Genomic DNA, 45,760 nt, shown 5'->3' with positions numbered 1-45,760 from the left:
ACCCGCTGCCCCAGCGGCTCCGCAGGCACTGCCCGCCCGGCAGGCACCTTCCGCCTCCGCTGCTTCGCAGGCCCCGCAGGCACCTTCCGCCCCAGTGGCCCCGCCGGCCCCGCAGGCACCTTCGGCCTCGGCGTCCCCTCAGGCCCCTTCAGCTCGGGTGTCCCCGCAGGCCCGGCGGGCACCTTCCGCCTCCGTCGCACCGCAGGCCCGGCAGGCACCTGCTGCCCCAGTGACTTCGCAGGCCTGGCAGGCACCCGCTGCCCCAGCGGCTCCGCAGGCACTGCCCGCCCGGCAGGCACCTTCCGCCTCCGCTGCTTCGCAGGCCCCGCAGGCACCTTCCGCCCCAGTGTCCCCGCAGGCCCGGCAGGCAACCTCCGCCTCCATCGCACCGCAGGCCCCGCACACACCTGCCACCCCGTTGTCCCCGAGTGCCCGGCAAGCGCCTCCCTCCCCACCCGTACCGGGCACGGTGGACACGGCGGCCAAGCCCGCGGCCCCGCCGTCGTCCGCAGTCCCCGGGGCCGTGGTCCCGCGCGCCGGGGCCACCGACCGGGCGCGCCCCGGCGCGGTCGGTCCTCATGCCACCGGTCCCGCCCCCCGCCCCGCCGACCCGTACCCCTCGCACCCCGGTCCGCCCCCCGCCTTCACCACCCGGCGCAGGGCCGTGGGGGCCGTGGATCTGGGCCCCGTGCCGGGGGCCGTCCCGGTGCCTCCGGGCGCGTACCGGGTGCCGGACCGTTACGGCTACCCCGAGACGCCCGTGGAGACCACCACCCGGCTGCGGCCGGTGCCGCCCCGGCAGCGGTGGCGGGCACCCGTGGCCGCCGCCTGTGTCGTGCTCGGGCTCGGGCTGATCGGCGGCGCGGCCACCGGGGCCTGGCTGACCGGTGACTCCTCCGCCGAGCCCGCCCGGACCCCGTACACCACCGCCCGTACCGTCTGGCACAGCGTCCCCGTGGACTCGCTCTTCCCGCGCACCCTCAAGGGCACCGGAGCCGGTCCCGGCGGTACGAACCGGACCTGGACCCGGCTGGCCGTCGACGCCGACAGCGACTGCTCCACGGGGCTCGACCCGCTGCTGCGCACCACCCTCCGGTCCGTCGGCTGCGAGCGGATGGTGCGCGCCACCTACACGGACTCGACCCGCTCCGCCGTCACCACCGTCGGCATGGTCGTCACCGAGGCCGACGCCGTGGGGATGCAGGCCCTGAGCACCCGGTTCGCCGAACAGCGGCTCGCCGCGCGCAAGGACCTGATGCCGCGTACGTACGCCCCCGAGGGCACCCTCGCCGCCGGGTTCGGCGACCGGCAGCGGGCCAGCTGGACCGTCCGCCCGCTCACCGAGATCCCGGTCGTCGTCTTCGCCGTCTCCGGCTTCGCCGACGCGCGCAGGGTCGCCGAGCCGCAGCCCGCCGAAACGGCGATGGAGGCGGGTGCCACCACGGACGTCGCCCAGGCCGGGCTCGGCCACGAGGCGCAGGGCATCGCGGACCGGGTCGAGCGCGGGGTGCGCAGGACCGTCACCGATCTCACGGAGCCGCCGGAATGACCCGACGACGACCCCACCGCGCCCTCGCCGCGGTCTGCGCCGCCGCCGTCCTCGCGCTCACCCCCGCCGCCCCCGCCCACGCGGACGCCATCCGCGACCAGCAGTGGGCCCTGGCGGCGATGCACACCGACCGGGCCTGGCAGACCACGAAGGGCGCGGGCATCACCGTCGCCGTCCTGGACACCGGGGTCGACGGCTCCCACCCCGACCTGGCGGGCCAGGTCCTCCCCGGCAAGGACCTCATCGGCTTCGGCGCCTCGCGCGGCGACTCCTCCTGGGCCCTCCACGGCACCGCGATGGCCGGGATCATCGCCGGACACGGCAACGGCCCGGGCCGCACCGAGGGCATCCTCGGGATCGCGCCCGAGGTCAAGATCCTCCCCGTCCGGGTGATCCTGGAGTCCAAGGACCCGGCCCGCGCCAAGGCCCGCAAGACCCGGGGCAACGCGCTGGCCCAGGGCATCCGCTGGGCCGCCGACAACGGCGCCGACGTCATCAACCTCTCGCTGGGCGACGACAGCGAGTCCGCCCACCCGGACCCGGGCGAGGACTCAGCCATCCAGTACGCCCTGTCCAAGGGCGTCTCCGTCGTCGCGTCGGCGGGCAACGGCGGCGAGAAGGGGGACCGGATCTCCTACCCCGCCGCCTACCCCGGGGTGATCGCCGTCGCCGCCGTCGACGAGTACGGCACGCACGCCTCCTTCTCCACCCGCCGCTGGTACGCCACCGTCAGCGCCCCCGGCGTCGACATCGTGGTCGCCAACCCGGACGGCCACTACTACATCGAGTGGGGCACCTCGGCCGCCGCCGCCTTCGTCTCCGGCGCCGTCGCCCTGGTCCGCGCGGCCCACCCCGGCCTCCACCCCGCCCAGATCAAGAAGCTCCTCGCCGACACCGCCCGCGACGCCCCCGCCGAGGGCCGCGACGACGCCCGCGGCTACGGCATCGTCGACCCGGCGGAGGCCATCGAGGCGGGCTCCCGGCTGCGCCCCGGCGACCTGAGCGCCCAGGCCGCCGCGGCGGGCCACCGCACGAAGTACTTCGGCCCGGGCCCCACCCCGCCGCCCGCCGAGGACGACCCGGTCAACTGGGCCGCCCCGCTCGCGGGCGGCCTCGGCGCGGCCCTGCTGGCAGCGGCCGTCGTCCTGTGGCGCGGCCGGAACGCCCCCGGCCACCGCTGACCGGACCGCGCGGCCGCCCGAGCCCGCCACCGGACGACCGGTCACCCCCGCCGGACAACCGGTCACCGCGCCGCACGATGACGACGGCGGCCAGGCCCAGGGCCAGCCCGAGCGCGGTCCGGGGGCCGAACGGTTCACCGAACATCAGCGCTCCCCACACGGCCGTGACCGGGGCCATGAGGAACATGAGCGTATTGACCGCGGTGACTCCCGAGCGCCTGAGGATCAGCCAGTACAGCCCGTATCCGCCGAAGGTGGAGAGCACCACCAGCCAGCCGATCGCGACCCAGAACGACGCCTCGGCGGGCGGCCGCGCGGTTCCCGTACCCACGGCGAGCGCCGTGAAGACGACGGTGCTGGTGGCACAGTGCACGGTCAGCGACACCGAGGGCGCGACCCGCGTACGGGAGCGGCCTTCGAGGAACGTGGCCGCCACCAGCGACAGCATCCCGACGAACGGCACCGCGTAGGCCCACCGGGCGACTCCCGGTCCGGCCGAGGCGTCGGCGAGCGTCACGACGGCGACACCGGCCGCCCCCAGAGCCAGCCCCAGCCACTGCCCGCGCGAGACGAACTGATGGAGCAGGGGCCCGGCGAGCGCCCCGGCCACCAGGGGCTGGACCCCGTCGATCAGGGCCGTGGTGCCGGTGGAGACACCGAGCTGGATCGCGTAGTAGACCGTGAGGAGATAGCCGCTCTGCGACAGTGCGCCGATCACGGCCTGCCGCCCCACGTCCCGCACCGTGAGGCCCCGCCACGACGCCCGCGCGAGGGTCACCGCGACGGCGATCAGGACCACGGTCAGCGGGAGGAACCGCCACATCAGGATCGTGACGGCCGACGCACTGCCCGCACCGAGCTTGGCCCCGATGAACCCGGAGCTCCAGCACAGCACGAAGGCGGCCGAGAGAAGGACGTTCACGCCGCACCTCCGGTAAACAGATCGGTATACCCACTCCTTGACTATACAGATCGGTATACTCGGCTTCATGGACGGTACGGAGAAGCCGCGGCGGATCACGATGACGCCCGCCGCGCGACGCGCTCTGGTGGCGGCCGAGAGGCTGTTCTACGAACGGGGCATCCACGCGGTCGGGGTGGACCTGATCGCCGCCGAGGCCGGGGTGACCAAGAAGACGCTCTACGACCGGTTCGGCTCCAAGGAGCAGATCGTCGTGGAGTACCTCGCGCACCGCGACGAGCGCTGGCGGGCCTTCCTCGCCGAGCGCCTCGACGCCGCGCCGCCGGAGCCGGTGGCGCGCGTCCTGGCCGTCTTCGGCGCCTCGCGCGCGTGGTCGTCGGAGAACAGCCCCAAGGGGTGCAGCATGGTCAACGCCCACGCCGAGATCAGCGACCCCGCCCACCCGGCCCACGCGATCATCACCGGGCAGAAGAGGTGGATGCTCGGCCTGTTCACCCGGCTTGCCGGAGGTGTCGCGCCCGAGGGCGCCGAGCGCCTGGCCCGGTCGCTCATGCTGCTCCACGAGGGCGCTCTGGTCGCGCACGGCCTGAATGTCTTCCCCGACCCCTTCACGCACGCCCGCGAAGAGGCGCACGCCCTTCTGACGGCGGGCCGAGGGGGCCGCGCCTGAGGCCCCGGCGTCCAGGCACTACGCTCGTCCCGTGGCGCTCAAGAACATCCCAGACTCCGGTTTCTCCGACGACGACGGCTCGGCCTCTCCCGCCCTGACCAGTGCGCTCGACGCCTGGTCGCGGGACCGGAGCGCCGTCGGCCCGGTCCTCGCGGCGCTCCGCGGGGCCCGGCTCCTGGTCCCCGTCGTCGCTGTTCTCGGTGAGGTGGAGGAGGACGAGAAGGGGCTGCGGCGCGAGAAGACCAGTGACATGGCCGTGCCCACGCTTCAGGCGGGCGACCGGCGTGCCCTGCCCGCCTTCACCTCGACCGACTCGCTGGCCCGCTGGGACCCCGAGGCCCGCCCCGTCGCCGTACCGCTGCACCAGGCCCTCCAGGCCGCCGCGCACGAGAAGGCCGACACCCTGGTGCTGGACCTCGCCGGGCCCGTCGCGTTCGAGCTGAGCGGTCAGGCGCTGCTGGCCCTCGCCGAGAACCGCACCAGCACCGACCCGCTCCAGGACCCCGCGGTGATCGACGCCGTACGGGAAGTGGTGGCCGCCGAACCCGCCGTGCTCCGCGCCCACCTCGGCCCGGGCCGGGCGGACGGCACCCTCGCCCTGGTCCTCGCCCCGGACGCGGTCCCCGCCGAGGCGGCCCGCCGGGTCGCCGAGGCGCTCTCCGGCAGCGAGGCGCTCCGGGCCCGGCTGGTCGGCGGACTGGACCTGGCCCTGCTGCCGGCGGGCGCCACCGCGCCGGGTGAGCCGCTGTTCAGCCGCTGAGCCCGTACACGCGAGAGCCCGCCGCCCCGACGAGGGGGCGGCGGGCTCACGTACGTACGGACAAACCAAGAACCTAGCCGTAGACCGGGCCCGTGTACTTCTCGCCGGGGCCCTGGCCCGGCTCGTCCGGCACCAGCGAGGCCTCGCGGAAGGCGAGCTGGAGCGACTTCAGGCCGTCGCGCAGCGGGGAGGCGTGGAAGGTGCTGATCTCCGTGGTGGAGGCGTCCAGCAGTCCGGCCAGGGCGTGGACCAGCTTGCGGGCCTCGTCCAGGTCCTTGTGGTCCTCGCCCTCCTCGGTGAGGCCGAGCTTCACCGCCGCCGCGCTCATCAGGTTGACGGCGACCGTCACGATCACCTCGACGGCGGGGACCTCCGCGATGTCACGGGCCATGTCGTCGAAGCCGGGGTTGTCACTGCTGGTGGGGGTCGCGTCGCTCATGCCCACACGATAAGGCCAGGCCGGGGCGGCTCCGTCGCCGGGAGCCGGTCGGGAGTCGGTCGGGGGCCGGGTCACGCGCAATTAGCGTGCCCACCACCCGGCTGTTAACATAGGACCACGACCGGCCGGACACCTATGTGCCCGGCCCACAAGTGGAGGCTCCGTTCTCCCACCTGACTGTCCTCGCGGACGGCGGGTCACCGGTCAGGCGGTCCCCATCGTTCCGTACGGACGATGGAGCCGCTCGATGCGCCCCGCGGTTGACCGCGGCGGTGCTCCGGTAGTTCATGGAGCCCCGCCTGTGTCCCGTCCGGGGCTTTTTCTCGTTCCGGCGCGGTTGGTCGACGCTACACACGTAACGCGGCTGTCCGCCAGGCGGTCGCGTGGTGCTACCGAGGAGGATCCATCAGCGCCGAGCCCCGCATCAACGACCGGATTCGCGTTCCCGAGGTCCGACTTGTCGGTCCCAGTGGCGAGCAGGTCGGGATTGTTCCGCTTGCCAAGGCCCTGGAACTCGCACAGGAGTATGACCTCGACCTGGTCGAGGTGGCGGCGACAGCCCGTCCGCCCGTGTGCAAGCTCATGGACTACGGGAAGTTCAAGTACGAGTCGGCCATGAAGGCCCGTGAGGCGCGCAAGAACCAGGCGCACACGGTCATCAAGGAGATGAAGCTCCGGCCGAAGATCGACCCGCACGACTATGACACCAAGAAGGGTCACGTCGTCCGGTTCCTCAAGCAGGGCGACAAGGTCAAGATCACGATCATGTTCCGTGGTCGTGAGCAGTCCCGCCCGGAGCTGGGCTTCCGACTGCTCCAGCGTCTGGCTTCGGACGTGGAGGACCTGGGCTTCATCGAGTCCAACCCGAAGCAGGACGGCCGGAACATGATCATGGTTCTGGGCCCGCACAAGAAGAAGACCGAAGCCATGGCCGAGGCCCGTGAGGCCCAGGCCGCCCGCAAGGCGGGGCGTCAGGGCACGACCGACGCCGCACCTCAGGGCGACACCGCCGAGGCTCCGGCCGCAGCGGCCGAGGCTCCGGCCGACACACCTTCCGAGGCGTGACCTTCGGGGGCTGCCATCCAGGCGCCCCCGGGTCCCCCCGGAATCCCATAGAGATCTGACGCCCCTGCAGTCCGGTGCCCCGCACCGTGAGGGGCGCCACTGACGAGGAGAGAACGGCGCGATGCCGAAGAACAAGACGCACAGCGGTGCCAGCAAGCGCTTCAAGATCACCGGCTCCGGCAAGGTGCTCCGCGAGAGGGCCGGCAAGCGCCACCTGCTCGAGCACAAGTCGTCCAAGAAGACCCGCTCGCTGACCGGCACGGTCGTCGTGGCTCCGGCCGACGCCAAGAAGATCAAGAAGCTTCTCGGCAAGTGAGGTCCGGCCCCCGGACCTTCTCCGGGGGCACGACCTCGATCACACCGGGACCAATTCGTTTCCGGGCCGTGTGAAGACACCCACGGCCCCGCTACAAGGAGTTAACAAGTGGCACGCGTCAAGCGGGCAGTCAACGCCCACAAGAAGCGCCGGGCAATCCTCGAGGCGGCCAAGGGCTACCGCGGGCAGCGCTCGCGCCTGTACCGCAAGGCCAAGGAGCAGGTCACCCACTCCCTGGTCTACAACTACAACGACCGCAAGAAGCGCAAGGGCGACTTCCGTCAGCTGTGGATCCAGCGCATCAACGCCGCTGCCCGTCAGAACGGCATGACGTACAACCGCCTCATCCAGGGTCTGAAGGCCGCCAACATCGAGGTGGACCGCAAGATCCTGGCCGAGCTCGCGGTCAACGACGCCAACGCGTTCGCCGCTCTCGTCGAGGTCGCTCAGAAGGCCCTCCCGAGCGACGTCAACGCCCCGAAGGCCGCCTGATCCAGGCCCCACCTTCCAGGTACGTGAACCGGACCCGCAGGCGCACGCCGTCTGCGGGTCCGGTGCGTTGCCGCTGACCCCCACCGCCGTACGTCCCTTTACCGCGCAGATCCCCACCGCCGTACGCCGCCGTACGCGGACCCCACCGCCGTACGCAGAGCAGAGAGGCCCGCCGCCGACCATGGGCACCCCCGAACTGATCTCCCCGCGCTCCCCGCGCGTCGCCGCCGCCCGCCGGCTGGCCCGCCGCAACTTCCGCGGCAAGGAGCGCAGGTTCATCGCCGAGGGGCCCCAGGCCGTACGCGAGGCCGCCGCCCACCGGGGCGGGGACGGCGAGCCGACCCTCATCGAGCTGTTCGCCACCCCCGAGGCCGCCGACCGGTACGCCGACATCATCGACGCCGCCCACACGGCGGGGGCCCGGGTGCACCTGGCCGGTGACGAGGTCCTGGCCGATGTCTCGCAGACCGTCACCCCGCAGGGCCTGATCGGTGTCTGCCGCTTCCTGGACTCCCCGTTCGCGGAGATCCTGGCCGCCAAGCCCACGCTGGTGGCCGTTCTGGCCAACGTCCGCGATCCCGGGAACGCCGGTACGGTACTGCGCTGCGCGGACGCCGCCGGGGCCGACGCGGTGGTGCTGACCGATGCCTCGGTGGACCTGTACAACCCCAAGTCCGTACGGGCGTCGGTCGGTTCGCTCTTCCATCTGCCCGTGGCCGTCGGCGTTCCCGTCGAGCAGGCCGTGCAGGGGCTCCGGGACGCGGGGGTGCGCATCCTCGCCGCCGACGGGGCCGGGGCCGACGACCTGGACGACGAGCTGGACGCGGGCACCATGGGCGGCCCCACCGCTTGGGTCTTCGGCAACGAGGCCTGGGGGCTGCCCGAGGAGACCCGTGCGCTCGCCGACGCCGTGGTCCGGGTCCCCATCCACGGCAAGGCGGAGAGCCTGAACCTGGCCACCGCCGCCGCCGTCTGCCTCTATGCCTCCGCCCGCGCACAACGCCCGCGCCGCACCCCCGACGCGTAACGGAACGTCTCTCCGACGGCCCGTCACCGATCGGTCCCGGCCATTCCGCTTATCCGCCCACCGGCGCACTCCTGGCGCGCGCCCCCACAGGGTGTCGCCGGTTCGCCACCGACTAGTAGGGTGACGAACTCGGGGGCCCACTGCACCGGTTCGAGAGGTGGGGATACGGGATAATGGCTGTCGGCATGAGCTCGCCGCGACCGGCGCACACCGCCGCCGCGCGCGACGGGGGCGGGGACCCGGGCGTAATTTCGGCCGCCCCGGACACCCCCGGCACCGAAGCCGTTCCGGATCCCGCGGGCCCCGAAGCCGCCCCGGACACCATCGGCACCGCCCATGCGGGTGCCCTCTCCATCGGCATCGATCCCGACGACCTCCCCGACGGGCTCGTCGTCGCCGACGAGAGCGGCCGGGTCATCTGCTTCAACGCCGCCGCCACCCGTATCACCGCCACCCCCGGCGCCGAGGCGATCGGCCGCCCCCTGGAGGCGGCTCTGCCCCTGGAGGACCTCAAGGGCAAGCGCTGGTGGGCGCTGACCGACCCGTACGGCGGGCTCGCCACCCGGGGCGGCCAGCCCGAGCGGAACCTGCTGCTGCCCGGCGGCCGTGAGGTGCTGGTCTCCGCCCGTTACGTACGGGAGCGGCCGACCGGGCCGGTGCGCCGGGTCGTCGTCTCGCTGCGCGGCACCGAGGCCCGCCGGCGTACCGAACGCAGCCACGCCGAGCTGATCGCCACCGTCGCCCACGAGCTGCGCTCCCCGCTGACCTCCGTCAAAGGGTTCACCGCCACCCTGCTCGCCAAGTGGGAGCGGTTCACCGACGACCAGAAGCGGCTGATGCTGGAGACCGTCGACGCGGACGCGGGCCGGGTGACCCGGCTCATCGCCGAGCTGCTCGACATCTCCCGGATCGACTCCGGCCGACTGGAGCTGCGCCGTCAGCCCGTCGACGTCTCCGCCGCCGTGGCCCGGCACATCCAGGCGCTCATCACGGGCGGCCAGGCCCCCGAGCGCTTCCTCGTCCGCACCCGGGGACCGCTGCCCGACCTGTGGGCCGACCCCGACAAGGTCGACCAGGTCCTCGGGAACCTCCTGGAAAACGCGGTGCGCCACGGCGAGGGAACCGTCACCATTGAGATCGCCCCCGCACCCGCGCCGGGTGCGTGCGACGAGATGGGAACGGCTGTCACCGTGAGCGACGAAGGCCCCGGCATCCCCGAGGAGTCGATGGGCCGTGTCTTCACCCGCTTCTGGCGGGGGAGCAAGCGCGGCGGCACGGGCCTGGGCCTCTACATCGTCAAGGGCATCGTCGAGGCCCACGGCGGCACGATCACCGTCGACCGGGGGCCCGGCGGCGGGGCCGAGTTCCGATTTATTCTGCCTGTGAGCATGCCCGCCTACCTGGTGTGAGCAGCCCACGGGCTCCCCGACCGTCCTGCGGCCTTTAGACTCGACCTTTGGCACCTTTGCGTCCTCCAGTCGTCGAGCGGGGTCGCGCCACCAGCCAATCGGAAGCACGGGAAGAGATGTCGGCACCGAACAAGTCGTACGACCCAGTCGAGGTCGAGGCACTGAAACCGGAAGAGATCGAGCGCATGCGGGACGAGGCGTTCGCCGCCTTCGCCGCCGCCGGTGACCTCGACGCGCTCGCCCAGGCGAAGACCGCGCACACCGGAGGTACCTCGCCCCTGTCGCTCGCCAACCGCGAGATCGGCGCCCTGCCCCCGCAGGCCAAGGCCGAGGCGGGCAAGCGCGTGGGCCAGGCCCGCGGCGCCGTCTCCAAGGCGCTGGCCGCCCGCCAGGCCGAGCTGGAGGCCGAGCGCGACGCCCGGGTGCTCGTCGAGGAGGCCGTGGACGTCACACTGCCCTACGACCGCACCCCGCCCGGCGCCCGCCACCCGCTGACGACCATCATGGAGCGCGTTGCGGACGTCTTCGTGGCCATGGGCTACGAGATCGCCGAGGGCCCCGAGGTCGAGGCGGAGTGGTTCAACTTCGACGCCCTGAACTTCGTACCCGACCACCCGGCCCGCCAGATGCAGGACACCTTCTTCGTCCAGGGCACCACGCCCGACGGCAAGGCGACCGAGGGCGACGAGTCCGGGGTCGTGCTGCGTACGCACACCTCGCCCGTCCAGGCCCGCTCGCTCCTGGAGCGCAAGCCGCCCGTCTACGTGGTCTGTCCCGGCCGGGTCTACCGCACCGACGAGCTGGACGCCACGCACACCCCGGTCTTCCACCAGATCGAGCTGCTCGCCGTCGACGAGGGCCTCACCATGGCCGACCTCAAGGGCACCCTGGACCACATGGTCCAGGCGCTCTTCGGGCCGGACATGAAGACCCGGCTGCGGCCGAACTTCTTCCCGTTCACCGAGCCGTCCGCCGAGATGGACATGGTCTGCTACGTCTGCCGCGGCGAGTCCGTCGGCAACCCGGACCGCCCCTGCCGCACCTGCGGCAGCGAGGGCTGGATCGAGCTCGGCGGCTGCGGCATGGTCAACCCCAAGGTGCTCACCGCCTGCGGTGTGGACCCCAAGAAGTACAGCGGATTCGCCTTCGGGTTCGGCATCGAACGGATGCTGATGTTCCGCCACAACGTCGAAGACATGCGAGACATGGTCGAGGGTGACGTCCGGTTCACCCGGCCGTTCGGGATGGAGATCTGATGCGCGTCCCGCTTTCCTGGCTGCGGGAGTACGTCGACCTGCCGGAGACGGAGACCGGCCGTGACGTACAGGCCAAGCTCGTCTCCGTCGGGCTCGAGGTTGAGACCGTCGAGCAGATCGGTGCGGGCCTCAAGGGCCCCCTGGTCGTCGGACAGGTCCTGACCATCGAGGAGCTGGAGGGGTTCAAGAAGCCCATCCGCTTCTGCACGGTCGACGTCGGCTCGGCCAACGGCACCGGCGAGCCGCAGGAGATCGTCTGCGGCGCCCGTAACTTCTCGGTCGGCGACAAGGTCGTCGTGGTCCTCCCGGGCGCGGTCCTGCCCGGCGACTTCGCGATCGCCGCCCGCAAGACGTACGGCAAGACCTCGCACGGCATGATCTGCTCCACCGACGAGCTCGGCATGGGCGACGACGGCACGCACGGCATCATCGTGCTGCCGCCGGAGCACGAGGTCGGAACCGACGCGATCGAGCTGCTCCAGCTCGTCGACGAGGTCCTCGACATCGCCGTCACCCCGGACCGGGGTTACTGCCTGTCGATGCGCGGGGTCGCCCGTGAGACCGCCATCGCGTACGGGCTGCCGCTGCGCGACCCGGCGCTGCTGGACGTGCCCGCGCCGAACGCGTACGGCTACCCGGTCCAGATCTCCGACCCGATCGGCTGCGACCGCTTCACCGCCCGCACCGTCACCGGTCTCCAGCCCGAGGCCCGCTCCCCGATCTGGATGCAGCGCCGCCTCCAGAAGGCCGGGATGCGGCCCATCTCGCTCGCCGTCGACATCACCAACTACGTGATGCTGGAGCTCGGCCAGCCGCTGCACGCCTACGACCGCACCCGGGTCGAGGGCCCCATCGGTGTGCGCCGCGCCACCCAGGGTGAGAAGCTCACCACGCTGGACGGCACCGTCCGCGTGCTGGACGCCGAGGACCTGGTCATCACCGACAACCGCGGGCCGATCGGCCTCGCGGGCGTCATGGGCGGCGCCAACACCGAGATCGCCGACGCGGACGGCGAGAACGCGCTCACCACCGAGGTCGTCATCGAGGCCGCGCACTTCGACGCGATCTCCATCGCCCGCACCGCGCGCCGCCACAAGCTGTCCTCCGAGGCGTCCAAGCGCTTCGAGCGCGGCGTGGACCCGCAGGCCGCCGCCGCTGCCGCGCAGCGCACGGTGGACCTGCTGGTCCTCCTCGCGGGCGGCACCGCCGAGGCCGGGGTCACCGAGATCACCTCGCCCCACGCCCCGCGCACCATCGCCATGCCCGCCGACCACCCCGACCGGGTGGCCGGTGTGGCGTACGGGCGCGAGACCGTCGTCCGCCGCCTCCAGGAGGTCGGCTGCGACGTCTACGGGCAGGACGAGCTGATCGTCACCGTCCCGTCCTGGCGGCCCGACCTCAACGAGCCGAACGACCTGGCCGAAGAGGTCATCCGCCTTGAGGGCTACGAGAACCTGCCCTCCACCCTGCCGACGCCCCCCTCCGGCCGGGGTCTCACCGACCGGCAGCGGCTGCACCGCCGTATCGGCCGGGTGCTGGCCGGAGCCGGGTACGTCGAGGCGCTGAGCTACCCGTTCATCGGTGACGCCGCCCTGGACCAGCTCGGCCTGGACGAGGACGATGAGCGCCGCCGTACGGTCAAGCTCGTCAACCCGCTCTCCGACGAGGAGCCGGCGCTGCGCACCACGCTGCTGCCGGGCCTCCTCGGCGCACTGCGGCGCAACGACGGCCGGGGCAGCCACGACCTGGCCCTCTTCGAGACCGGCCTGGTCTTCCGGCCCACGGGACAGGAGACGGCGGCCGTCCGGCTGCCCGTCGACCGCCGTCCCACCGACGAGGAGATCGCCGGTCTCGACGCTGCCCTCCCGCGTCAGCCGCGCCGCGCCGCCGTCGTCCTCGCGGGCGCCCGCGAGCAGTCCGGCTGGTGGGGCAAGGGCACCCCGGCGACCTGGGCGGACGCCGTCGAGGCGGCCCGCTCGATCGCCGCGGAGGCCGGTGTCGAGGTCATCGTCCGCGCCGACCAGCACGCCCCCTGGCACCCGGGCCGCTGCGCCGCGCTGTACGTCACCGTGAACGGCGAGGAGACCCTCTTCGGACATGCGGGCGAACTCCACCCGCGCGTCATCAAGGCGCTCCACCTGCCCGAGCGGACCTGCGCCGCCGAGGTCGAGCTCGACGTCCTGGAACAGGCCGTCGACGGAGCGCTCCAGGCGCCCAGGATCTCCACCTTCCCGGTGGCGACCCAGGACGTCGCCCTCGTCGTCGCCGGGGACGTCCCGGCCGCCGACGTGGAGCGGGCGCTGCGCGAGGGCGCGGGTGAACTCCTCGAATCGCTGCGGCTGTTCGACGTCTTCACCGGCGAGCAGATCGGCGGGGGCAACAAGTCCCTGGCGTACGCGCTGCGCTTCCGCGCCGCCGACCGCACGCTGACCGTGGACGAGGCCTCGGCCGCCCGCGACAGCGCGGTGGCCCTGGCCGCCGAGCGCACGGGCGCGGTGCTGCGCGGGGCATAGCACGCAGGCGCGACAGCGTCGAGAAGGGGCGTATCCGGCCACCGGACACGCCCCTTCTTCTGTCTCGCCGGGCGGCTGCGGGGACCGCACGCGGACCGGGACACGGAACCGGGAGGAAGCGCGGTTCCGGCCCCCGACCCGCAGCCACCCTCCTTCACCGTTGGGCAGTGGGTCGTGCGATCCGGCGCCGTCCGCACGGCCACGGAGTGTCGGGCAGGCCGGCGGTGCGGACGGCGCGGGTGCGGGTCGTCAACCGTTACGAGGGGGAGCCGACGACCCGGCCGCCTCTTGCGAGGAGCCCATTCAACCGAGCCCCGCCCCGGCTCGGCAGAGTGCACAGCAGGAGGGTTCGGGCATTCCGTTCACACCCCGTGTGAATCGTGCTCCACTAGGCTCATTGCGACACGCACTGGGGGGACGATGGAGCCTAATGTCCTGCTCGAATCCCTGATCGACGAGGCCGGGATGTCCCGGGCGGGGCTCGCCGGTCACGTCAACCGGGCGGGCCGGGCCAGAGGCCTGAGCCTGCGGTACGAACATACGGCGGTCTCCCGCTGGCTCAAGGGCCAGCGCCCGCGCGGCCAGGTGCCGGACCTGATCTGCGAGGTGCTGGGCGGACGGCTGGGACGCCCGGTCGCCCTCGACGACATCGGCATGGGCATCTCCGGCGGTCACGGCACCGGGACGGCACCCCACAGCGGCTCCCTCTCCGGCTTCGTCGACCGGGCCACCGCACTGTGGCGCTCGGACGAACAGCAGCGCCCCGACCTGGCCGCCGTTCCCGCCGTCACCGGGACCACGGCCGTGATGCCGGTCTGGGAGTGGGAGAACCCGCCCGAGGACACCGATGTCTCCCGCCCCGGCCCCGGCCGGGTCAGCGCGGCCGACATAGAGACGCTCCGGGCCGCGCGCGACCACTACGAGCAGATGTACCGCAAGGCGGGCGGCATCGCGACCAGACCCCGGATCGTCCGCTTCCTCAACGCCGAGGCCGCGCCCCTGCTGCGCGGCGGCCACAGCGACGCGCTCGGCCGCCGGCTCCACCGGGCGACGGCCGCCCTGGTGGCGGTGGCCGGTATCTGCGCGTACGACTCCGACGCCCACGGCCTGGCCCAGCGCTACTTCCACCAGGCGCTGCGGCTTGCCAAGTCCAGCGGTGACCGGGCGCTCGGCGGCTATGTGATCGCCCTGCTGACCACCCAGTCCCTCTTCCTCGGCGACCACCGCCGCTCCATCGCCTTCGCCGAGGCCGCGCTGCGGGCCGCCGGGGACCACATCACCCCGGCGCTCGCCGCCGATCTGCACGCCATGCAGGCCAAGGCGTACGCCCACCTCGGCGACGCGGCGGGCGCCCGCGCCTGCATCGGACGGGCCGAGGCCCAGGCGGGCCGCATCCGCACCGGGCGGGAGCCGGACGAGACCGGGTACGTCCAGCCGGGGCTGGTCGACGTCCAGGTGGCGGAGGCGCTGCTCAGCCTCGGGGATCTGCCCGCAGCACGGGAGCACGCGGCCTCCGCGGTGCGCGCCCCGGCGCACGACCGGGGGCGCGTGCACCGCCTGGCGATGCTCAGCCATATCGAGCTGCTCCAGGGCGAGCCGGACCGGGCGGCCGGTACGGCGGCCGAAATGGCCGAGCGGGCCCGGGGCATGGAGTCCCAGCGGCTGCGCGACCGGCTGCGTCAGGTGCGCAAGGAGCTGGCGGCGAGCGGCTGCGCCGACGCCGTACAGACGGCCGATGTGATCGGTGGGGCGCTCCGCGTGCCTCTGTGAGCTCCGCCGCGCACCCGCCGTTCGTTCCCCCGCACGACCGACCCTGCTGACATGTTGCCCCCAACATGTCGAAAGGCGGCAGAACTGTGCAGTGGACGAACTTAAGCGAACAGAATGTGTATCAGAACCGTTGGTTCCGGGTGAACCTGGCGGATGTGGAGCTGCCCGACGGCAGCCGTCTCGACCACTACGTCATCCGGCTGCGGCCGGTCGCGGCGGCCACCGTCGTCAACGCGGCGGACGAGGTGCTGCTGCTCTGGCGCCACCGGTTCATCACCGACAGCTGGGGGTGGGAGCTGGCCGCGGGCGTCGTCGAGGACGGCGAGGACATCGCGGCGGCGGCGGCCCGCGAGATGGAGGAGGAGACCGGCTGGCGCCCCGGCCCGCTGCGCCCGCTGCTCACCGTGGAGCCCGCCAACGGCCTCACCGACGCCCGCCACCACCTCTACTGGGCAGAAGAGGCGCGGTACACGGGCCCTCCGCAGGACGCCTTCGAGTCCTCGCGCCGTGAGTGGATACCGCTGAAGCTGATCCCGGACATGATCGCCCGGGGCGAGGTGCCCGCGGCCAACATGGCGGCGGCGCTGCTGATGCTGCACCACCTGCGGCTCTGAACGGTTCCGTACGCACGAGGAGCCGGCCCCCGGGGTCTTCCGGGGGCCGGCTCCTCAAGGGGAACAGTCAGGCGTACGGGTAGAAGCCCGAGCCCGTCTTGCGGCCGAGGCGGCCCGCGTCGACCATGCGCTGGAGCAGCGGGGGAGCGGCGTACAGCGGTTCCTTGTACTCCGCGTACATCGAGTCCGCGACCGAGGCCACGGTGTCCAGGCCGATCAGGTCCGCGAGCTTCAGCGGGCCCATCGGGTGGGCGCAGCCCATCTCCATGCCGTTGTCGATGTCCTCGCGGCTCGCGATGCCCGATTCGAACATCCGGATCGCGGAGAGCAGGTACGGGATCAGCAGCGCGTTCACGACGAAGCCGGACCGGTCCTGGGCACGGATCGGGTGCTTGCCGAGCACGTCCTGCACGACGGCCTCGGCCCGCTTGATCGTCTCGTCCGACGTGGTCAGCGCCGGGATCAGCTCGACCAGCTTCTGGACGGGCGCCGGGTTGAAGAAGTGGATGCCGATGACCCGGTCCGGGCGCGAGGTCGCCACGGCCAGCTTCACCAGCGGGATGGAGGAGGTGTTGGAGGCCAGGATCGCGTCCTGCCGGACCACGACCTGGTCCAGGACCTGGAAGATCTCCGTCTTGACCTGCTCGTTCTCCACGACGGCCTCGATGACGAGATCGCGGTCGGCGAACTCCCCGAGGTCGGTGGTGAAGCTCAGGCGGCCGAGGGTCTCGTCCCGCTCCCGCTCGGTGATCTTGCCGCGTTCGGCGGCCTTCGAGAGGGAGTTGTGCAGCCGGGTGCGGCCGATCTCCAGCGCCTCGCCGGTGGTCTCGGCGACTTTCACTTCGAGGCCGCTGCGCGCGCACACCTCCGCGATACCTGCGCCCATCTGGCCACAGCCCACCACCCCGACGCGTGCAATGTCGGCCATAGAGTCCGTCACCTCGTGCCTTTCGCTGTTCTCCGTATCGCAGGGTCCCGTGTGATTCCGGTGCCCGCCTCGACCCCACGACGTTACTCCGCGATCCCACCCCGGTGACCTGCGGGTCATCCGGCTACGGAAGGGCATGATCCTGTTACGTACAGCGATGGGGGTTGTGGTCGACGTGAAGGGACGGGTGTGGCGGATGCGACGCAGAGGGATGACCCGGAGATCGCTCGTGGCGAGCGCGGCCGGGCTGGTGGCGGCGATGGGGACGGGCGGTGACGCGGCGGCCGCGCGGACGGCCCGGTCCGTACGGGGAGGGGCGGGCGGTGAGTCCGTACGAAACGGTGGCGACGAGTCGGTACGGGGAGGGGGCGGCGGCGAGGACCGTTTCGCGCGGGGCGAGATGCGCGGTGTGTGGGTCGCCTCGGTGGCCAACCTGGACTGGCCCTCCCGGCCCGGTCTGACGGCGGCCGCCCAGCGGGCCGAGCTGATCGCCCACCTGGACCGGGCCGTCGGACTGCGGCTCAACGCGGTGGTGCTCCAGGTCCGGCCGACGGCGGACGCCCTGTGGCCCTCCCCGTACGAACCGTGGGCCGACTGCCTGACCGGGGTCCAGGGCAAGGACCCGGGCTGGGACCCGCTCGCCACCGCCGTCCGCGAGGCGCACGACCGGGGGCTCGAACTGCACGCCTGGTTCAACCCGTACCGGGTGGCGAACCACACGGACCCCGCCCGCCTCGCCGCCTCCCACCCGGCCCGGCTGCACCCGGAGTGGGTCCTGCCGTACGGCGGGAAGCTCTATTACAACCCGGGGCTGCCGGAGGTCCGCCGCTTCGTCCAGGACGCGATGCTGGACGCCGTGCGCCGCTACGCGATCGACGCGGTGCACTGGGACGACTACTTCTACCCGTATCCGGTGGCGGGCCAGGTGTTCGAGGACGACGCGGCCTACGCCCGGTACGGCTCCGGCTTCCCGGACCGGGCCGCCTGGCGCCGGGACAACGTGGACCGGCTGGTGCGCGAGATGGGCGAGCGGATCCGGGAGACCCGGCAGGGCGTCCGCTTCGGGATCAGCCCCTTCGCCGTCTGGCGGAACGCGGCGACCGACCCGCTGGGCTCCGACACCCGGGCGGGCGTCGAGACCTACGACGACCTGCACGCCGACACCCGTAAATGGGTCAAGGAGGGGTGGATCGACTACATCTGCCCGCAGATCTACTGGCACATCGGCCAGTCGGCCGCCGACTACGCCAAGGTCCTCGCCTGGTGGAACGCGACCGTACGGGGCACGGGCGTGTGCCTGTACGTGGGGGAGGCGCTGTACAAGGCGGGTGACCCGGCCCAGCCCGCCGCCTGGCAGGACCCGGCGGAGCTCTCCCGCCACCTCACCCTCGCCCGGGACCACGAGGAGGCGGCCGGACACGTCTTCTTCTCCGCCAAGCACGTGGCGGCCGACCGGATCGGCGCGATGGCCCGGGTGGTCGCCGACCACTACCAGGACCGGGCCCGCGCGCCGCGCTGAGAGGGCGGGAGCAGCCACCACCGGGGCCGGGGCCGCTCGGACCCCGGCCCCGGTGGTGGTGGCTGCTCTTGCTACTGCGGTGGCCGGTCCCTGGGCGCCTCGATGTGCTGGACGACGCTGTCGGGGCCGGGGGACATCAGATGTTCGTGGCCGTCGGGGAAGCGGAGCCGGTACGGAGGGGCGCCCCCGTCCCCGAGTACTTCGATGATCTCGGCGACCCGGTCGTGCTGTCCCACGGTCCTGCCGTGCATCAGCAGCCGGTCGCCCGCGTGTGCCTCCATGGGGGTGACCTCCTCACGGGGTGGGCGGTCCGCGTGTCCGCGTGTCCGTACAGCCAAGTCTATGACCGTACGGGCCCGGTTTCCCCTGCTGGACGCCGGGCCGCCCGCCCCCGCCGCCCCGTCCGCTGGGTGGCGGCGATACAGACCAGCACCGCGACCGCCGCGAGCGGAGCCGCCGCCGACACCTCCTCGCCGAGCAGCAGGAAGGACCAGGCCAGCGTGAGGAGCGGCTGCGCGAGCTGGAGCTGACTGGCCCGGGGGACACCGATCCCGGCCATGCCCCGGTACCAGACGTACAGCCCGAAGAAGGTCGACCCGGCGGCCACCCAGACCAGGCCGAGGACACCGTGCGCGGTGAGGTGGACCGGCTCCAGCGGCAGGGCCACCGCGCTGCCCGCCACCGCGAACGGCAGGCAGAGGATCAGCGCCCAGCCGATCACCTGCCACCCCGGCATCACCCGGGCCAGCCTGCCGCCCTCGGTGTACCCGGCCGCGCACACCAGCAGCGCGCCGAACAGATAGAGATCGCCCGAGGTCAGGACCCCGCCGCTCTGCCGCACGGTGAAGCCGATGACGACGGCCGCCCCGGCGAGGGCCGCGATCCAGAACGTACGGGAAGGGCGCTCCCCGGTACGCAGCGACCCCAGCACGGCGGTCGTCAGCGGCAGCAGCCCCACGACCACGGCGGCGTGCGAGGTGGTGGAGGTCTGCAGGGCCAGCGTCGTGAGCAGCGGGAACCCCACCACCACCCCGCCCGCCACCACCGCGAGCCCGCCCCAGTGGCGGCGGTCGGGCACCGGGGCCCGGACGGCCAGCAGGAAGCAGCCCGCGATCAGGGCGGCGAGCGTGGACCGCAGGGCGACGAGGGACCAGGGGCCGAAGCTCTCCAGGCCCCAGGCGGTGGAGGGGAAGGTCAGCGAGAACGCCACGACGCCGAGCGCGGCGAGGAGCGTGCCACGGCGGGCGGGGGCCTTCGCGGGGTGCTGCGGCGCGCCCGGGGCCGAGGCGGGGGCCGGGTCCGGGGCCATGACCTGGGTCGGCGCCGAGGCTGCGGCCGGCGGCGGGGAGGTCTCCGTACCGATGGTGACCGCTATCGTCCCCGATGCGGTAGCGCTATCCTGTGCTCTCATGCAAGAGCGTAGCAGTGTGGCAGAGCTGGTCACTTCCCTCCGTTCCGAGCTCAACCGCTACTCACCCGGTGGAAAGCTGCCGTCCAGCCGGGCGCTCGTCGAACGGTTCCGGGTCAGCCCGGTCACCGTCTCCCGGGCCATCGCGCAGCTCGCCGCCGAAGGGCTCGTCACCACCCGCCCTGGCTCCGGCGCCTTCCGGGCCGAGCCGCGTGCCGAGCTGCCCGCCCCCGGCGACACGTCCTGGCAGGAGGTGTCCCTCAGCGGGGACGGCGGACCCGAGGCCGTGCCCCGTACGGTCGACGCCTCCGGGGTCCTGGCCACTCTCGCCGCACCCCCGCCCGGCACCATCGAGTTCAACGGCGGCTACCTCCACGCCGACCTCCAGCCCGAGCGGGCCCTGGCCGCCGCACTGGCCCGGGCGGGCCGCCGCCCGGGCGCCTGGGGCCGCCCGCCCACGGACGGGCTGCCCGAACTGCGGTCCTGGTTCGCCCGCGAGATCGGCCCCGCCGTCTCCGGCACCGACGTCCTGATCACCGCGGGCGGCCAGAGCGCCCTGGCCACCGCCCTGCGCGCCCTCGCCCCGCCCGGCGCCCCGGTCCTCGTGGAGTCGCCCACCTACCCAGGCATGCTCGCGGTCGCCCGCGCCACGGGGCTGCGCCCGGTCCCGGTCCCGATGGATGGCGACGGCGTACGCCCGGACCTGCTCGCCGACGCCTTCCGTGCCACCGGGGCCCGGGTCTTCGTCACCCAGCCGCTCTTCCAGAACCCCACCGGAGCCACCCTCGCCCCCGCCCGCCGCCCCGAGGTGCTGGCGATCGCGCGGGCGGCCGGGGCGTTCGTCATCGAGGACGACTTCGCCCGGCGGCTCGCCCATGAGGACGCCGGACCGCTCCCGCCGCCGCTGGCCGCCGAGGACCCGGACGGGGTGGTCGTCCACGTCTGCTCCCTCACCAAGATCACCTCACCCAGCCTCCGGGTCGGTGCGCTGGCCGCCCGGGGCCCGGTCCTCGAACGGCTGCGGGCCATCCAGGTCGTGGACAGCTTCTTCGTACCGAGGCCGCTCCAGGAGGCCGCGCTCGAACTCGTCGGCTCCCCGTCGTGGGGCCGCCACCTGTCCGCGGTCGCGGTGGAGCTGCGGAGCCGCCGTACGGTGATGGCCGCCGCCCTCCGCTGCGAACTGCCCGCCCTCGCGCTGCCCCACGTCCCGGCGGGCGGCGGCAGCCTCTGGGTGCGGATCCCCGCGACCGGCGCGGGCACGGGCCCCGACGAATCCGCCCTCGCCTCCGCCGCCCTGCGCGCCTCGGTCGCCATCGCCCCGGGAAGCCCGTACTTCTGCGCCGAACCCCCGGCCGGCCACGTACGGCTGAGCTTCGCGGCGGTCTCCGGGGCGGCCGAGATCGCGGAGGGGGTACGTCGGCTCCGTACGGCGTATGACGGGCTCAGCGCCCTGTAGGTACCGGCCGACGGACCGCGGCCCCCTTGACCGGACACGCGTTCGGCACCACGATCCGGCCATGACGCATCGGGTCACCCTGGTCGCGGCGGCGCGCACCTCGCCCCGTCTGGCCGAGCGCTTCGACGACGACCGGCCGCTCGACCACGCTGGCTGGCACGAGGTGCAGCTCGTCGCCCACACGCTGATCCCGCTCGGGGCGGCCGAGCTGCGGTACTGCTCGCCGACCCCGCGCAGCCGCGCCACCGCCGACGCGCTCGGCTATGCCCCGATGGCCCAGCCCGCCCTGCGCGACTGCGACATGGGCCGGTGGCGCGGGATGACCCTGGCCGAGGTCGCCGCCCGGGAGCCGGCCGCCGTCGACGCCTGGCTCGCCGACCCGGGCAGCACCCCGCACGGCGGGGAGTCCCTGCTCGGCTTCATCGGGCGGATCGGGGGCTGGCTGGACACCCGGCCGGCCTGTGACGGCTTCATCGTCGCGGTCGCCGAGCCCGCGGTGATCCGCGCCGCCCTCGTCTACGCGCTGAACGCGCCGCCGTCGGCGTACTGGAACATCGACGTCCGCCCGCTCTCCACGATCACGCTCGCCGGTGCGCCCGGCCGCTGGAGCCTGAGCCTGGAGTCGGGCGTCCGCTGACATGCGGCTCCGGCCGAGGACGCTCCCGCTCCCTATTCTCGTCATTCTCTTCCCTTCCTCCCTTCCTCCCTTCCTCCCTTCCTCCCTTCCTCCCTTCCTCCCCTCCTCCCTTCCCTCCTGTCCGACCGGTCGGTACGTTGCAGGGGCATCGATCCCGTCCGCACCCGAGGAGGCCATGTGCCGCAGATCCACGGCCACTGTGACGACCGGTTCGCCGGGGTCCGGGCCGCCTTCGCGGAGAACTTCACGGACCGCGGCGAACTGGGCGCGGCGCTCACCGTCCTCGTCGACGGCGTACCGGTGGTGGACCTCTGGGGCGGCTGGGCCGACGAGGCCCGCACCCGCCCCTGGGAGCGGGACACCCTGGTCAACGTCTGGTCCACGGGCAAGGGCCCGACCGCGCTCTGCGCCCACATCCTGGCCGACCGGGGCCTCCTCGACCTGGACGCCCCCGTGGCCACGTACTGGCCGGAGTTCGCGGCGAACGGCAAGGGATCCGTTCTCGTGCGCCACCTCCTCTCGCACCGCTCCGGGGTCGCCGGGGTGGGCGCGCCGCACACGCTCGACGAGCTGTACGACTGGGAGCTGACCTGCGCCCGGCTCGCTGCCACCGTGCCCATGTGGGAGCCGGGGACGCGGTCCGGCTACCACGCGATCTCGTACGGGTTCCTCGTCGGCGAGGTGGTCCGCCGGGTCGGCGGGGCGCTGCCGGGAGAGTTCCTGCGGCAGGAGATCACCGGCCCGCTGGGCATCGACTTCACCTTCGGCCTCCCGGAAAAGGAGACCCACCGGCTCGCCGAACTCGTCCAGGAACGCGCCGACCGCGCCGCCCAGGCCGCGCTGCTCGCCCGGATGGAACCGGTGGCCGTCGCCTCCCTGCTCAACCCGCCCACCGGCCGGGCCGCCGCCAACACGCCCGGGTGGCGCGCCGCCGAGATCCCCGCCGCCAACGGCCACGGCACCGCCCGCGCGGTCGCCGCGCTCTACGGGATCCTCGCCGGGCGCGGCACCGTCGACGGCCACCGCGTCCTCTCCGAGCAGGCCGCCGAACGCGTCCGCGAGAGCCAGGGCGCCTGCCGCGACCTCGTCCTCGGGGACGCCTTCGCCCACGAGACGGAGATCGCCCTCGGCCTCTGGCTGAGCGGCCGCAACCGTTCCTACGGGCCCAATCCCCGGGCGATGGGCCACGACGGCGCGGGCGGCTCCTGCGGACTGGCCGACCCGGAATCGGGCATCGCCCTCGGGTACGTCATGAACCGGATGGGCTCCGGTGTCGCCGACGACCCACGGAAGAGGGCGCTGGTCGACGCGGTCTACGCGGCCCACGGGGGCGCCGCGCGGGGGTGAGCGGAACGCAGCATTCCATCACCCCGACCCAACCCCGGGTTTCGCCTGCGGTTGCCAGGAATGTGAGGATGTCACCATGACAACCAAGGTCTACTTCGACATCACCATCGACGACGCGCCCGCAGGGCGGATCACGTTCAACCTGTTCGACGACGTCGTCCCCAAGACGACGGAGAACTTCCGCGCGCTCGCCACCGGCGAGAAGGGCTTCGGCTACGCCGGTTCGTCCTTCCACCGCGTCATCACCGACTTCATGCTCCAGGGCGGTGACTTCACCCGCGGTGACGGCACCGGCGGCAAGAGCATCTACGGCGAGAAGTTCGCCGACGAGAACTTCAAGCTCAAGCACGACCGCGTGGGCCTGCTCTCGATGGCCAACGCCGGCCCGAACACCAACGGCTCGCAGTTCTTCATCACCACGGTGCTCACCCCGTGGCTGGACGGCAAGCACGTGGTCTTCGGCGAGGTCGCCGACGAGGACGGCCTGGCCCTGGTCCGCAAGATCGAGGCCCTCGGCTCCTCCAGCGGCCGCACCCGCGCCAAGGTCACCATCGCCGAGTCCGGCGTTCTCTGACCGAGGCGGGGCCCGCGGGTCCGGTAGACAGGAAGCCCGGCCGACGCATCGCGTCGGCCGGGCTTCCCGCTTTTCCGTCTGCTGCCGTCAGTCAGTCAGTCAGTCAGCCAGTCCGGGCGGCGCGCTCCGCGTTGCGCTCCTTGATCCGGGCGGCCTCCTTGCGGACCTCCGCCTGGGTGGCCCGCTCCTTCTGGAGCCACTCGGGCATCTCGTCCTTCAGGGCGTCGATCTGCTCGGTGGTGAGGGCGTCGGTGACCCCGCCGCGGGCGAGCCCCGCGATGGAGATGCCGAGCTTCGCGGCGACCACCGGACGGGGGTGCGGTCCGGTGCGGCGCAGCTCGACGAGCCAGGCGGGCGGGTCGGTCTGGAGGGCGTTGAGCTCGGTGCGCGAGACGGCACCCTCCTGGAACTCGGCGGGGGTGGCCTGGAGGTACACACCCAGCTTCTTCGCCGCGGTGGCGGGCTTCATGGTCTGGGCGGTCTTGTGCGACGTCATGGGTCCAGGGTATCGACCACAGGACATACCTCCGACCACCTGCCGGTAGCCTGGATCCGTGACAGGCTCGGACACCCCCTCATCCTTCAGGCTCGCGTACGTCCCCGGCGTGACGCCGACCAAGTGGGTGAGGGTCTGGCACGAGCGGCTGCCCGGCACCCCCCTGGAGCTCGTCCAGGTCCCCGCGGCCGAGGCCGGCCGGCTGCTGGCGGACGGCGGTGCGGAGGCCGGACTCGTACGGCTGCCGGTCGACCGGGACGTCCTCAGCGCGATCCCCCTCTACACCGAGACGACGGTCGTCGTGATCCCCAAGGACCACGCCGCCACGGCTGCGGAGGAGGTCACGCTCCCCGATCTGGCCGACGAGATCGTCCTGCATCCGCTCGACGACCCCCTCGGCTGGGAGACCCTTCCCGGCCGCCCCGCGATCGAGCGCCCGGCCACCACGGCGGACGCGATCGAGCTGGTGGCGGCGGGCGTGGGCGTCCTCCTCGTCCCGCAGTCCCTGGCCCGCCTGCACCACCGCAAGGACCTCACCTACCGGCCGGTCCTGGAGGCCCCCGAGTCCCGTGTGGCCCTGTCGTGGCCGCAGGAGGAGCCCACCCCCGATCTGGTGGAGGAGTTCATCGGCATCGTCCGGGGGCGCACGGTCAACAGCACCCGGGGCCGGGCGGCCACCCCTCCGCAGCCGACGGCCAAGGAGAAGGCGAAGGCCAAGCGGGCCGGTACGGCGGGCGGCTCCGGCCGCAAGCCCGCCCCCGGCGGGAAGCAGCCCGCAGGCGGCCGCCGCACGGGCACCCCCAAGGGGGGCCGGGCCGGCCAGACGGGCGGCGGCAAGCGCGGAAAGCCGCGGGGCCGGTAGAGCCGGACGCTTCGGGGTGCGCGGCGGAGCAGGGCTGCACGCCTCGGGGGCGCCCGCCGCATCGGGCCGGATACCGCCGAGCCTCCGTACCCGATCCGTACGAGAACCAGCACCCAACCCCGTACGCGACATCGGCCCGGGTCTCCTCTGGTCACCGGACCGACGCGGCTCGGGTCTCCTCCGGTCACTGGACCGACGCGGCTCGGGTCTCCTCCGGTCGCCGGACCGACGCGCGCCGCTCGTACACCGTGACGCGGCGCCCGCGTACCTGCTGATCCCCCACCGCCGCGAAGTGCTCCTCCAGCACGGAGGCCTTCGTCCGGTCCCGGGCGCCCCTCACCGGTCTCGCCACCTGGGGCGCGTCGGTCACCAGCAGTATCCGCCGCTGGGCCAGCATCGCGGTGCGTATGCGGTCGGCGTCGGCCTCCACCCCCTTCAGCGTCCCGGAGCTCTTCGGGCCCTGCTCCAGGGCGATGTCCCGCAGGCCGGAGAACGCGTCGGGGGAGACGGAGGCGGTGTCCCGGCGGGCCGAGGGCAGGAACAGCACCGCGCTGCCGGGCGCCTTCATCCTCCGTACGTCCGACGCTATGGCCAGCACGTCGTCCACCCGGCTCGCCGGGGACCGCTTGGCCAGCGACTGCGGCAGCAGGGCCACCACCGCCACGGCGACCACCGTGGGGAGGACCCAGAGGGACGCCCGCGGGAACCGGGCCCCGGCGGCTGCCACGGCCGAGCCGACGACCGTACCGATCAGCAGGGCGAGGCCCAGCAGGCTGAAGAGGACGTACCGGTCGAGGAAGAGCGGCTGGACCAGGGACAGTCCGACGAGGCCGAGTTGAGGCACCGCCAGCAGCGGCAGCCCGACGGCGGCCACCGACAGCCGCCCCGCGCGGGGCCGGTCGAGCAGGGTGCCGAGGCCGCCGATCGCCAGGAGGATCCCCGGGCCGATCAGCATGTGCCAGGTCAGGGGCGGTATCCACGACACCTGCCCGGACTGGCTGCGGCTGAAGAGGACCAACGGCAGCGCACCCGCCGTGGCGGCGGCGGAGGCAACGGCCCACCGTGTCCGGACCGTTCGTCCGGCACGCGTCCACAGCAGGGTCGCCAGATGGGCGGGCAGGATCATCAGCGAGAGCCAGTTCAGCAGCGCGCACGCCAGAACGGCGGAGCCGTACGCGACCCAGTGCCCGGTCCGGGCCCGCCCCTGGAGCGCGGTGACGAGCAGCAGGGTGGAGATTCCGGCCCCGGCCGCGACCAGCGCGTACGGCCGCCCCTCCTGGAGGTAGAACTGCACGGCGGGCAGCAGCCCGAACGCCAGCCCTCCCGCCAGACCCGCCCACTTCCCGGCCAGCCGCTCGCCGATGACGGCCACACAGGCCGCCGCCACCGCCGTGGCCAGCACGGACGGCAGCCGCAGGGTGGTGGTGCCCGGGCCGAAGCACTCGAACAGCCCGTGCATCATCAGGTAGTAGCACCCGTGGACGACGTCGACGTTCCCCAGCAGATGCCCTATCTCGGCGGTGGAGCGCTGGGCGACCTGCCAGGTCGCGGCCTCGTCCCGCCACAGACTGTTCTGCCGGGAGAGCCCCCACAGACCGAGGGCGCAGGTCCAGAGCAGGGGGATCAGCCAGATGAGAACGTGGCGACGGGAAGGGGCTGTCGGAGATGCCATGGAGGTGGTTACGACCCTCGGGTTAGCGGTACGGCGAACGGACTGCGGGGTCGGTGGACGGGGCGGAGGGCGCAGTCCCACGACGTTCTGCCGAACAGCGCGGTGCCCCCGGGGAGGCATGACGCCCCCCTCACCGACCCTGCATCGTAAGCATTACGATTTTCCCGGGTAAGGCCCGGTACCTCCGCAGGCCCGATACACCTGGAGTTACCGGACCGGCCCCTCCGCCAGGGGCACATCGCTCGCGAGGACGGGGGAACGCCGTGAGGCTCCGCAGGGTGGCGAAGGGTGTCAAGGACTTCGTGGTGGACCTGGTCGGTGAGTTCGTCGGCGAGGTGATCCTCAGCGTCCTCGCCTGTGCCCTGCTCGCCGGTCTGGTGCTGGCCGCCTATCTGAGCTGGTCCTTCAGCCCGCGCCTGACGCTCGCGGGGGCCGCACTGCTCAGCCTCTTCCTCGCCCACGGCGCCTGGACCACTTCCCGCGGCCCCGCGAAGGGCGGCCGCCGGGCCGTCACGGCCGTGGCGGCGGCCGGCTTCACCCTGACCGCCGGAGTGGCCTTCTTCCTGCTGTTCTACGCCACCGACTGCGGCTGCCTGTGACGCGAAGTCAGGCCCTAGGGGGCGGAAAGCCGGTGGTCGGCGCAGGGTGCGGGCTCTAGGGTGCGTACATGGCCCACGCGAAGACTTCCTACGTCTGCCTCCCGTGCCGAGCCTCGTACAAGCAGCCCTATGACCGTACGAGGCAGCGGATCTGTCCGCGCTGTGCGGGGGCGATGATCCACGCGGGATCGGCGTTCGCCGTGCCCCGCCGCCGGGACGTCGCCGCATGGCGGACCCTCACCGTGCTGCTGAACGCCGGCGTCGGCTTCCACAAGAGCTGCTGCGGTGGCCCCGGGTACCGGCCCCGCACCCTCCGGGAGGTACGCGAACGGATGGCCTACGCCCGCCGCAACGGCGAACCGGTCGCCGAGGCCCTCGTACGGAGTGACGTGCCCTGACCTCGGCCTCGCGGGAGCGGGAGCGGGCGCGGGCGCGGGAGTGAGGCCATTGGCCGGACGGGGGGCAGCCGTTCCGTACGGGCGTGCTTGACCTTGACACGGTGACAGGGCCTTCACTGCTCGGCAGGAGGTGGTCTCGATGACGATCACGACACAGGACGACGACGCGGTACGAGCGCTCCGGGGGCTGGCGGACGGCCGTTCGTCCGTGCGGCTGCGGGCCGCGCTGGCGGTCGGTACGGCGCCGGATCCGCGCTTCGTCGACAGGCTGATCGAGCGGTGCGCGATCGAGCCCGAGTTCTTCGTACGGGACATGCTGACCTGGGCGCTCACCCGCCACCCGGTGTCCCTCACGGTTCCCGGGCTGCTCCGCGCGGTCCGCTCGCACCATCCGCAGGCACGGAGCCAGGCGCTGCACACGCTGTCCAAGATCGGGGACCCGCGGGCGTGGCCGGCCATCACCCGGGCGCTGCTGTCCGACGCCGACGACGAAGTGGCGCGGAGCGCCTGGCGGGCCGCGGTCGTCCTCGTACCGGAAGGGGAGGAGGCCGCGTTGGCCGTGGTGCTGGCGACGCAGCTCGGGCGCGGTGGGCGGGAAACACAGCTGAGCCTCAGCCGGGCGCTGGTCGCCCTCGGTGAAGCGATGGTGCCTGCTCTTGGCACCGCGACGACCGCCCCCGACCCCCGCGTACGGGCGCATGCGCTGGCCACCGAACGCCTGCTGCGCGACCCCGACGCCGGGTTCACGTTCGCGATCGAGGAGGCGAAGCGCGTCGTGGCCCTCGGCGGGTCCGGCCAGGAGGGACGATAGGGCGTGCTGATCGGTGAGGTCGCGCGACGGTCCGGGGTCAGTGCCCGCATGCTCCGGCACTACGAGTCGCTGGGGCTGGTCCGGCCCTCGGGGCGTACCGGCTCCGGCTACCGGGAGTACTCCGGGGAGGACATCCGCCGCATCTTCCACATCGAGAGCCTGCGGTCGCTGGGCCTCTCCCTCCGGGAGGCCGGGCGCGCGCTCGACGATCCCGGGTTCACGCCATCGGAGCTCGTCGGCGATCTCGTCCGCCGGACGCGCGAACGCATCGCGGCCGAGACCGAGTTGCTCGCCCGGCTGCGCCGGATCGATGCCGCGGACCCCACCGGCTGGGAGGACGTCCTCCAGACCGTCGCGCTCCTCCAGGCGCTGGGGTCGAAGAGCGCCGACGTGCGCCAGCGTGCGGCCCTTTCCTCGGCCGACGAGGTTCCGGTTCCGGTGGAGGCCCTGGTCGAGGCGGTCCTGAGCGAGCCGGAGCCGAATGTCGCCGGGGCCCTCCGCTGGGCGCTGGCCCGGTCCGGCGACGGCGGCCCGGCGCTCTTGGCGGACGGCCTGGACTCACCGGAGGCCGCCGTACGGGAGCGTGCCGTCCGGTCCCTCGCCGAGCTGCCCGGCGAGGAGGCCACCGGGCACCTGCGGGACGCCCTCACCCACCCCGACGCCGTGGTCCGGGGGTATGCGGCTCTGGAGCTCGGGACCCGTGGGGACGCCGACGCGCTCCCGACGCTCATCGACATGATCGTGGAGGGGCGGAACGACACCGACGCGGCCGACGCACTGAGCGTGCTGGCGAGCGATCCCGCGACGGCGGACCGGATCGCGACCGGTCTCACCGACCGCCTCGCCCTCGCCCCCGCTTCCGCCACTGCCCCCGCATCGGCGCCCGCACGTGGGCGACTGACCCAGGCGCTGGCGGGCATCCCGGGACCGAAGGCGTCGGACGCCCTCGTGGAGCTCTCCCACGACCCGGACCCCGCCGTCGCGCTGACCGCCGCGTACCTTCTTGGGCTGCGGGAGGCGCGGTGACGGCGGGGTCCGGGGCGGGGGACAGGGACCATCGCTGGCATGGGCATGGGCGCTACACGCTGACGGGGACGGAACACGGCCACGTCTGGGGCGTCTGCGCCGTGGCGGACGGGTTCTTCGGCGAGCCCCGGCGCGGGACGTACGAACTGTCCGGCTGGGTTCCGGAAGGAGCCGAGGTGCCCGGCCGGGCCGGCAGCCGGGTGTGGCTGGTGCCGGAGGACGGGGCGCTCGATCCCTGCGAAGGACTGTGGGGTACGGGTCACCCTGTTCCGGTGACCGGCCCGCTCCGGTGCCTGTATCCGGTACCCAGGTACAGGTCTACCGTCGGAAGTGCCCCCTTGTTTACCGTCGGAAGCGCCCCCCGAGGAGCGTGACGACGGGAGAGCGTGCGGATCAGTTCCGGAGCGGCAGCAGCCGAGGTACGGCCCGTACGTAGACCACCATGCCGATCACCTCGACCAGGGTCTGGGTGACCACGACCACCGCGGCGACGGCCAGCGCGTCCGGCAGCGCCAGGGCGAGGGGCAGGACGACCAGGGAGTTTCGGGTCGCGCCGGTGAACACGATCGCCCGCCCGTCGCGGGCGTCCAGGCGGAACAGGCGGGCGACGCCGAACCCGGCGAACGCCATCACGACGAGGAACGCGACGTAGAACGGCACGACACGGCCCACGTCCCCCAGGCTGCCCGAGTCGCCGAGCTTCGGTACCTGGGAGGCGACCACGGTGAACAGGACGACGGCCATCAGCGGCACCATGGCCGTGCCCATCGCGTCGGCGGCCCTCTGTCCGGCCGGGCGGCGTGCGGCCCACGCCTGGGTGAGCCAGGCCAGCGTGAGCGGGATGGCGATCAGCACGACGAACGCCTCGACGAACGGTCCGGCCTCCACGACATCGGCCAGGTCCGGTCCCATGAACAGGAACAGGTAGACCGGCAGCAGCACCATCTGGGCGAGGAGCAGCAACGGGGTGGCGGCGAGCAGGCGTTCACTGCTGCCGCCGGCGAGCCCGCTGAAGACGATCACGTAGTCGATGCACGGGGCCAGGAGGACCAGCAGCACGCCGAGGCGGACCGCCTGGTCGTTCGGGAGGAAGGTGAACATCGCGGCGACCACCAGCGGCACGACGACGAAGTTCACCACCAGCGTCGCGGCCAGGAACCGGCCCGCCCGCACCGAGCGGAACAGCTCGCCCGCCGGTACCTGGAGGAACGTCACGTACAGCAGCGCGGCCAGCACCGGATTGATCGCGTGCTCCAGGCCCGGCCCCGCACCCGGTGCGGCCCAGCCCGCCAGCCCCCCGGCGGCCAGGGCCCCCACATAGACGGCGACCTGATGGCGCTCCATGCCTGCGACCAGGCCGGATGACGACGACAACGTACGTACTCCTTGCGCGGGGGTGGTGAAAGAGGCAGTGGACCGAGCGGTCACACCGTGGTGGTGAACAGTTCCGCGAGCCGTGCGGCTGGGAGATCCGCATCGTGCTCACGCCGCCGACCGTAGACCTTCCATCCGACCGGAAGGTCAAGCACCCCCGCACCTTGATACTTGCGGATACATGCCGACCGGGTGCGGCGCTCGGTCACACCGGGCCAGCGGCGGTCTACCGCAAGCTATTGCATAAAAGTGCGTAACTGCGTATAGTCATGCCATCGACGAGGAGGGTTCCGATGGTGGTACGTGCAGCGGTGGCAGGGGCGAGCGGATACGCCGGTGGTGAGCTGCTCCGACTCCTGCTGGTGCACCCCGAGGTCGAGATCGGCGCCCTCACCGGGCACTCCAACGCCGGCCAGGCCCTCGGGCCGCTCCAGCCGCATCTGCGCCCCCTCGCGGGCCGGGTGCTGGAGCCGACCACCGCCGAAGCCCTCGCCGGGCATGACGTCGTCTTTCTGGCGCTGCCGCACGGGCAGTCCGCCGCCGTGGCCGAGCAGCTCGGGGACGAGGTGCTCGTGGTCGACATGGGGGCCGACTTCCGGCTGGCGGACGCGGGGGAGTGGGAGAAGTTCTACGGGTCCCCGCACGCCGGGACCTGGCCCTACGGGCTGCCCGAGCTGCCGGGCGGGCGGGAGGGGTTGGCCGGGGTGCGGCGGATCGCCGTGCCGGGGTGTTATCCGACCGCCGTCTCTCTCGCGCTCTTCCCGGCGTACGCGGCCTCCCTTGCCGAGCCGGAGGCCGTGATCGTCGCCGCGTCCGGAACCTCCGGGGCGGGCAAGGCGGCCAAGCCGCATCTGCTGGGCTCCGAGGTGATGGGCAACATGACCCCGTACGGCGTCGGCGGCGGGCACCGCCACACGCCCGAGATGATCCAGAACCTCAGCGCCGCCGCCGGGCAGCCGGTCACCGTCTCCTTCACGCCCACCCTCGCCCCCATGCCGCGCGGCATCCTCGCCACGTGCAGCGCGAAGGCGCAGCCGGGCGTGAGCGCCGAGGGGCTGCGGGCGGTGTACGAGAAGGCGTTCGCGGACGAGCCGTTCGTGGACCTCCTGCCCGAGGGGCAGTGGCCCGCCACCGCGTCGGTGTACGGCTCCAACGCCGTACAGGTCCAGGTCGCGTACGACGAGGCCGCCGGGCGGATCATCGTCGTCACCGCCATCGACAACCTCACCAAGGGCACCGCGGGCGGTGCCCTCCAGAGCATGAACATCGCCCTCGGACTCCCCGAGGACACAGGTCTTTCGACGATCGGAGTCGCACCGTGAGCGTCACGGCAGCACAGGGATTCTCGGCGGCGGGCATCGCCGCCGGGATCAAGGAGAGCGGTAACCCGGACCTGGCCCTCGTGGTCAACCACGGGCCCCGCCGCGCCGCCGCGGGCGTCTTCACCTCCAACCGCGTCAAGGCCGCCCCCGTGCTCTGGTCGGAGCAGGTCCTCAAGGGCGGCGAGGTCACCGCCGTCGTCCTCAACTCCGGTGGTGCCAACGCCTGTACGGGCCCCAAGGGGTTCCAGGACACCCATGCCACCGCCGAGAAGGCCGCCGAGGTGCTGGACGGCCACAGCGCGGGAGAAGTAGCCGTCGCCTCCACCGGGCTCATCGGCATCCCGCTCCCCATGGACAAGCTGCTCCCCGGCATCGAGCAGGCCGCTGCCGCCCTCAGCGAGCACGGCGGCGAGCAGGCCGCCATCGCCATCAAGACCACCGACACCGTGCACAAGACGGCCGTCGCGGGCGGTGACGGCTGGACCGTCGGCGGTATGGCCAAGGGCGCGGGCATGCTCGCCCCGGGCCTCGCCACCATGCTTGTCGTTCTCACCACCGACGCCGATGTGGAAGCCCCCGTGCTGGACGCCGCCCTCCGCGACGCCACCCGGACCACCTTCGACCGGGTCGACTCCGACGGCTGCATGTCCACCAACGACACCGTGCTGCTCCTCGCCTCCGGCGCCAGCGGCATCACCCCGGAGCAGGGCGCGTTCGCCGAAGCCGTACGGGCCGTCTGCGCCGACCTCGCCCGGCAGCTCATCGGGGACGCCGAGGGCGCCTCCAAGGAGATCCGGATCGAGGTGATCAACGCGGCCACCGAGGACGACGCCGTCGAGGTCGGCCGGTCCATCGCCCGTAACAACCTCCTCAAGTGCGCCATCCACGGCGAGGACCCCAACTGGGGGCGCGTCCTCTCCGCGATCGGCACCACCAAGGCCGCCTTCGAGCCGGATCAGCTCAACGTCGCCATCAACGACGTCTGGGTCTGCAAGAACGGCGGAGTCGGGGAGGACCGCGACCTCGTGGACATGCGCTACCGGGAGGTCAAGGTCACCGCCGACCTCGCCGCGGGCACCGAGTCCGCCGTCATCTGGGCCAACGACCTCACCGCGGACTACGTCCACGAGAACAGCGCGTACAGCTCATGAGCGCCGCGCGGAAGCACACCGCACTCCCGAAGGCGCAGATCCTCATCGAGGCGCTGCCCTGGCTGACCCGGCACAACGGCAGGACCGTCGTCATCAAGTTCGGCGGCAACGCCATGATCGACGAGGAGCTGAAGGCCGCCTTCGCCCAGGACGTCGTCTTCCTGCGGCACGCCGGGCTCAAGCCCGTCGTCGTGCACGGCGGCGGCCCGCAGATCAGCGCCCAGCTCGACAAACAGGGCCTGGTCAGCGAGTTCAAGGCCGGGCTGCGCGTCACCACCCCCGAGGCGATGGACGTCGTCCGCATGGTGCTCGCCGGGCAGGTCCAGCGCGAGCTGGTCGGCCTCCTCAACCAGCACGGCCCCCTCGCCGTCGGCATGACCGGCGAGGACGCCCACACCATCACCGCCACCCAGCACCGGCCCACCATCGACGGCGAGTCCGTCGACATCGGCCGGGTCGGCGAGATCACCGCGATAGACACCGGGGCCATCCAGGCGCTCCTGGACGACGGCCGCATCCCGGTCGTCTCCTCCATCGCCCGCTCCGCCGACGACCACCACGTCTACAACGTCAACGCCGACACCGCCGCCGCCGCGCTCGCCGCCGCCCTGAACGCCGAGACACTGATGGTCCTCACCGACGTGGAGGGGCTCTACGAGGACTGGCCCAACAGCGACGACGTGATCAGCCGCCTGACCGCGAGCCAGCTGGAGAAGCTGCTGCCCGAGCTGTCCAGCGGCATGGTCCCCAAGATGCAGGGCTGCCTCCACGCCGTGCGCAACGGTGTCGAGACCGCCCGGGTCATCGACGGCCGGGTGCAGCACTCGATCCTGCTGGAGATCTTCACCGACGAGGGCATCGGCACCATGGTCGTGCCCGACGCTCCCATCGCCGTACACACAGGGCCTGAACAGTCCGAACTGGGGGAATCATGACGACCGGCACCGGAACCGGAACCGAGGCCGCGGGACTCACCGCGCGCTGGCAGGGCGCGCTGATGGACAACTACGGCACGCCCCGCCTGCCGCTCGTCCGCGGGGAGGGCGCCCACGTCTGGGACGAGGACGGCACCCGCTACCTCGACTTCGTCGGCGGCATCGCGGTCAACGCCCTCGGCCACGCCCACCCCGCCGTCGTGGCGGCCGTCTCCACCCAGATCGCCTCCCTCGGCCACGTATCGAACCTGTTCATCGCCGAACCGCCCGTCGCCCTCGCCGAGCGGCTGCTCCAGCTCTTCGGCCGCGAGGGCCGGGTCTTCTTCGCCAACTCCGGCGCCGAGGCCAACGAAGCCGCCTTCAAGATCGGCCGGCTCACCGGGCGCAGCCACATGGTCGCCACCGACGGCGGCTTCCACGGCCGGACCATGGGCGCGCTCGCGCTGACCGGCCAGCCCGGCAAGCAGGAGCCCTTCCGCCCGCTCCCCGGCGATGTCACGCATGTGCCGTACGGAGACGTGGACGCCCTGCGCGCAGCCGTCACCACCGACACCGCACTGGTCGTCATCGAGCCGATCCAGGGCGAGAACGGCGTCGTCGTCCCGCCCAAGGGCTATCTGGAGGCGGCCCGGGAGATCACCCGGGCGACCGGCACCCTGCTCGTCCTCGACGAGGTCCAGACCGGGATCGGCCGCTGCGGCCAGTGGTTCGAGCACCAGGCCCACCAGAGTGTGGAGCCCGACATCGTCACGCTCGCCAAGGGGCTCGGCGGCGGTCTGCCGATCGGCGCGACCGTCGCGTTCGGCCCGGCGGCCGACCTGCTGAAGCCCGGTCACCACGGCACGACGTTCGGCGGAAACCCGGTCGCCTGCGCCGCCGGACTCGCCGTCATCGACACCCTCGCGGCCGACGGCGCGCTCGACAACGTCAAGCGGCTCGGCGAGAGGATCCGCGACGGCGTGGAGGCGCTGGGACACCCGCTGGTCTCCCATGTCCGCGGCAGTGGCCTGCTGCTGGGTATCGTGCTCACCGGACCCCTCGCACCGCAGGTGCAGCAGGCGGCCCAGGGAGCCGGCCTCCTGGTGAACGCGCCCGCCCCCGATGTCGTACGGCTCATGCCGCCGCTGATCATCGGTGACGCGGAGGTGGACGCGTTCCTGGAGATCCTGCCGGGCGCTCTCGACGCGGCACACGGGGACGGACGATCCGGAGCATGACCTTCCGGAGAATGAGGCGACGACGATGACCGAGGCGCAGGAGACCGAGCACGGCGGACCGTCCGTGCCGCAGACCCGCACCGCCCGCCACCGCCGGATCGTGGACATCCTGAACCGGCAGCCGGTCCGCTCGCAGAGCCAGCTGGCCAAGCTCCTCGCCGACGACGGGCTGAGCGTCACCCAGGCGACGCTCTCCCGCGACCTCGACGAGCTGGGTGCGGTGAAGATCCGCAACACCGGTGGCGAGCTGATCTACGCGGTGCCGAGCGAGGGCGGATTCCGCACCCCGCAGGCGCCGTTGGGCGGCTCCGCCAAGGAGGAGCGGATGCGCAGGCTCTCGGCCGAACTGCTCATCTCGGCGGAGGCCTCGGCCAACCTGGTGGTGCTGCGTACGCCGCCGGGCGCCGCCCAGTTCCTCGCCTCGGCCATCGACCAGGCCGAACTGCACGACATCCTCGGCACCATCGCGGGCGACGACACGCTGATGCTCATCAGCCGCGACCCCAACGGCGGCCAGGCGCTCGCCGACCATCTGCTGAGGCTCGCTCAGAACGACCGGTGAGCGGTGCCGTTCAGTAACGCGTGATCGCGGTCGGGCCCGTCGAGGTCCCGACCGCGATGTGCGGCCGCCGCTCCGGCTTCGCCCAGGCCAGGATCTGTGCCATCGCCTCCGCCGGGACCGAGACACACCCGGCCGTCGCCCCGCGCCCGTTCACATGCAGGAAGATCCCGGCGCCCCGGTTGCGTACCGGACGGTCGTAGTTGAAGCCGATCACCAGCGCGCGGGCGTACTGCGTGCCGTAGGTGACCAGGTGCTCGGCCTCGTCCGCCCGGCAGTCGGCGGGGCGCGGCTCCACCCAGCGGTTGTACGCGCGCGAGGCGTTGTCCTGGCACCACCAGGAGTCCTCGTTCACCTTGCGGTACGGATACCGCGTCCCCGCCGGGGCGTCCTCGATGCCGAAGGCGTACGGCAGGTCGAACAGGCCGGTCGGCGTGGTGCTGGTGCCCTGCTCGCGGGTCGCGCCCTCGGCCAGCCCGTTGGCCCCGAACCGCGCGGGCGCCGACCCCGCCTCCACCCACCGGCCCCCGCGCCGCTCCCACCAGGTCACCGTGCCCGTGGTGGAGGCGGTGTCCGGGGCCTCGGCGGTGATGAGCTGGGAGCCGCCGCCGGTGTCCGCCAGCCGGTACGGGAGGGGTGGCGGGGTGTCGGCGGGGGCGGCCCCGAGGGAGCCCAGGGCCAGGGTGAGGAGGACGGCGAGGGTCGGCAGAGGTCGGCGCATGCTCCGGACCGTACGGCCGTCGGGGGCGCGGCCCCACCGGACTGCTCCGTACGGCCCAGCGCACCCACCTGGGGGTGGAACCCTCCTGTGCACCGCCCTGAACTGCCGCTTTGACAAAACATACGGTGGACCGCATAGTTATGCCTACCAGTGATTGCACCGTAAGGAGAATCCCGTGACCGAGCGCGTCGTACTCGCCTACTCGGGCGGTCTTGACACCTCCGTCGCCATCGGCTGGATCGCCGAGGAGACGGGCGCCGAGGTCATCGCCGTCGCCGTGGACGTCGGCCAGGGCGGCGAGGACCTGGACGTCATCCGCAAGCGCGCGCTCGCCTGCGGTGCCGTCGAGGCCGAGGTCGCGGACGCCAAGGACGAGTTCGCCGAGGAGTACTGCCTCCCGGCGATCAAGGCCAACGCCCTCTACATGGACCGCTATCCGCTGGTCTCGGCCCTCTCCCGGCCGGCCATCGTCAAGCACCTCGTCGCCGCCGCGCAGAAGCACGGCGCCGGGACCGTCGCCCACGGCTGCACCGGCAAGGGCAACGACCAGGTCCGCTTCGAGGCCGGTATCTCCGCGCTCGGCCCCGATCTGAAGTGCATCGCCCCGGTCCGCGACTACGCGATGACCCGGGACAAGGCCATCGCCTTCTGCGAGGAGAAGAACCTCCCGATCGCGACCACCAAGAAGTCCCCGTACTCCATCGACCAGAACGTCTTCGGGCGCGCCGTCGAGACGGGCTTCCTGGAGGACATCTGGAACGCGCCGATCGAGGACATCTACGAGTACACCGCCGACCCCGCCACCCCGCGCGAGGCCGACGAGGTCGTCATCTCCTTCAAGGACGGCGTGCCCGTCGCGATCGACGGCCGCCCCGTCACCGTCCTCCAGGCGATCCAGCAGCTCAACGAGCGGGCCGGGGCCCAGGGCATCGGCCGGATCGACATCGTCGAGGACCGGCTCGTGGGCATCAAGTCCCGCGAGGTGTACGAGGCACCCGGCGCGATCGCGCTGATCACCGCCCACCAGGAGCTGGAAAACGTCACCGTCGAGCGTGAACTGGCCCGCTACAAGCGGCAGGTCGAGCAGCGCTGGGGCGAGATCGTCTACGACGGCCTGTGGTTCTCCCCGCTCAAGCGGGCCCTGGACGGCTTCATCAACGAGGCCAACCAGCATGTCACCGGCGACATCCGGATGACCCTGCACGCTGGCCGTGCCGTCGTCACCGGCCGGAAGTCCGAGGAGTCGCTGTACGACTTCAACCTCGCCACCTACGACTCGGGCGACACCTTCGACCAGTCCAAGGCGCAGGGCTTCATCGAGATCTTCGGCCTCTCGTCCAAGATCGCGGCCAGGCGCGATCTCCAGGCGTAGGCGCGACCTCGCCCGCACCCCTTCGTTGAACAGCCGCCTCCCCTCCCGTACGCGGCGGGGAGGCGGCCGCACATCCGCACCCCTGCCTTTTGAGGAGCACGCAGTGAGCAGCAACAACGGTGACGTCCGGCTCTGGGGCGCGCGTTTCGCCGACGGACCGGCCGAGGCGCTGGCCAAGCTGTCGGCCTCCGTCCACTTCGACTGGCGGCTCGCGCCGTACGACATCGCCGGCTCCCGTGCCCACGCGCGCGTCCTCAACAAGGCGGGCCTGCTCACCGAGGACGAGCTGACCCGGATGCAGGACGGGCTCGACCGGCTCGAAGCCGATGTCGCGGACGGCTCCTTCACCGGGACGATCGCCGACGAGGACGTCCACACCGCCCTGGAGCGGGGGCTGCTGGAACGCCTCGGCCCCGACCTCGGCGGCAAGCTGCGGGCGGGCCGCTCGCGCAACGACCAGATCGCCACCCTCTTCCGGATGTACCTGCGCGACCACGCCCGGATCATCGGCGGCCTGATCGCCGACCTCCAGGGCGCGCTGGTCGGCCTCGCCGAGGCCCACCCGGACGTGGCGATGCCCGGCCGCACCCACCTCCAGCACGCCCAGCCGGTGCTCTTCGCCCACCATGTGCTCGCGCACGTCCAGTCGCTGTCCCGGGACGCCGAGCGGCTGCGCCAGTGGGACGAGCGCACGGCCGTCTCCCCGTACGGCTCCGGGGCGCTCGCCGGGTCCTCGCTCGGGCTGGACCCGGAGGCGGTCGCCGCCGACCTGGGCTTCGAGCACGGTTCGGTCGCCAACTCCATCGACGGCACCGCCTCGCGGGACTTCGTCGCGGAGTTCGCCTTCATCACCGCGATGATCGGCGTGAACCTCTCCCGGATCGCGGAGGAGGTCATCATCTGGAACACGAAGGAGTTCTCCTTCGTCACCCTGCACGACGCCTTCTCCACCGGCTCCTCGATCATGCCGCAGAAGAAGAACCCGGACATCGCGGAGCTGGCCCGGGGCAAGTCCGGCCGCCTCATCGGCAACCTGACCGGCCTCCTCGCCACGTTGAAGGCACTCCCGCTCGCGTACAACCGCGACCTCCAGGAGGACAAGGAGCCCGTCTTCGACTCCTGCGACCAGCTCGAAGTCCTGCTCCCCGCCTTCACCGGCATGATGGCCACCCTCACCGTCAACCGCGAGCGCATGGAGGAGCTGGCCCCGGCGGGCTTCTCGCTCGCCACCGACATCGCGGAGTGGCTGGTGCGGCAGGGCGTCCCGTTCCGGGTCGCGCACGAGGTCGCGGGCGCCTGCGTCAAGGAGTGCGAGCAGCACGGCATCGAGCTCGACGAGCTCACCGACGAGCAGTTCGCGAAGATCTCCGAGCACCTCACCCCGGAGGTCCGCACGGTCCTCAATGTGCGCGGCGCCCTCGCCTCCCGCGACGGCCGGGGCGGAACGGCCCCCTCCGCCGTCGCCGTGCAGCTCGCCGAGGTGAAGAAGGACCTGGAGGCCCAGCAGGCGTGGGCCGACGCGCGCCGGTAGCCGTACTGCGCGGCCGGGGTGGCTTCCGGCGTGCGATGCGTGCCGGGGTGCGCCCGGCGTACGAGCGGTGACGCCGGACGCGTACGTACGGTGACGCCTGACGTGTACGTACGGTGTCGTCGGACGCGTACGTACGGTGTCGTCGCAGGTGTACGAAGGGTGTCGCGGGCTACGTTGACCGGGGTAGGAGTATCCGCAACCGACCCCGAGGAGCCCGCGATGCCCTTCACCGCCCTGGCCACCGCGACGACCCCGACCGCCCACATCGGACTGGGCCTCGCAGCCGTCGGGAGGCCCGGATACATCAACCTCCACCGCGACCGGGACCTCCCCGAGGGCCGGGACGCGGAGGCCCTGCGCGCCCGGACGCACGAGCTGCTGGACGCGGCGTACGCGCAGGGCGTCCGGTACGTCGACACCGCCCGCTCCTACGGCCGTGCCGAAAAGTTCCTGGGCGAGTGGCTGGCCGCCCGGCCCTCCTTCACCGACCTCGTCGTCGGCTCCAAGTGGGGGTACACCTACACCGCCGACTGGAGCACCGAGGCCGAGACCCATGAGGTCAAGGACCACGGCCTCGCGACCTTCGAGCGGCAGCGCGCCGAGACCCGCGAGCTCCTCGGCGACCGGCTCGACCTCTACCAGATCCACTCGCTCACCCCGGACAGCCCGGCCCTCGCCGACAAGGAACTCCACGAGCGCCTGGCCGCCCTGGCCGCCGAGGGGGTCGCCGTCGGCTTCTCCACCAGCGGCCCCCACCAGGCCGACGCCATCCGGGCCGCGCTCGCGCTCACGGTCGACGGCAACCCCCTCTTCCGTACCGTCCAGGCCACCTACAACGCCCTGGAGACCTCCGCAGCGCCCGCCCTCGCCGAGGCCCATGACGCCGGGCTCACCGTGATCGTCAAGGAGGGCATGGCCAACGGACGCCTTGCCGGGGACGAGGCGCCCGCCGTGTTCCAGGAGATCGCCGCCGACGCGGGGGTGGGCGGCGACGCGGTGGCCCTGGCGCTCGTCCTGCACCAGCCGTGGGCCGGGGTCGTCCTCTCGGGCGCCGCCACCGTCACCCAGCTCGCCGGGAACCTGCACGCGCCCGTCGTCGACCTGGACGAGGAGCAGCGGGCCCGGCTGGACGCCCTGGTGGAGGAGCCGGAGTCGTACTGGCGCCACCGGGCCGCCCTTCCCTGGCACTGAGAAGAGCCGCGCGGCTTCAGGAGCTCGTCAGCTCCTCAGGATGACGAGCTCCTGGGTCGCCCGGGTCATCGCCACATACCGGTCGACCGCCCCCTCCACGCCCGCACCGAACGCCTCCGGGTCCACGAGCACGACCAGATCGAATTCGAGCCCCTTCGACAGCTCCGGCGTCAGCGACCGCACCCGGGGCGTCGCCCGGAACGCCGGATCACCGATGACACACGCGATCCCCTCCGCGTGCCCGGCGAGCCAGGTGTCCAGGACCGACGCGAGATCCGTTACGGGGCCGTGGACGACCGGCAGGCCGCCCGAACGGATCGAGACCGGCACGTTGGCGTCCGGCAGCACGGCCCGGATCACCGGCTCGGCCTCCGCCATGACCTCCTCGGGCGTCCGGTAGTTGACGGTGAGGGAGGCGAGGGCCACCCGGTCGAGCCCCACCCGCTCCAGCCGCTCCTGCCAGGATTCGGTGAACCCGTGCCGGGCCTGGGCGCGGTCCCCGACGATGGTGAAGCTCCGCGACGGGCACCGCACCAGCAGCATCTGCCACTCGGCGTCGGTCAGCTCCTGGGCCTCGTCCACGACGATGTGCGCGAACGGCCCTGCCAGCCGGTCCGGTTCGGTCCCGGGGGACGCGGCCGGGTCGACCAGGGTGTCCTTCATGTCCTGACCGTGCAGCATCACCAGCGCGCCCTCCTCGTCGGCATCGGCGTCGGCCAGGGTCTCGTCCGCGAGCAGCGCGTCGATGACCTGGTCCATGCTCGCGCGCTCGGCCGCCGCGGCCGCCTTCCGGAGGCGCCCGCGCCGCGCCGCCTCCGGGTCGCCGACCCGCTGCCGCGCCGCGTCCAGGATCGGCAGATCGGCCACCGTCCAGGCCTGGGCGTCCGCGCGCCGCAACAGCCGGACCTCGTCCCGGCTCAGCCAGGGAGCGCACTTGCGGAGGTAGGCGGGGACCGACCACAGGTCACCGACCAGATCGGCGGCCTCCAGCAGCGGCCACGCCCGGTCGAAGGCGGCGCGCAGCTCCCTGTCCTGCCCCAGCGACGTGCGCAGCAGGTCGAGAGGGACGCTTTCGCCGTCGTGCTTCTCCACCAGGAGGGTGAGCAGCTCCTCCCAGACCTGGTCGCGCGCCTCGTTGTGTACGGCCCCGGGTCCGGCCGCCCCGAACGCCACGGCCCAGTCGGCGGCGGTCAGCCGGACCTCGGACCAGGGAGTCGTGAGGGTCAGGGGTTCGGTGGGCGGCTCCTCGTAGAACCGGACGGCCTCCTCCACCGCCCGCACCAGCCCCGCCGATGACTTCAGCCGGGCCACCTCCGGATCGGGTTCGGCCACCGCCGTGGCGCCCTCCTCCACCAGATCGCGCAGGGTGCAGGTCCGGACCCCCTCCTCCCCGAGGCTCGGGAGCACATCGGAGACATACCCCAGGTAGGGCCGGGACGGGCCGACGAACAGGACCCCGCCCCGGCGGTGGCTCAGACGGGGGTCGGAGTACAGGAGGTACGCGGAGCGGTGCAGGGCCACGACCGTCTTTCCCGTGCCCGGCCCGCCGTCCACGACGAGGGCGCCCCGGGAGCCCGCCCGGATGATGGCGTCCTGGTCGGCCTGGAGGGTGCCGAGCACGTCACGCATCCGGGCCGAGCGGTTGGCGCCGAGACTGGCGATGAACGCCGACTGGTCGTCGAGCGCGCCATGTCCGGCGATGGCGTCCGGGGCGAACACCTCGTCCCAGTAGTCGCTGATCCGGCCGCCGGTCCAGCGGTAGCGGCGGCGGCTCCGCAGGCCCATCGGGCGGGCGTGGGTGGCGCCGAAGAACGGCTCGGCGGCGGGGGAGCGCCAGTCGACCAGGAGCCGGCGGCCCGTGCTGTCGGTGAGGCCGAGCCGGCCGACGTACACGGGCTCGGAGCCGTCCTCGCCCACCATGTGCCCGAGGCAGAGGTCGAGGCCGAAGCGGCGCAGGGTGCGCAAGCGGGCGGTCAGCCGGTGGATCTCGGCGTCCCGGTCCATCGCCTGCCGTCCCGTGCCGCCGGGCGCCCTGCGCTCCGCGTCCAGGCGGCCGGTCAGCTCGGCGATCGACTCGTCCAGGGACCGCGCGAGGGCCGCGAAGTGTTCCTCGTCGGCGGCGATCAGCGCCGGGTCGGCCTTGGGGGAGAGATGGTCGGGGAGGTGGAAGGCGCTGGTGGGGAGAGGGGTCACGGTGCCTGTTCCGTTCCGGGGGTACGTGCGGGCCGTCGATTCTGCGGCATATGGGGGGTCTTGCGGCAAGACCCCCCACCCGCTATAACTTGAGAGTGGCAAGGAGTGGGTTCACCTCCTGCCGATCCCGCCGCTCGAAGGACGCCAGGCTCCTCGCGGCTCATCTATGCACCTCACGTACCGAGTGCCCGTGCGCCTCGTGCACCCTGTGTGCCTCGTGCGCCTTGTGCGCCTCTTGTACCGACCCGACTGGGCCCCAGTAGGCCTGTCACATTTCTCGATGAGACGATTATGTCTCACATGGGTTATCGTCGTCTCATGACTCTCGACCGTGAGCAGGTCCTGCGCAGCGCCGCCGCCCTGCTGACCCACAAATCGACCGCCACCATGGACGAGGTCGCCAAAGCGGCGGGGATCGGCCGTGCCACCCTGCACCGCCACTTCGCCGGGCGCGACGCGCTGGTGAAGGCGCTGGAGAATCTGGGCCTCCAGGAGTTCGAGGCGGCCCTGGACGCCGCCCGGCTCGACGAGGACACCTCCGAGGAGGGGCTCCGTCGTCTCATCGCGGCCGTCGAGCCCAGCGCCGGTCTGCTCTCGTTCCTGGTCAACGAGAACCAGCTCTTCGAGGGTGACCAGGTCAACGAGGGCTGGAACCGGGCCGACGCCCGGGTCTCCGCCTTCTTCCGCCGCGGCCAGGAACGCGGCGAATTCCGTATCGACCTCACCCCCGCCTGGCTGACCGAGGCCCTCTACGGGCTCGTCGGCACCGGCGCCTGGTCCGTCAAGGCGGGGCGGGTCGCCGCACAGGACTTCCAGTACATGATCGTCGAGCTGCTGCTCGGCGGAGCCCGCCGGAGCGTGGAGCAGTGACCAGCATCGACCAGCACCCGAAGACCACGGACGAGGTACGCCGCCCGGGGCGGTGGATCGCGCTCTCCGTGCTCGTCCTCGCCGTGCTGCTGGTGGCCGTCGACGCCACCGTCCTCGGCCTCGCCACCCCCTTCCTCAGCGAGGACCTCGCGCCCACCGGCAACCAGCTGCTCTGGATCGGTGACGTCTACTCCTTCGTCATCGCCGGTCTGCTCGTCTCGATGGGCTCCCTCGGCGACCGCATCGGCCGCAAGAAGCTGCTGCTGATCGGTGCCGTGGCGTTCGGCGCGGTCTCCGTGCTCAACGCGTACGCGACCACGCCCGAGATGATGATCGTGGCCCGGGCGCTGCTCGGTGTCGCGGGCGCCACCCTGATGCCGTCCACCCTCGCCCTGATCCGCAACCTCTTCCACGACCCGCGCGAGCGCAGCCTCGCCATCGGTATCTGGGGTGCGGCCGCATCGGCGGGCGCGGCCGTCGGCCCGGTCGTCGGCGGGTTCCTGCTCGAACACTTCTGGTGGGGTTCGGTCTTCCTGATCAACCTGCCGGTGATGGCCGTGCTCGTGGTCGTCGGCGTCAAGCTGATCCCCGAGTCCAAGAACCCGGCCCCGGGCCCGTGGGACATGCTCAGCGTCGGGCTCTCGCTGTTCGGCATGATCGGTGTCGTGTACGCCATCAAGGAGACGGCCTCGCACGGGGTGGGCTGGGGCCCGGCCGCGGCCGCCGTCCTCGGCGCCGTCGCGCTCACCTGGTTCGTCCGCAGACAACTCCACCTGCCCGCACCGTTGCTGGACATCCGGCTCTTCCACCACCGGGGCTTCTCCGGCGCGGTCCTGGCCGACCTGCTGACCATTCTCGGCCTGTCGGGTCTGGTCTTCTTCCTCTCCCAGTTCCTGCAACTGGTCCAGGGCCGGGGGCCGCTGGAGGCCGGGCTCGCCGAACTGCCCGCCGCCATCGGCGCGGTGACCGCCGGTCTGCTGGCCGGATTCGCCGCCCGCCGGTTCTCGGTCCGCTCGGTCGTGGCGGGCGGACTCGGCGCGGTCGGGCTGGCGCTCGGCTCGGTGACCCTGCTCGACCAGCACACCGGTTACCCGCTGCTCGGCTCCATGCTGCTGATCGTCGGCGTCGGCGCCGGGTTCTCCTTCACCGTCACCGCCGACGTCATCCTCTCCAGCGTCCCGAAGGAGCAGGCCGGTTCCGCGTCGGCCGTCTCGGAAACGGCGTACGAGCTCGGCGCCGCCCTCGGTATCGCCCTGCTCGGCTCCATCGTCACCGGCGTCTACCGGGGCTTCCCGACCCCGGCGGGCATCCCCGCCGATGTGGCGGGGGCGGCCCACGAGTCGCTCGGCGGAGCCGTCGAAGCGGCCACCGCGCTCCCCGCCGCCCAGGCCGGGCCGCTGATCTCGGCGGCCCAGGAGGCGTTCGTCGAGGGGATGCGGTCCGCCGCCGGTGTCGGGTCGGTGGTGCTGCTGGCGGCAGCCGTCGCCGCCTGGTTCCTGCTGAAGGGCCAGAAGCTGGAGGACGGGGTCGAGCACCCGTAGTCCGTACATGGGGAAGGGGCCGCCCCCCCCCCGACGGGGGGCGGGGCCCGCCCCCGGACAAGCCGTA

43 protein-coding genes are annotated in these 45,760 nt (G+C 72.6%); 33 read left to right on the top strand and 10 right to left on the bottom strand.

Features of this window, described 5'->3' with window-relative positions; genetic code table 11:
* Positions 1-664 precede the first annotated feature (664 nt).
* A complete protein-coding gene (locus ACFW9Z_RS30475) occupies positions 665-1,549 on the top strand; it encodes a hypothetical protein (RefSeq protein ID WP_384645872.1) in 885 nt (294 codons plus the stop codon).
* A complete protein-coding gene (gene mycP / locus ACFW9Z_RS30470; RefSeq protein ID WP_384645823.1) occupies positions 1,546-2,730 on the top strand; it encodes a type VII secretion-associated serine protease mycosin in 1,185 nt (394 codons plus the stop codon). Before ACFW9Z_RS30475 ends, mycP begins: the two co-directional genes overlap by 4 nt.
* Here the strand turns inward: mycP and ACFW9Z_RS30465 are convergent.
* Positions 2,633-3,652 carry a DMT family transporter gene (locus tag ACFW9Z_RS30465; RefSeq protein WP_384645822.1) on the bottom strand — a complete coding sequence of 340 codons (1,020 nt, stop codon included), beginning with the start codon at positions 3,650-3,652 and terminating at the stop codon, positions 2,633-2,635. The genes mycP and ACFW9Z_RS30465 overlap by 98 nt on opposite strands.
* A 67-nt stretch (positions 3,653-3,719) precedes the next feature.
* On the opposite strand from ACFW9Z_RS30465, the gene ACFW9Z_RS30460 reads away from it, so the two are divergent.
* Complete coding sequence (locus tag ACFW9Z_RS30460) at positions 3,720-4,322, top strand: TetR/AcrR family transcriptional regulator (RefSeq protein ID WP_384645821.1); 603 nt, start codon at positions 3,720-3,722, stop codon at positions 4,320-4,322.
* A 31-nt stretch (positions 4,323-4,353) separates the two neighbouring features.
* Positions 4,354-5,082: an SseB family protein gene (locus tag ACFW9Z_RS30455; protein WP_384645820.1), complete on the top strand. Its 729-nt coding sequence runs from the start codon at positions 4,354-4,356 to the stop codon at positions 5,080-5,082.
* A gap of 73 nt (positions 5,083-5,155) precedes the next feature.
* Here the strand turns inward: ACFW9Z_RS30455 and ACFW9Z_RS30450 are convergent, their stop codons facing one another.
* A complete protein-coding gene (locus ACFW9Z_RS30450; RefSeq protein ID WP_384645819.1) occupies positions 5,156-5,521 on the bottom strand; it encodes a DUF1844 domain-containing protein in 366 nt (121 codons plus the stop codon).
* Positions 5,522-5,926: 405 nt separating this feature from the next.
* Here ACFW9Z_RS30450 and infC point away from each other — a divergent pair, with 405 nt between their 5' ends.
* The 9 genes from infC to ACFW9Z_RS30405 all read left to right on the top strand — a co-directional run bounded on the left by infC (position 5,927) and on the right by ACFW9Z_RS30405 (position 15,983).
* On the top strand, positions 5,927-6,586 hold the full coding sequence (infC, locus tag ACFW9Z_RS30445) for a translation initiation factor IF-3 (protein ID WP_384645871.1): 660 nt from the start codon (positions 5,927-5,929) through the stop codon (positions 6,584-6,586).
* 121 nt (positions 6,587-6,707) lie between these two features.
* Positions 6,708-6,902, top strand: coding sequence for a 50S ribosomal protein L35 (gene rpmI / locus ACFW9Z_RS30440; RefSeq protein WP_003970213.1), 195 nt, complete (start codon positions 6,708-6,710; stop codon positions 6,900-6,902).
* A gap of 108 nt (positions 6,903-7,010) precedes the next feature.
* Positions 7,011-7,394 (top strand): 50S ribosomal protein L20, encoded by a 384-nt coding sequence (rplT, locus tag ACFW9Z_RS30435; protein ID WP_007457565.1) that lies wholly within the window; start codon positions 7,011-7,013, stop codon positions 7,392-7,394.
* Positions 7,395-7,575: 181 nt separating this feature from the next.
* On the top strand, positions 7,576-8,421 hold the full coding sequence (locus tag ACFW9Z_RS30430) for a TrmH family RNA methyltransferase (protein ID WP_384645818.1): 846 nt from the start codon (positions 7,576-7,578) through the stop codon (positions 8,419-8,421).
* A 173-nt stretch (positions 8,422-8,594) separates the two neighbouring features.
* Positions 8,595-9,830: an ATP-binding protein gene (locus ACFW9Z_RS30425; protein WP_384645817.1), complete on the top strand. Its 1,236-nt coding sequence runs from the start codon at positions 8,595-8,597 to the stop codon at positions 9,828-9,830.
* Between the two features lie 116 nt (positions 9,831-9,946).
* Positions 9,947-11,086, top strand: a complete 1,140-nt coding sequence (pheS, locus tag ACFW9Z_RS30420) for a phenylalanine--tRNA ligase subunit alpha (RefSeq protein ID WP_384645816.1) — start codon at positions 9,947-9,949, stop codon at positions 11,084-11,086.
* The gene (gene pheT / locus ACFW9Z_RS30415) at positions 11,086-13,599 is read left to right on the top strand and encodes a phenylalanine--tRNA ligase subunit beta (protein WP_384645815.1); all 2,514 of its coding nucleotides are present in this window, start codon (positions 11,086-11,088) and stop codon (positions 13,597-13,599) included. Before pheS ends, pheT begins: the two co-directional genes overlap by 1 nt.
* A gap of 420 nt (positions 13,600-14,019) precedes the next feature.
* On the top strand, positions 14,020-15,369 hold the full coding sequence (locus ACFW9Z_RS30410) for a transcriptional regulator (RefSeq protein ID WP_384645814.1): 1,350 nt from the start codon (positions 14,020-14,022) through the stop codon (positions 15,367-15,369).
* A gap of 86 nt (positions 15,370-15,455) precedes the next feature.
* Positions 15,456-15,983 carry an NUDIX domain-containing protein gene (locus ACFW9Z_RS30405; RefSeq protein WP_384645813.1) on the top strand — a complete coding sequence of 176 codons (528 nt, stop codon included), beginning with the start codon at positions 15,456-15,458 and terminating at the stop codon, positions 15,981-15,983.
* A gap of 67 nt (positions 15,984-16,050) precedes the next feature.
* Here ACFW9Z_RS30405 and ACFW9Z_RS30400 read toward each other — a convergent pair whose 3' ends face one another.
* On the bottom strand, positions 16,051-16,911 hold the full coding sequence (locus tag ACFW9Z_RS30400) for a 3-hydroxybutyryl-CoA dehydrogenase (RefSeq protein WP_384645812.1): 861 nt from the start codon (positions 16,909-16,911) through the stop codon (positions 16,051-16,053).
* Between the two features lie 196 nt (positions 16,912-17,107).
* Between ACFW9Z_RS30400 and ACFW9Z_RS30395 the strand changes: the two genes are divergently transcribed.
* The gene (locus tag ACFW9Z_RS30395; protein WP_384645811.1) at positions 17,108-18,430 is read left to right on the top strand and encodes a glycoside hydrolase family 10 protein; all 1,323 of its coding nucleotides are present in this window, start codon (positions 17,108-17,110) and stop codon (positions 18,428-18,430) included.
* 71 nt (positions 18,431-18,501) lie between these two features.
* Here ACFW9Z_RS30395 and ACFW9Z_RS30390 read toward each other — a convergent pair whose 3' ends face one another.
* Together ACFW9Z_RS30390 and ACFW9Z_RS30385 are read right to left on the bottom strand one after the other, a co-directional pair.
* Complete coding sequence (locus ACFW9Z_RS30390; protein ID WP_053561932.1) at positions 18,502-18,711, bottom strand: DUF1918 domain-containing protein; 210 nt, start codon at positions 18,709-18,711, stop codon at positions 18,502-18,504.
* A 59-nt stretch (positions 18,712-18,770) separates the two neighbouring features.
* On the bottom strand, positions 18,771-19,841 hold the full coding sequence (locus tag ACFW9Z_RS30385; protein ID WP_384645810.1) for a DMT family transporter: 1,071 nt from the start codon (positions 19,839-19,841) through the stop codon (positions 18,771-18,773).
* On the opposite strand from ACFW9Z_RS30385, the gene ACFW9Z_RS30380 reads away from it, so the two are divergent.
* The 4 genes from ACFW9Z_RS30380 to ACFW9Z_RS30365 all read left to right on the top strand — a co-directional run bounded on the left by ACFW9Z_RS30380 (position 19,840) and on the right by ACFW9Z_RS30365 (position 23,852).
* Positions 19,840-21,294 carry a PLP-dependent aminotransferase family protein gene (locus ACFW9Z_RS30380; RefSeq protein WP_384645808.1) on the top strand — a complete coding sequence of 485 codons (1,455 nt, stop codon included), beginning with the start codon at positions 19,840-19,842 and terminating at the stop codon, positions 21,292-21,294. The two genes, ACFW9Z_RS30385 and ACFW9Z_RS30380, sit on opposite strands and share 2 nt — an antisense overlap.
* A 61-nt stretch (positions 21,295-21,355) precedes the next feature.
* Positions 21,356-21,931 (top strand): histidine phosphatase family protein, encoded by a 576-nt coding sequence (locus ACFW9Z_RS30375; RefSeq protein WP_384645807.1) that lies wholly within the window; start codon positions 21,356-21,358, stop codon positions 21,929-21,931.
* Positions 21,932-22,108: 177 nt separating this feature from the next.
* Positions 22,109-23,278, top strand: a complete 1,170-nt coding sequence (locus ACFW9Z_RS30370) for a serine hydrolase domain-containing protein (RefSeq protein ID WP_384645806.1) — start codon at positions 22,109-22,111, stop codon at positions 23,276-23,278.
* Positions 23,279-23,354: 76 nt separating this feature from the next.
* Positions 23,355-23,852 carry a peptidylprolyl isomerase gene (locus ACFW9Z_RS30365; RefSeq protein WP_380961762.1) on the top strand — a complete coding sequence of 166 codons (498 nt, stop codon included), beginning with the start codon at positions 23,355-23,357 and terminating at the stop codon, positions 23,850-23,852.
* 103 nt (positions 23,853-23,955) lie between these two features.
* Here the strand turns inward: ACFW9Z_RS30365 and ACFW9Z_RS30360 are convergent, their stop codons facing one another.
* Complete coding sequence (locus ACFW9Z_RS30360) at positions 23,956-24,348, bottom strand: DUF5997 family protein (protein ID WP_384645805.1); 393 nt, start codon at positions 24,346-24,348, stop codon at positions 23,956-23,958.
* 58 nt (positions 24,349-24,406) lie between these two features.
* On the opposite strand from ACFW9Z_RS30360, the gene ACFW9Z_RS30355 reads away from it, so the two are divergent.
* Positions 24,407-25,210 carry a LysR family substrate-binding domain-containing protein gene (locus ACFW9Z_RS30355; protein ID WP_384645804.1) on the top strand — a complete coding sequence of 268 codons (804 nt, stop codon included), beginning with the start codon at positions 24,407-24,409 and terminating at the stop codon, positions 25,208-25,210.
* A gap of 184 nt (positions 25,211-25,394) precedes the next feature.
* Here ACFW9Z_RS30355 and ACFW9Z_RS30350 read toward each other — a convergent pair whose 3' ends face one another.
* Complete coding sequence (locus ACFW9Z_RS30350; protein WP_384645803.1) at positions 25,395-26,882, bottom strand: glycosyltransferase family 39 protein; 1,488 nt, start codon at positions 26,880-26,882, stop codon at positions 25,395-25,397.
* A 278-nt stretch (positions 26,883-27,160) separates the two neighbouring features.
* Between ACFW9Z_RS30350 and ACFW9Z_RS30345 the strand changes: the two genes are divergently transcribed.
* From ACFW9Z_RS30345 to ACFW9Z_RS30330, 4 genes are all read left to right on the top strand, one after another.
* Entirely contained in the window at positions 27,161-27,481 is a 321-nt protein-coding gene (locus tag ACFW9Z_RS30345) for a lysine transporter LysE (RefSeq protein WP_384645802.1), read from the top strand.
* Positions 27,482-27,549: 68 nt separating this feature from the next.
* Positions 27,550-27,879, top strand: coding sequence for a deoxyxylulose-5-phosphate synthase (locus ACFW9Z_RS30340; RefSeq protein WP_384645801.1), 330 nt, complete (start codon positions 27,550-27,552; stop codon positions 27,877-27,879).
* Between the two features lie 139 nt (positions 27,880-28,018).
* Positions 28,019-28,690 (top strand): HEAT repeat domain-containing protein, encoded by a 672-nt coding sequence (locus tag ACFW9Z_RS30335; RefSeq protein WP_384645799.1) that lies wholly within the window; start codon positions 28,019-28,021, stop codon positions 28,688-28,690.
* A 3-nt stretch (positions 28,691-28,693) separates the two neighbouring features.
* Positions 28,694-29,716, top strand: coding sequence for a HEAT repeat domain-containing protein (locus tag ACFW9Z_RS30330; protein WP_384645798.1), 1,023 nt, complete (start codon positions 28,694-28,696; stop codon positions 29,714-29,716).
* A 393-nt stretch (positions 29,717-30,109) separates the two neighbouring features.
* On the opposite strand, the gene ACFW9Z_RS30325 is transcribed toward ACFW9Z_RS30330, so the two are convergent.
* Positions 30,110-31,060, bottom strand: a complete 951-nt coding sequence (locus ACFW9Z_RS30325; RefSeq protein WP_384645870.1) for a bile acid:sodium symporter — start codon at positions 31,058-31,060, stop codon at positions 30,110-30,112.
* A gap of 323 nt (positions 31,061-31,383) precedes the next feature.
* On the opposite strand from ACFW9Z_RS30325, the gene argC reads away from it, so the two are divergent.
* The 5 genes from argC to ACFW9Z_RS30300 are packed head-to-tail and all read left to right on the top strand — an operon-like array spanning position 31,384 to position 36,277.
* A complete protein-coding gene (gene argC / locus ACFW9Z_RS30320) occupies positions 31,384-32,412 on the top strand; it encodes an N-acetyl-gamma-glutamyl-phosphate reductase (protein WP_384645797.1) in 1,029 nt (342 codons plus the stop codon).
* Complete coding sequence (gene argJ / locus ACFW9Z_RS30315; protein ID WP_384645796.1) at positions 32,409-33,563, top strand: bifunctional glutamate N-acetyltransferase/amino-acid acetyltransferase ArgJ; 1,155 nt, start codon at positions 32,409-32,411, stop codon at positions 33,561-33,563. Before argC ends, argJ begins: the two co-directional genes overlap by 4 nt.
* The gene (argB, locus tag ACFW9Z_RS30310) at positions 33,560-34,498 is read left to right on the top strand and encodes an acetylglutamate kinase (RefSeq protein ID WP_384645795.1); all 939 of its coding nucleotides are present in this window, start codon (positions 33,560-33,562) and stop codon (positions 34,496-34,498) included. Before argJ ends, argB begins: the two co-directional genes overlap by 4 nt.
* Positions 34,495-35,715 (top strand): acetylornithine transaminase, encoded by a 1,221-nt coding sequence (locus ACFW9Z_RS30305; RefSeq protein ID WP_384645793.1) that lies wholly within the window; start codon positions 34,495-34,497, stop codon positions 35,713-35,715. Before argB ends, ACFW9Z_RS30305 begins: the two co-directional genes overlap by 4 nt.
* A gap of 25 nt (positions 35,716-35,740) precedes the next feature.
* A complete protein-coding gene (locus ACFW9Z_RS30300; protein WP_019764598.1) occupies positions 35,741-36,277 on the top strand; it encodes an arginine repressor in 537 nt (178 codons plus the stop codon).
* Between the two features lie 10 nt (positions 36,278-36,287).
* Here ACFW9Z_RS30300 and ACFW9Z_RS30295 read toward each other — a convergent pair whose 3' ends face one another.
* The gene (locus ACFW9Z_RS30295) at positions 36,288-36,995 is read right to left on the bottom strand and encodes a L,D-transpeptidase (RefSeq protein WP_384645791.1); all 708 of its coding nucleotides are present in this window, start codon (positions 36,993-36,995) and stop codon (positions 36,288-36,290) included.
* A 175-nt stretch (positions 36,996-37,170) separates the two neighbouring features.
* On the opposite strand from ACFW9Z_RS30295, the gene ACFW9Z_RS30290 reads away from it, so the two are divergent.
* The 3 genes from ACFW9Z_RS30290 to ACFW9Z_RS30280 all read left to right on the top strand — a co-directional run bounded on the left by ACFW9Z_RS30290 (position 37,171) and on the right by ACFW9Z_RS30280 (position 41,089).
* The gene (locus tag ACFW9Z_RS30290) at positions 37,171-38,367 is read left to right on the top strand and encodes an argininosuccinate synthase (RefSeq protein ID WP_384645790.1); all 1,197 of its coding nucleotides are present in this window, start codon (positions 37,171-37,173) and stop codon (positions 38,365-38,367) included.
* Positions 38,368-38,470: 103 nt separating this feature from the next.
* Positions 38,471-39,898: an argininosuccinate lyase gene (argH, locus tag ACFW9Z_RS30285; protein ID WP_384645789.1), complete on the top strand. Its 1,428-nt coding sequence runs from the start codon at positions 38,471-38,473 to the stop codon at positions 39,896-39,898.
* Positions 39,899-40,117: 219 nt separating this feature from the next.
* A complete protein-coding gene (locus ACFW9Z_RS30280; protein ID WP_384645788.1) occupies positions 40,118-41,089 on the top strand; it encodes an aldo/keto reductase in 972 nt (323 codons plus the stop codon).
* A gap of 27 nt (positions 41,090-41,116) precedes the next feature.
* Here the strand turns inward: ACFW9Z_RS30280 and helR are convergent, their stop codons facing one another.
* Positions 41,117-43,282, bottom strand: a complete 2,166-nt coding sequence (gene helR / locus ACFW9Z_RS30275; protein ID WP_384645787.1) for an RNA polymerase recycling motor ATPase HelR — start codon at positions 43,280-43,282, stop codon at positions 41,117-41,119.
* Positions 43,283-43,600: 318 nt separating this feature from the next.
* On the opposite strand from helR, the gene ACFW9Z_RS30270 reads away from it, so the two are divergent.
* The gene (locus tag ACFW9Z_RS30270; protein ID WP_084744971.1) at positions 43,601-44,152 is read left to right on the top strand and encodes a TetR/AcrR family transcriptional regulator; all 552 of its coding nucleotides are present in this window, start codon (positions 43,601-43,603) and stop codon (positions 44,150-44,152) included.
* Positions 44,149-45,693 carry an MFS transporter gene (locus ACFW9Z_RS30265; RefSeq protein WP_384645785.1) on the top strand — a complete coding sequence of 515 codons (1,545 nt, stop codon included), beginning with the start codon at positions 44,149-44,151 and terminating at the stop codon, positions 45,691-45,693. The genes ACFW9Z_RS30270 and ACFW9Z_RS30265 overlap by 4 nt, the downstream gene beginning before the upstream one ends.
* The last annotated feature ends 67 nt before the right edge of the window (positions 45,694-45,760 follow it).

Source organism: Streptomyces sp. NPDC059452 (genome assembly GCF_042750035.1).
Classification (GTDB): Bacteria; Actinomycetota; Actinomycetes; order Streptomycetales; family Streptomycetaceae; genus Streptomyces.
The sequence above is the reverse complement of the archived record's forward strand: the minus strand, read 5'-3'. Positions and strand labels throughout refer to the sequence as shown.

What these genes read in the sequence shown, in the direction of transcription:
- mycP (WP_384645823.1), top strand. Translation starts at nt 1,546, where the DNA reads ATGACCCGACGACGACCCCACCGCGCCCTCGCCGCGGTCTGCGCCGCC.
- ACFW9Z_RS30460 (WP_384645821.1), top strand. Translation starts at nt 3,720, where the DNA reads ATGGACGGTACGGAGAAGCCGCGGCGGATCACGATGACGCCCGCCGCG.
- ACFW9Z_RS30450 (WP_384645819.1), bottom strand. Translation starts at nt 5,521, where the DNA reads ATGAGCGACGCGACCCCCACCAGCAGTGACAACCCCGGCTTCGACGAC.
- rpmI (WP_003970213.1), top strand. Translation starts at nt 6,708, where the DNA reads ATGCCGAAGAACAAGACGCACAGCGGTGCCAGCAAGCGCTTCAAGATC.
- ACFW9Z_RS30430 (WP_384645818.1), top strand. Translation starts at nt 7,576, where the DNA reads ATGGGCACCCCCGAACTGATCTCCCCGCGCTCCCCGCGCGTCGCCGCC.
- ACFW9Z_RS30425 (WP_384645817.1), top strand. Translation starts at nt 8,595, where the DNA reads ATGGCTGTCGGCATGAGCTCGCCGCGACCGGCGCACACCGCCGCCGCG.
- pheS (WP_384645816.1), top strand. Translation starts at nt 9,947, where the DNA reads ATGTCGGCACCGAACAAGTCGTACGACCCAGTCGAGGTCGAGGCACTG.
- pheT (WP_384645815.1), top strand. Translation starts at nt 11,086, where the DNA reads ATGCGCGTCCCGCTTTCCTGGCTGCGGGAGTACGTCGACCTGCCGGAG.
- ACFW9Z_RS30410 (WP_384645814.1), top strand. Translation starts at nt 14,020, where the DNA reads ATGGAGCCTAATGTCCTGCTCGAATCCCTGATCGACGAGGCCGGGATG.
- ACFW9Z_RS30400 (WP_384645812.1), bottom strand. Translation starts at nt 16,911, where the DNA reads ATGGCCGACATTGCACGCGTCGGGGTGGTGGGCTGTGGCCAGATGGGC.
- ACFW9Z_RS30395 (WP_384645811.1), top strand. Translation starts at nt 17,108, where the DNA reads ATGCGACGCAGAGGGATGACCCGGAGATCGCTCGTGGCGAGCGCGGCC.
- ACFW9Z_RS30390 (WP_053561932.1), bottom strand. Translation starts at nt 18,711, where the DNA reads ATGGAGGCACACGCGGGCGACCGGCTGCTGATGCACGGCAGGACCGTG.
- ACFW9Z_RS30380 (WP_384645808.1), top strand. Translation starts at nt 19,840, where the DNA reads ATGCAAGAGCGTAGCAGTGTGGCAGAGCTGGTCACTTCCCTCCGTTCC.
- ACFW9Z_RS30385 (WP_384645810.1), bottom strand. Translation starts at nt 19,841, where the DNA reads ATGAGAGCACAGGATAGCGCTACCGCATCGGGGACGATAGCGGTCACC.
- ACFW9Z_RS30375 (WP_384645807.1), top strand. Translation starts at nt 21,356, where the DNA reads ATGACGCATCGGGTCACCCTGGTCGCGGCGGCGCGCACCTCGCCCCGT.
- ACFW9Z_RS30365 (WP_380961762.1), top strand. Translation starts at nt 23,355, where the DNA reads ATGACAACCAAGGTCTACTTCGACATCACCATCGACGACGCGCCCGCA.
- ACFW9Z_RS30360 (WP_384645805.1), bottom strand. Translation starts at nt 24,348, where the DNA reads ATGACGTCGCACAAGACCGCCCAGACCATGAAGCCCGCCACCGCGGCG.
- ACFW9Z_RS30350 (WP_384645803.1), bottom strand. Translation starts at nt 26,882, where the DNA reads ATGGCATCTCCGACAGCCCCTTCCCGTCGCCACGTTCTCATCTGGCTG.
- ACFW9Z_RS30340 (WP_384645801.1), top strand. Translation starts at nt 27,550, where the DNA reads ATGGCCCACGCGAAGACTTCCTACGTCTGCCTCCCGTGCCGAGCCTCG.
- ACFW9Z_RS30335 (WP_384645799.1), top strand. Translation starts at nt 28,019, where the DNA reads ATGACGATCACGACACAGGACGACGACGCGGTACGAGCGCTCCGGGGG.
- ACFW9Z_RS30325 (WP_384645870.1), bottom strand. Translation starts at nt 31,060, where the DNA reads ATGGAGCGCCATCAGGTCGCCGTCTATGTGGGGGCCCTGGCCGCCGGG.
- argC (WP_384645797.1), top strand. Translation starts at nt 31,384, where the DNA reads ATGGTGGTACGTGCAGCGGTGGCAGGGGCGAGCGGATACGCCGGTGGT.
- argB (WP_384645795.1), top strand. Translation starts at nt 33,560, where the DNA reads ATGAGCGCCGCGCGGAAGCACACCGCACTCCCGAAGGCGCAGATCCTC.
- ACFW9Z_RS30305 (WP_384645793.1), top strand. Translation starts at nt 34,495, where the DNA reads ATGACGACCGGCACCGGAACCGGAACCGAGGCCGCGGGACTCACCGCG.
- ACFW9Z_RS30300 (WP_019764598.1), top strand. Translation starts at nt 35,741, where the DNA reads ATGACCGAGGCGCAGGAGACCGAGCACGGCGGACCGTCCGTGCCGCAG.
- ACFW9Z_RS30295 (WP_384645791.1), bottom strand. Translation starts at nt 36,995, where the DNA reads ATGCGCCGACCTCTGCCGACCCTCGCCGTCCTCCTCACCCTGGCCCTG.
- ACFW9Z_RS30280 (WP_384645788.1), top strand. Translation starts at nt 40,118, where the DNA reads ATGCCCTTCACCGCCCTGGCCACCGCGACGACCCCGACCGCCCACATC.
- ACFW9Z_RS30270 (WP_084744971.1), top strand. Translation starts at nt 43,601, where the DNA reads ATGACTCTCGACCGTGAGCAGGTCCTGCGCAGCGCCGCCGCCCTGCTG.